General features: G+C 50.1%; 40 protein-coding genes and 2 pseudogenes (2 of these 42 cut by a window edge). 19 read left to right on the top strand and 23 right to left on the bottom strand.

From position 1 onward, the window contains the following. Positions 1–713, bottom strand: the 5' end (the start) of a protein-coding gene (locus tag GCE9029_RS16925) for a methyl-accepting chemotaxis protein (RefSeq protein WP_062664996.1). It extends 1,243 nt beyond the left edge of the window; the window shows 713 of its 1,956 coding nt (coding positions 1–713); its start codon is at positions 711–713; the stop codon falls past the left edge of the window. Positions 714–1,121: 408 nt separating this feature from the next. Here GCE9029_RS16925 and GCE9029_RS16920 point away from each other — a divergent pair, with 408 nt between their 5' ends. Further along, complete coding sequence (locus tag GCE9029_RS16920) at positions 1,122–1,439, top strand: hypothetical protein (RefSeq protein ID WP_062664994.1); 318 nt, start codon at positions 1,122–1,124, stop codon at positions 1,437–1,439. Positions 1,440–1,515: 76 nt separating this feature from the next. On the opposite strand, the gene GCE9029_RS16915 is transcribed toward GCE9029_RS16920, so the two are convergent. Further along, entirely contained in the window at positions 1,516–1,809 is a 294-nt protein-coding gene (locus GCE9029_RS16915; RefSeq protein WP_062664992.1) for a hypothetical protein, read from the bottom strand. Between the two features lie 254 nt (positions 1,810–2,063). Here GCE9029_RS16915 and GCE9029_RS16910 point away from each other — a divergent pair, with 254 nt between their 5' ends. Next, complete coding sequence (locus GCE9029_RS16910; RefSeq protein ID WP_062664990.1) at positions 2,064–2,843, top strand: alpha/beta fold hydrolase; 780 nt, start codon at positions 2,064–2,066, stop codon at positions 2,841–2,843. A 92-nt stretch (positions 2,844–2,935) separates the two neighbouring features. After that, complete coding sequence (locus tag GCE9029_RS16905; RefSeq protein ID WP_062664988.1) at positions 2,936–3,202, top strand: hypothetical protein; 267 nt, start codon at positions 2,936–2,938, stop codon at positions 3,200–3,202. 67 nt (positions 3,203–3,269) lie between these two features. On the opposite strand, the gene GCE9029_RS16900 is transcribed toward GCE9029_RS16905, so the two are convergent. The 5 genes from GCE9029_RS16900 to GCE9029_RS16880 all read right to left on the bottom strand — a co-directional run bounded on the left by GCE9029_RS16900 (position 3,270) and on the right by GCE9029_RS16880 (position 8,693). Further along, entirely contained in the window at positions 3,270–4,043 is a 774-nt protein-coding gene (locus GCE9029_RS16900; RefSeq protein WP_082804369.1) for a substrate-binding periplasmic protein, read from the bottom strand. A gap of 149 nt (positions 4,044–4,192) precedes the next feature. Continuing rightward, the gene (locus GCE9029_RS16895) at positions 4,193–5,239 is read right to left on the bottom strand and encodes an endonuclease/exonuclease/phosphatase family protein (RefSeq protein ID WP_062664986.1); all 1,047 of its coding nucleotides are present in this window, start codon (positions 5,237–5,239) and stop codon (positions 4,193–4,195) included. Positions 5,240–5,385: 146 nt separating this feature from the next. Beyond that, positions 5,386–6,642, bottom strand: coding sequence for a quaternary amine ABC transporter ATP-binding protein (locus GCE9029_RS16890; protein ID WP_062664984.1), 1,257 nt, complete (start codon positions 6,640–6,642; stop codon positions 5,386–5,388). Next, the gene (locus GCE9029_RS16885; RefSeq protein WP_062664982.1) at positions 6,635–7,534 is read right to left on the bottom strand and encodes an ABC transporter permease; all 900 of its coding nucleotides are present in this window, start codon (positions 7,532–7,534) and stop codon (positions 6,635–6,637) included. Before GCE9029_RS16885 ends, GCE9029_RS16890 begins: the two co-directional genes overlap by 8 nt. A gap of 166 nt (positions 7,535–7,700) precedes the next feature. Then, positions 7,701–8,693, bottom strand: coding sequence for an ABC transporter substrate-binding protein (locus GCE9029_RS16880; protein WP_062664980.1), 993 nt, complete (start codon positions 8,691–8,693; stop codon positions 7,701–7,703). A gap of 422 nt (positions 8,694–9,115) precedes the next feature. On the opposite strand from GCE9029_RS16880, the gene GCE9029_RS16875 reads away from it, so the two are divergent. Beyond that, the gene (locus GCE9029_RS16875) at positions 9,116–9,892 is read left to right on the top strand and encodes a response regulator transcription factor (RefSeq protein ID WP_062665757.1); all 777 of its coding nucleotides are present in this window, start codon (positions 9,116–9,118) and stop codon (positions 9,890–9,892) included. 24 nt (positions 9,893–9,916) lie between these two features. Next, positions 9,917–11,548 (top strand): sensor histidine kinase, encoded by a 1,632-nt coding sequence (locus GCE9029_RS16870; RefSeq protein ID WP_062665756.1) that lies wholly within the window; start codon positions 9,917–9,919, stop codon positions 11,546–11,548. A gap of 26 nt (positions 11,549–11,574) precedes the next feature. Here the strand turns inward: GCE9029_RS16870 and GCE9029_RS16865 are convergent, their stop codons facing one another. From GCE9029_RS16865 to nhaC, 6 genes are all read right to left on the bottom strand, one after another. Continuing rightward, positions 11,575–12,789: an aromatic amino acid transporter gene (locus tag GCE9029_RS16865; RefSeq protein ID WP_062664978.1), complete on the bottom strand. Its 1,215-nt coding sequence runs from the start codon at positions 12,787–12,789 to the stop codon at positions 11,575–11,577. Positions 12,790–12,879: 90 nt separating this feature from the next. Beyond that, a complete protein-coding gene (tnaA, locus tag GCE9029_RS16860) occupies positions 12,880–14,346 on the bottom strand; it encodes a tryptophanase (RefSeq protein ID WP_062664976.1) in 1,467 nt (488 codons plus the stop codon). A 591-nt stretch (positions 14,347–14,937) separates the two neighbouring features. After that, complete coding sequence (locus GCE9029_RS16855) at positions 14,938–15,702, bottom strand: enoyl-CoA hydratase-related protein (protein WP_062664974.1); 765 nt, start codon at positions 15,700–15,702, stop codon at positions 14,938–14,940. Positions 15,703–15,717: 15 nt separating this feature from the next. Beyond that, on the bottom strand, positions 15,718–17,055 hold the full coding sequence (locus GCE9029_RS16850; protein WP_082804368.1) for an FNR domain-containing protein: 1,338 nt from the start codon (positions 17,053–17,055) through the stop codon (positions 15,718–15,720). Then, positions 17,052–18,680 (bottom strand): amino acid adenylation domain-containing protein, encoded by a 1,629-nt coding sequence (locus GCE9029_RS16845; RefSeq protein ID WP_062664972.1) that lies wholly within the window; start codon positions 18,678–18,680, stop codon positions 17,052–17,054. Before GCE9029_RS16845 ends, GCE9029_RS16850 begins: the two co-directional genes overlap by 4 nt. A gap of 234 nt (positions 18,681–18,914) precedes the next feature. Then, on the bottom strand, positions 18,915–20,348 hold the full coding sequence (gene nhaC, locus GCE9029_RS16840; RefSeq protein WP_062664970.1) for a Na+/H+ antiporter NhaC: 1,434 nt from the start codon (positions 20,346–20,348) through the stop codon (positions 18,915–18,917). Positions 20,349–20,990: 642 nt separating this feature from the next. Between nhaC and rbsD the strand changes: the two genes are divergently transcribed. The 7 genes from rbsD (at position 20,991) to GCE9029_RS16805 (ending at position 27,888) form a co-directional block, all read left to right on the top strand. After that, entirely contained in the window at positions 20,991–21,410 is a 420-nt protein-coding gene (gene rbsD / locus GCE9029_RS16835) for a D-ribose pyranase (RefSeq protein ID WP_062664968.1), read from the top strand. 34 nt (positions 21,411–21,444) lie between these two features. Beyond that, positions 21,445–22,950: a ribose ABC transporter ATP-binding protein RbsA gene (gene rbsA, locus GCE9029_RS16830; protein ID WP_062664966.1), complete on the top strand. Its 1,506-nt coding sequence runs from the start codon at positions 21,445–21,447 to the stop codon at positions 22,948–22,950. Continuing rightward, a complete protein-coding gene (gene rbsC / locus GCE9029_RS16825; protein ID WP_062664964.1) occupies positions 22,947–23,927 on the top strand; it encodes a ribose ABC transporter permease in 981 nt (326 codons plus the stop codon). The genes rbsA and rbsC overlap by 4 nt, the downstream gene beginning before the upstream one ends. A 91-nt stretch (positions 23,928–24,018) precedes the next feature. After that, complete coding sequence (gene rbsB, locus GCE9029_RS16820) at positions 24,019–24,897, top strand: ribose ABC transporter substrate-binding protein RbsB (RefSeq protein WP_062664962.1); 879 nt, start codon at positions 24,019–24,021, stop codon at positions 24,895–24,897. Positions 24,898–25,073: 176 nt separating this feature from the next. Next, positions 25,074–25,994: a ribokinase gene (rbsK, locus tag GCE9029_RS16815; protein ID WP_062664960.1), complete on the top strand. Its 921-nt coding sequence runs from the start codon at positions 25,074–25,076 to the stop codon at positions 25,992–25,994. Between the two features lie 13 nt (positions 25,995–26,007). Then, entirely contained in the window at positions 26,008–27,024 is a 1,017-nt protein-coding gene (locus tag GCE9029_RS16810; RefSeq protein WP_062664959.1) for a substrate-binding domain-containing protein, read from the top strand. Beyond that, positions 27,025–27,888: a patatin-like phospholipase family protein gene (locus GCE9029_RS16805; protein ID WP_062664957.1), complete on the top strand. Its 864-nt coding sequence runs from the start codon at positions 27,025–27,027 to the stop codon at positions 27,886–27,888. It begins immediately after the preceding gene. A gap of 1 nt (position 27,889) precedes the next feature. Here the strand turns inward: GCE9029_RS16805 and GCE9029_RS16800 are convergent, their stop codons facing one another. The 3 genes from GCE9029_RS16800 to GCE9029_RS16790 all read right to left on the bottom strand — a co-directional run bounded on the left by GCE9029_RS16800 (position 27,890) and on the right by GCE9029_RS16790 (position 29,983). Further along, entirely contained in the window at positions 27,890–28,132 is a 243-nt protein-coding gene (locus tag GCE9029_RS16800; RefSeq protein ID WP_062664955.1) for a hypothetical protein, read from the bottom strand. A 70-nt stretch (positions 28,133–28,202) separates the two neighbouring features. After that, complete coding sequence (locus tag GCE9029_RS16795) at positions 28,203–28,973, bottom strand: nuclear transport factor 2 family protein (RefSeq protein WP_062664954.1); 771 nt, start codon at positions 28,971–28,973, stop codon at positions 28,203–28,205. Positions 28,974–29,059: 86 nt separating this feature from the next. Continuing rightward, positions 29,060–29,983 carry a LysR family transcriptional regulator gene (locus GCE9029_RS16790; RefSeq protein WP_062664951.1) on the bottom strand — a complete coding sequence of 308 codons (924 nt, stop codon included), beginning with the start codon at positions 29,981–29,983 and terminating at the stop codon, positions 29,060–29,062. Positions 29,984–30,067: 84 nt separating this feature from the next. Here GCE9029_RS16790 and GCE9029_RS16785 point away from each other — a divergent pair, with 84 nt between their 5' ends. The 3 genes from GCE9029_RS16785 to GCE9029_RS16775 all read left to right on the top strand — a co-directional run bounded on the left by GCE9029_RS16785 (position 30,068) and on the right by GCE9029_RS16775 (position 32,056). After that, positions 30,068–30,289 (top strand): DUF2798 domain-containing protein, encoded by a 222-nt coding sequence (locus tag GCE9029_RS16785; protein ID WP_062664949.1) that lies wholly within the window; start codon positions 30,068–30,070, stop codon positions 30,287–30,289. An 87-nt stretch (positions 30,290–30,376) separates the two neighbouring features. Next, on the top strand, positions 30,377–31,486 hold the full coding sequence (locus GCE9029_RS16780) for an agmatine deiminase family protein (protein WP_062664947.1): 1,110 nt from the start codon (positions 30,377–30,379) through the stop codon (positions 31,484–31,486). A 210-nt stretch (positions 31,487–31,696) separates the two neighbouring features. Continuing rightward, the gene (locus GCE9029_RS16775; protein WP_062664945.1) at positions 31,697–32,056 is read left to right on the top strand and encodes a hypothetical protein; all 360 of its coding nucleotides are present in this window, start codon (positions 31,697–31,699) and stop codon (positions 32,054–32,056) included. Positions 32,057–32,106: 50 nt separating this feature from the next. Here GCE9029_RS16775 and GCE9029_RS16770 read toward each other — a convergent pair whose 3' ends face one another. The 4 genes from GCE9029_RS16770 to GCE9029_RS16755 form a co-directional block, all read right to left on the bottom strand. Then, the gene (locus tag GCE9029_RS16770; protein WP_062664943.1) at positions 32,107–32,457 is read right to left on the bottom strand and encodes a hypothetical protein; all 351 of its coding nucleotides are present in this window, start codon (positions 32,455–32,457) and stop codon (positions 32,107–32,109) included. Between the two features lie 73 nt (positions 32,458–32,530). Further along, the gene (locus GCE9029_RS16765) at positions 32,531–33,253 is read right to left on the bottom strand and encodes a YebC/PmpR family DNA-binding transcriptional regulator (protein WP_062664941.1); all 723 of its coding nucleotides are present in this window, start codon (positions 33,251–33,253) and stop codon (positions 32,531–32,533) included. Positions 33,254–33,446: 193 nt separating this feature from the next. After that, on the bottom strand, positions 33,447–35,015 hold the full coding sequence (locus tag GCE9029_RS16760) for a glycoside hydrolase family 16 protein (RefSeq protein WP_062664939.1): 1,569 nt from the start codon (positions 35,013–35,015) through the stop codon (positions 33,447–33,449). Positions 35,016–35,111: 96 nt separating this feature from the next. Beyond that, the gene (locus GCE9029_RS16755; RefSeq protein ID WP_062664937.1) at positions 35,112–36,527 is read right to left on the bottom strand and encodes a carbohydrate porin; all 1,416 of its coding nucleotides are present in this window, start codon (positions 36,525–36,527) and stop codon (positions 35,112–35,114) included. A gap of 669 nt (positions 36,528–37,196) precedes the next feature. Between GCE9029_RS16755 and GCE9029_RS26370 the strand changes: the two genes are divergently transcribed. Further along, positions 37,197–43,919: a glycoside hydrolase family 17 protein gene (locus GCE9029_RS26370; protein WP_062664935.1), complete on the top strand. Its 6,723-nt coding sequence runs from the start codon at positions 37,197–37,199 to the stop codon at positions 43,917–43,919. Between the two features lie 215 nt (positions 43,920–44,134). Beyond that, positions 44,135–44,407: pseudogene (locus tag GCE9029_RS27135) on the top strand (DUF6531 domain-containing protein); the annotation flags it as partial. 387 nt (positions 44,408–44,794) lie between these two features. Here the strand turns inward: GCE9029_RS27135 and GCE9029_RS26815 are convergent. The 3 genes from GCE9029_RS26815 to GCE9029_RS27060 all read right to left on the bottom strand — a co-directional run bounded on the left by GCE9029_RS26815 (position 44,795) and on the right by GCE9029_RS27060 (position 46,771). Next, on the bottom strand, positions 44,795–45,061 hold the full coding sequence (locus GCE9029_RS26815; protein ID WP_231870133.1) for a hypothetical protein: 267 nt from the start codon (positions 45,059–45,061) through the stop codon (positions 44,795–44,797). Positions 45,062–45,451: 390 nt separating this feature from the next. Next, entirely contained in the window at positions 45,452–45,760 is a 309-nt protein-coding gene (locus GCE9029_RS26810; RefSeq protein ID WP_231870132.1) for a hypothetical protein, read from the bottom strand. A 321-nt stretch (positions 45,761–46,081) separates the two neighbouring features. After that, positions 46,082–46,771: a hypothetical protein gene (locus GCE9029_RS27060; RefSeq protein ID WP_231870138.1), complete on the bottom strand. Its 690-nt coding sequence runs from the start codon at positions 46,769–46,771 to the stop codon at positions 46,082–46,084. Between the two features lie 672 nt (positions 46,772–47,443). On the opposite strand from GCE9029_RS27060, the pseudogene GCE9029_RS27130 reads away from it, so the two are divergent. Both GCE9029_RS27130 and GCE9029_RS16745 read left to right on the top strand, forming a co-directional pair. Further along, positions 47,444–47,650, top strand: a pseudogene (locus GCE9029_RS27130) (hypothetical protein); the annotation flags it as partial. Between the two features lie 78 nt (positions 47,651–47,728). Continuing rightward, positions 47,729–57,671, top strand: the 5' portion of a protein-coding gene (locus GCE9029_RS16745; protein WP_231870136.1) for a hypothetical protein. 4,475 nt of this gene lie beyond the right edge of the window; 9,943 of the gene's 14,418 nt are visible here — the first part of the coding sequence; its start codon is at positions 47,729–47,731; its stop codon lies beyond the right edge, outside the window.

The following is a 57,671-nucleotide window of genomic DNA, read 5'->3' as shown; positions in this document are numbered from 1 at the left end:
CTTTGCGGTGTTAAGCCTACGTCTTCCATGCCAGTTGCCAATGCATTAAAGGTTTTGTGATATTCGCGCAGTGCGGTTTCCATGATAAGACGGTTACTGGCGGGCATATCACTCGTTGCGATGGCAGGAGACAGTTCATCCATCAGTGCGTTGAATTTATCGACATACTGGGTATCAGAGCGCAGCAGAAAGTCTTTTTCGTGGCGTCTTAACATCAAAAGCTTGTTGTAGAGCATGTCGTTATCCACTTTCTGGATTTCCCTTTCAACACGATGGGAAGCAGCACGAGCAGTGCCTTTCAACCCTAAGTCGTGGGAGGCACCGATTTCCAGACGCTGGTTAACCAAGGCGCTGAAGTCGCGTTGGTATTTTTCCAACTTGTACAGCATGGCATCAATGGCTTCGTGGCCTTCCATATCCAGCGAGTTAAGTTTCGATTTTGCGGTCACCAGTTTTTGGGTCAGTGCATCGTACTCGGTATCAAATCTCTCTTTGTACTTGGCTTCTTTGCGTGCCATAAAATCTTTTTCATGTCGACGAAGCATTAATACGGACGTCTGGCTTTTCAGGATATCAACCGAAGCACCGTCTAGTGTCTCCAGTTCACTGAAAGAGCGTTGGAAAGAAATGGCAAACACCGCCACGGATAACAATATGAGTATCACGACACTCGAGAGCTGGGCTTTGATGGTTTGTGGGAATGCCATTCGCATGATGTCTCCTGTCCAATTTATTCGTGAGCTAAACCGTTTGGGGGAAATGACCTATACAAGATGTCTTAAATATAGGACACCTCTGGTGTTCGTCACGAAAAATGTTGCAAAATTATGACAGGTCACAGTTTGGCTGCGACTCTATTCACGCTAGGGGTGGCGAAGCGCTTTGAAAAGAAGGTTGGGAATTCGGCAAGAAATGTCATTTTGCTTTGCAAATTTTTCTGGTCAAATCGGGAGTTCCAGAAACACTATTTGCTTGGGTTTTAAGTTTGTCCATATTTCGTATGTGCTTTAAATATCGAAATTTTTGTTGGAGTTTTTCGAATTTATCGTCTGGCAGAACGTGAGATGCAGATCTATCTTTAGGGGGAGTAACGTGTGACGAAAAATGACGGAGAGGTCATCATGAAAAAAATAATGATTGCGTTAAGTCTTTTTGCTGTTTCATCTGCTGCTTCGGCAGGGATGATGAATGAAGATGTCAGTATGCGAGTGGTAACTGCAGGGCAAGGTGCCTGGGTAAAAGTGGTACAAAATGGCGAGCCTGTGCAAGGAGCCACTGTCACGCTGAGCGGTACGTTGGATGAATATGTTACGCCAGAGAATGGCCTTGTGTTTGTGACGACAGATGAACCCTATACGCGCAGTGCGGTTTTCACTGCCAAGTTGTCAAATGGTGGAGAGGTTCAAAAACGTGTGTTGATTCCACGTGACCATGATTAAGCATAACGGAAACAAAAATCCTGCTTAATCGCAGGATTTTTTATACCTATAAAGCCTTGAGCTAAGGTCAGCAACCCTAGTAAAACTCCTTATTGGCGACGAAGCATTGCTCATAGCCATCATTCCAGCCGTTGGCATAGCGAGGCTCTTTAAACATACGCTCGGGGTCTTGGCGATAGCCGTCTCTATTGGTTTGTGCCGCAGTGACTTTGCTGTGGCAACCGTCGTCATAGCCTTCCATGTATGGCGTGCTAAAGCCTAAATCAGCAAGCTGATCATGACGCGATGTCGAACAGCCCACCAAACTGGTCGCAGCAACGATGAGCAATGTGGCCTTGAGAGCCGTAATGATTTCCTTGTGAGTTTGCATGTCATACTTCCTCTTACTGACATGGGAATAGACAGCCTACCTTCACAGTGTGTTCTCAACCTGTCTCATAAGTGACTATCTGCACATGGGGTATAGAAAAGGCAGGTGAAGTCTTGTTTTTAATACCGAAAATTGAAAACAAAGAAGGTCAAGCTTGGAGAGAAAAGCTAATAGAAGCGGTCTATAACGGAACAGGATAATAGTCGAATTCGTTCATCACCAAAGGTCAACAGACCCTAAGGAGTATTTCTACCATGGCAAAAAGGCCTGTATTCGGTGTCTTTCTTATTCTGATGGTTTCAATTTATCCGGGCTTTGCCACGGCAGATAAAAACGAAATGCCTGCACCAAGCGATACTGAGGCTTGGATAAAGATCGCTGGCAATCCTGATGCGGAAAGACGGGTCGTGTTTATTCATGGTTCACCCGGCAGCAAAGAAGCCTACGATGATTACTTAGGGCATCCAGCATTGCAGCATTTGGAACTGGTTTCTGTGGATCGTCCTGGCTTTGGAGAATCAGGTAGGCCAGTCGAAACCTCAATTCAGAAGCAGGCTGAAGCTCTAATGGATTTGGTGAACAGTGGTAAGGAAACTTGGGTGGTGGGCCACTCTCTTGGTGGCCCCATTGCGTTGCAGCTGGCCTTGTTAGCACCAGATAGAGTGAGCGGTTTGCTGCTTATTGCGTCGGCCTTTGACCCCAAATTAGAATCACCCAAATGGTACAATATTATTACCGATACTTTGTTGGCGAACTGGATATTGCCGGATGATCTGCTCAAATCCAATCGAGAAATGATGGTGTTGGACAAAGAGCTAGAGAAGCTTGCAGCGCAAAATTGGTCGACGCTTGATATGCCAGTTTTACTGGTTCATGGTGCGGAAGATGACTTGGCTGATCCGGGTAATTCCCTGTTTGCGAAAGCAAAACTCCCCGCTGCTGAGTTGATGATGATGCCTGACGAAGGGCACTTTATTCTCTGGGAAAATGTGCCGTTATTAGTGGATCAGATTAATACCTTGGTCAGTAAATAAATGTAAATGCCTCTTGATATTTCACCCCCTAAGCCGCATGTTAGGGGGAAGTGAAATGAAGCCAACACGATTTTAATCCACGGGGAATTACAATGATACAAATCCTGACCAGTGTGGTTACGCTTATTCTCGGCTTCTTTACCTTGGTGTTTGCTGCTGTATTCGGCCTTCTGATTTCGGTTGGTGCTCTGATTGCAAAACCGTTTGTAATGAAAAAACTGCGCAAAGCGCAAGAGCAGCAAGCTGCGCAATTTGAACAGGCTTATAGCGAAACCCGCGAAACGCCTTTTGGTCCAAAAACGCGCCATCAGGGCCAGACAATCGACGGTGACTACCAAGATATTACTAACGGCCGATAAGCCTAAACAGGAATGAATACAAAAACGCCGCCCATCGGGCGGCGTTTCTATTTCTAGTCTTTCAACGTTATGGCGTTGAACTGACAGCGAAGGGAAAATACTCCCACTCATACTCATCGTAGAGACGTTTAATCTCCCCTTTGTTGAGCAACTCTTCAAACCGTTCATCATAAATTCGGCGAAGTTCTTGTCCTTTTTCGGTGTCCGCAAACCCTGGATAGAGTTTGAGATCCATGATGTTGGCCATCTCAAACTCATCACGATTCAAATAACCAAGCTCAAACTCTTCAACCAGTTCCTCTCTCGCATCCAGTAAGACATCCAGTCTGTCTGAATAAACCATTGAAAGGCCTTGACGCCGGGATTTGACTTCGTGGATGGTAAATTTGGTGTCGATGTAATCATTGTAGTCATAGCCCTTTACCCAGCCGACCGTTCTATTTTCCAGTGTTTCTTCGCCTTTCCAGGCGGGTATCACCGAAGCTTTGTAAACAGCTGAGACTTGTTCGGCATCAAAATGCCAGTAGGGGTAGAGGACCTGTTCTTGCTCATCGATATAAGACCCTAGAAAGGCGTCCATTCTTTTTGTTTGCACGAGGTAAATGCTGCGAGAGTAGGTGGTGGTGATGGTTTTGATGCTGTAACCAAGCGGCTCGAAAACGCGTCGCATGATCTCGAAATATAGGCCAGAGCCGTCTTTTTCTGTCGCATCCTCCCAAGCCTCACTCACTAGAATAATTTCTTTTTCGCCGTGTGTGTTGGCTGTGCTGGGAAGGGCGATAAAGGCAGCGAGTGTAAAGGCAAAAACGCAGGCCAGTTTCCTGGCGAATAGAGAAGTCATTACGAGCTCCTATAAATGCAGTATCGACAACGAGACATTCTTATAAGCTTAATCAAGATGATGATTTTCGCGAGAAATCAGGGCGGATTTGAAGTGAGAAACAGCGCCGTTCTGAAATAAAGCACGGTCTAGGGTAGAGTTTGAAAAAGCTACTGGCGAAGAGAGATAGTGACGCTGACTATCGCGTGATCGCTGCTGTAAGTGTCCTGATCAAATTTTGGATTCACCAGATGGGTGTCTTCGCAGTGAAAATCTCCTACTTCAGCGAGGCTTGCAGGATCTGCACTGTTGAATTCGCTGGAAAGCAGAATGTAATCCAATACCGATCCTTTCGCATGGAAGTAGTGAGTGGCAGGGCGAACCATACCTGTTTCACCGATGTTTTTGACGTATAAATCCCAGCTGTCATGAAGCTGATAGTGAGAGAGTGGCATTTCTGCCATGTCATCAGTAATGGAACGTAGACCCGAAACATGGAAAGCACGCAACACTTCCGATCGAAGATCATCATTAAAGTCGCCCATGACGATTGCAGGATTATTGGTGTGCGACCGACGTTCAATGATGCTGTTCATCAGGTGACAGGCTTCAGAGCCTCTTTGAATAGCTGATGCCCAAGAGCCGGTCATTTCCACCTGCATAGATTGAGCAAGCTTCTTAGGTTCGTTCTCATCTGAGCTCTCTTCCAAAATCGGACGTTTAGATTTGAGGTGAACCACGTAAATATCCGTTTGACCGAGAGAGGGGAGCTCCAAGGTCGCAAACAAAGGCAAACGACTGTATTCAAAATCCTGCTGGATACCCATACGGGCAGAAACTTCTGGCTCAGCTTGCAAAGGAAGGGCACTTAAAATTGGGTAGCGGGACGCCAGGCAAACAACTGGGCTTTTGTAGATATATTCCTCAAGCGGCTCCGGCTCATCGACAACAGCAAAGAACCGATAACCCAGCGGTTCGAGCAACGACTTGAGCGCGGACGCACTGAACACTTCCTGAAAGGCAATAATGTCAGGTTGGTAGCTGCCAATGTAACGGTTTAACCAAGCACGTTTTTGCCGCCATTGGTCTTCGCTGTAGATGTTGCTGAACTCGTAAAATGCACCCGGCGGCTCGATAAAGTTGAACAGGTTTATCGTCGCTAGCTTTAGGCCGAAGGCGCTGTGTGCGTATGAGCTTTTGCTATTGGTTGCGAACACGATACCGTCTCAGGAATGATAAATATTCCTCTAGTATAGCGAAGTCTGCCGTGGGACAGAGGTTGATATGTTGAATAGTAGACACGTGCTGGAATAAAAAAAAGCGCTTCAAATTGAAGCGCTTTTTAGGTGGGAAAGAGAATAAGTTAGGCGGATGCCGCCTCAGGCTTTTTTGCCTCTGGCTCTTCATCCTCCGCACCGTTAGAAGACTGATCGGACAGTACTTCCACCAGATTTGCACGAGAAAGCTCACCTTGAAGCTCACCATCTTGATCCAGAACTGGCAATGGCAATTCGTGCTCTAGCGTGTCTGGAATGACAGCTTCAATCAGTGCATCACTTTGGATGCCTGGAACTTCTTCAAGAACGGCTTCATCAATAGCGTCACCGTGGCGGGCCGAATCTACCGATTCCAGTTTCTCAATGCTCAGTGCACCTTGGTAACCGTCATCATTCACGTAATAACCGTGTTCCGCTTTGGCCTTGCGCATTTCTGCCAGCGCTTCACCAATAGTTTCAGCGCTAATACGCAGACTTTGCGGTTTCATCACCGTATCAACGGTGAGTGCACGTGCACGGTTAACGTCTTTAACAAAGGCTTCGACATAGTCGTCAGCTGGGTTAAGCAGAATATCAACCGGACGGCCTTGCTGAACGAGCTTACCATCGCGAAGAATGGCAATGCGGTCACCGAGGCGCAGTGCTTCGTCCAAATCATGGGTGATGAAGATGATGGTTTTGTGCAGCTTCTCCTGCAGGCCAATCAACTGGTCCTGCATTTCACTTCGAATCAGGGGATCGAGTGCCGAGAAAGCTTCATCCATCAGCAGGATTTCAGCATCGGTACACAGTGCGCGGGCCAGACCAACACGTTGTTGCTGACCACCTGACAATTGCGACGGGTACTGTTTTTCATATCCGCCAAGGCCAACAGTGTCTAGCCAGTCAGTGGCTTTCTTTTCACGCTCGGATTTATCGACACCTTGCACCTGCAAGCCGTAAGCGACGTTTTGCAGAACAGTGCGGTGAGGCATCAAGCCAAAGCGCTGGAAAACCATCGACATTTTATGGCGTCGAAAATTCTGTAAGCCTTTCTCGTCCAGCTTCATGACGTCTTCGCCCTCAACGATGATTTGGCCTTCAGTTGGCTCAATCAAACGGTTGAAGTGTCGAATCATGGTGGACTTGCCTGAGCCGGAAAGCCCCATAATCACGAAAATTTCGCCGCGCGCGATATCAAGGTTGATGTCCTGAAGACCCACCGTATGGCCCGTCGCGGCAAGAATATCGTCTTTGGATTTACCTGCTTTTACGTCCGGCAACACCTTTTGTGGGGTGTTACCGAAGATCTTGTAGAGGCCTTTAATCTGGATCAGCGGTGTGCTGTTTTCAGTATTACTCATTGTGGCCTCCGCTCAGGTGCTGCTGTGAACGTTTTGCGTAGCTTTGAGATACGCGGTCAAAGATGATTGCCAGTGCGACAATCGCGAGGCCGTTAATCAGACCCAATGTGAAGTATTGGTTGGTGATTGACTTCAGTACCGGCTGGCCGAGGCCTTTAACGCCGATCATTGAAGCGATAACCACCATTGCCAGTGCCATCATGATGGTTTGGTTGATACCTGCCATGATGGTTGGCATTGCTAGAGGTAACTGAACACCGAACAGTCGTTGCATGGGGCTTGCGCCGTATGCAGTGGCGGCTTCAAGCACTTCTTTGTCCACCAGTCTGATACCAAGGTTGGTCAAACGGATTACAGGTGGGATAGCGTAGATAACCACGGCAATCACGCCAGGGATTTTACCGATGCCCAGTAGCATCACAACAGGGATCAGATAAACGAAGGCTGGCATGGTCTGCATGACATCAAGCAGTGGTGTGACCATGGATTGCACGCGGTTTGAGCGTGCCATTGCGATACCGATAGGAATGCCAAGGAATATGGCGAGCATGGTACACACCAATATGATGCTCATGGTGCGCATGGTGTCTTCCCACATACCGAAATATCCGATAGCGAGGAAAGAAAAAATAACAGCAACAGCAAGCTTCCAGGAACGGCTCGCCATGTAAGAAACACCCGCGAGAATGGCGATCATCAGCCACCAAGGGGTGCCGAGAAGAAGCTTTTCAAACCAGATGAGAAATTGGAGCAGCGGGTCAAAGAAAGATTCGATGGTTTCACCGTAGTTTCGCGAAAATTCGCGATAGGCGCCATCAAGTGTTTTACGAATCGTCAGAAGGTCGGAGCGTGACATCTCCGGAAATTCTGTCAGCCAAGAATTGTCTGCCATAACAGTACAGCGTCCTCTGCGTCTTTAGAATATTAGAAACTATATACCCACCTTGGGTGGGAAAGCGCTGACGTATGTAGAGAGCCAAACGATACGTCGCGTTTTAGATTTGGTTGTCGCAAAAAATTGCGGGCTGAAAAGCCAGCCCGCAAAGCATTTATAGCGATTACAGTGACGCTTTAATTTTCTTCGCCACTTCAGGTGTTACCCATGCGCCCCAGATGTCTTCATGGTTTTCCAGGAAATGCATCGCAGCAATTTCACCGTCGGCTTGGTTGTCTTCCATCCATGCAAGGAGGCTGTTCAGCTGTGCGTTGGTGAATGAACGATTAGACAGGTAGCTAACCGCTTCTGGAGAGTTTTGTGCGAAGCTCTCTGTGATCACCGTATCTACCGCTGATGGTGGGTACATGGTCACTTTTGGCTCAAGACAGTCTGCATTGGTGGTACAGGTTTTAAAGTGGTCTTCATCAATGCCTGAACCGAAGTCAACTTTCACCATTTCGTATTTACCGAGTACCGCAGTTGGTGCCCAGTAGTAACCAAACCAACCTTCACCACGCTCGTACGCTTTCGCGATTGAGCCAGACAGACCAGCGCCTGAACCCGGGTCAATCAGTTCAAAACCTTTGTCTTCCAGACCCATTGCATTGAACAGGTTGCCAGATGAAATTTGACAGTTCCAGCCAGCAGGGCAGCCATAGAATGCGGATTTTGATGGATCTTCTGGATGTTCAAACAATTCGCGGTTCGCAATCACACCTTCGATAGTTCCAAGGCTAGGATCTTTTTCTACCAGATACTTAGGTACCCAAAAACCTTCTTCACCACCGTCAGAAAGTACGGCACCCGCGAAACGGAGTCGGCCTTCCTCAACACCGCGATCAAGCGCGGCTTTCAGGGAGTTACTCCAAAATTCAGGTGCGATATCTGGTTCGCCTTTTTCGATCATTGAAGTGCCGGTTGGCATAGTGTCGCCAGGAACCAGCTCTGCGTCACAGTCATAGCCTTCAGCAAGAATGATGCGGTCAACATTAGCGATGAGGCTTGCGGAGTTCCAGTTCATATCTGCGATGGTGACTTTGCCGCACTCTGCCGCAAAGCTGCTCATTGGCATAGCTGAAAGCAGCAGGCAGGACGAGGCTAAAAGTTTTTTCATGGAAGTTCCCTCTCATTTTAAATGACATGATAAATGAATATAGCTCTAATCATTTACCTGAGTGATATTGCACTACGTTACTTATCCTTTCTTGGTTTAAATAACTGAAAAATATGAATGCAATGAAATTAATCATAACAAGTTTGTATCAAAAATTCTTTAGTGCTGTTACCTATTTAGTGTCAATTCGTTCGCGTTCTAAGGATTTTTCGTTAGGTAAAGCTGGTTTGGAAATGCGATAACTTGATGATTTGAATGTGTAAATGTCAGTACCAAAAGAGCCTGATGTAAGAAATGTAAGAATGAGTGTTCAGATTGAAGAAATGTGCGAGTGTTATCGGATTTTCAACGAATATCGTGAAATTTATCTGCCTATTCTAGGTTCATTGGGAGTGATGATTGCCAAAGAGTGGGAGTTCCCTATGCAACAATCTGTTTTGGTTCTGGAAGATGATGCTGATATCGCAGGCCTTATTGCCCTGCATCTCAAGGTGATGGGCTTTGATGTAGTTAAAGGCACCTCTTTGGAGGACGGATATCGTGCGTTGGCAAATGAAAACATCGCCGCTGTTGTTTTGGATAGAGGTCTGGATGACGGTGATGGAAAAACCTTCTGTGAGTTTCTTCGCCAGCAGGAAAACGGTATTCCTGTGCTCATGCTGACGGCATTGGATTCTGAGTCAGACATGGTGGAAGGTTTTGAGGCGGGAGCAGATGATTACCTTGCCAAACCGTTCAGTGTGATTGAATTCCAGGCTAGAGTCCGTGCTCTGATGCGCCGTGTTTCCGTTCACAGCCAGTGGCAGGCAGGAGCGGTAAAAGAATTGAAGTCTGACAGTTGTGAAATGAGCAGTGAGCATTCAACAGCGCTGCTTTTCCAACACCTCGAAATCTGTCCTGAAACCCACAGCGTCAAATTAGAAGGTCGTGAAATCGACCTGACACCCACGGAATTCTCCTTGCTGTGCTGTCTGGCTAAACGCCCTGATCGCGTGTTCAGTAAAGATGAGTTGCTGAGTCGGGTTTGGAACACCGACTATGACGGTTACCGTCATACAGTGTGCTGCGCTATCAATCGGCTGCGCAGCAAGTTAGAGAGCAATCCCGCTGCGCCTAAGTACATTCATACGGTATGGGGAGTGGGCTACAAATTCCGCGAAGCATCCGATCCCGCAATGCTTCAGCGTGCCAGTCTCTAGTACGGAAAGAGTGGGAGGTTGATATTGGCGTTTAAAAACCGTCTGCTGTTATTCACCTTAATCTGGTTTTTGTGCAGCGCTGCGCTTTTAACAGCGCTGAGTGTATCCGTATGGCAGCAAAATGAATTGCGGTCGCGTCAGGCACTTCACAAAGATCTCGCGATGCACATGAGGGATGATAATCCCTTGATGGTAGGGGATGACTACAGCCCAGAAGCCCTGTCTTCCATCTTTCATACCCTGATGTTGCTTGGGCCAGATTTTGAGATCTACTTTCTGGATCCACAAGGCAATATCACTACTTCTGGTCCCCCAAAAGAAGATGTTCTTCGTTTGCAGGTAGACGTAGAGCCTATCAAGCAGTTTCTTCGGGGGGAGCCTTTTCCTGTTCTTGGCCAAGATCCACTATCTCAAAGCGGAGAGAAAGTTTTTTCAGCAGCGCAAATCGATGCAGACGGGCAAGTCGCAGGGTATCTATATGTGCTAATCGGTAGTCAGGGCTATAACGCGTTTGCAGACATGGAGAGTCTGTTGCAATACGCACCTGTTGTTGCGGCGGCGCTGGTGGCGATTTTGTTGTTCGCTCTGGTGGTTTATCGAATGGTTTATCGCCGTATTATCACACCAGGCCAATTGATGGTGAAGCAGATTGAGCAGTCAGCCAAATCCGAGTTTCGAGTTTCTCCACCACTGAACGTGCACTCGCCTGAGCTTCAGGAACTTGCGACCCAATACCGGCGGATGATGGCGATGATACAGCAACAGTTTATCCAACTTCGGGTTCAAGAAGCGCAAAGGCGGGAGTACTTAGTACAACTGAGTCATGACCTGAAAACACCGCTGGCAAATATTCTTGGTTATCTTGAGACGTGGCGAATTCAACATGATGAAGGACGTGGAATGATTGACACGGCTTATCACAACGCCCAGCGTCTTCAAACCCATCTCAAAAGCCAACTTGAAGCCGCAAGGTCGCCATCTGCGAAGATTGTGCTTTCCTACCGGGAAATAGATGTACGCGAGTTATTTGAAGATGTTCGCCACCGGTTTGAGCTTCAGCTTAAAAAGAAACAAGTGGACTTGGTGATTACTGTGCCTCAGCCTTTGATCGTGATTGCTGACGAGGTGCTTATAAACCGGGTTTTCGATAACTTAATGGAGAACGCGATTCGCCACAGCCCGGTTCGCTCATCGATTCTGATGGATGCCAACAAAGCGAAAGCGGGTAACGTCAATTTCTGCATTGAGAACGCCATTGATGAATCCAGTGATGCCGGGTCTCTTGGTATGGGGAGCAAAATTGTCGACGCGATTCTGAGTTTGCATCAGAGCCAACTGAAGGTAGCTTCGTCCGAATCTAAAGAAGAGCTCAGGTACCGAGTATGTTTTGAACTGTCTTCTGTCGCCGCACAGTCAACTGCGCAGATAAGGGCAGTGCCGATGACGATGAACTTTGAGGATGACATGCCGCCAATCGATTCTGGTTATCCCAAAGTGAAAGCAGAAAGTGGGAAAACTGAGGAGAGCGCACCAGGCGGTGACATACATCTTTCCACAAGGGATAAGCCCGCACCACAAATGCCCCTGCCATCTTTCAGTGCTGTGACGGCGAAAGATGAAAACACATCTCCACCAGAAAAAAACAAGGCAGAGTAATCGGCCTTGTTTACCCTTCCTGTAGCTTAACCTATGAAAGAAGGCAGCTTGCCTGCCATAGCGAGGAAATGGAACAGTGCAGTGAGGACACCGAAGATGATGACGGCGCCAATCATGGCGTTGCCACCGGGAGCCATAAAACCTTGGTTTCCGCCTGTAAGGGTTCGGGATTTCATCGCTAACAGTGCGGGAACAATACAAGCCCAAACCGTCGCAGCCGCACCTGCATAACCAATTGCCACAATAAATCCAAACGGGAACAACAGTGACATCACCAGTGGTGGCAGGAAAGTCACTAACCAGCACTTGGTGCGGCCGGCTTTGGTGTCGTCGAATTTGAAAAAATCTGCCAGGAAGTCAAAGACACCTAAACCCACACCGATAAAAGAAGACAAAATCGCGGCCATTGAAAAGGCATTAATCGCCTTTGAAATGCTCTCAGATGCAATCACACCATCAAGTTGTTTAAGTAGAACATCAACGTTTCCCCCTTGCTCAATGACTGGGCCAAATTCGTGGCGAGGCAGGTTGCCAAAAATGCTGATGAGCCAAAAACAATAAAGTGCCAGCGCGATGATGGTGCCGCCCAGAATGGCGTATTTCGCCTTTCTTTCCTCACCATAGTAAGCACGCATTGACGAGACCGAATGATGATAGCCAAAGGAGGTCAGGGCGACTGGCAGCATCGCCATCGCATAAGGGGCATATTGGCGCTCGGGGTTAGCGACATCGAGCAGCACTGCAACATCCACATTGATTGCCATGCCGGATACGCCGAAGACGAAGCTCAATACCATAAAGGCAATAAGAACGACGGAAATTCGGTCGACTGCCCGGGTGGAATGCCAGACGAACAGAGAAAACACAGCAACGAACAGAATTGAAGCGAGTTGGCTGCTCATTCCCGTTAATTCTTGCAGAATTAACCCAGAGGAAGTGATATAGGCATAAAGTAAAATGCCACCCACAAAATACACCGTTAGATTATTAAAGAAATTAACCTTGTTACCTAATAGATCTTTGGTGACGGAATTAAAAGACACTTTTAAATCGTAATGTTTAAATGACTCAAGAAGCATCCAGCCTGAAATAGTCATCACGATCATAGTTACTGAAATAGCGAGGATTGACCAAACCGTCCATGCGCCTGCTCCCGAACTGGGTAGCCCCAACATTCCCGCGCCAACACAAACACTGGCGATAATGCAGGAGCCACCGACTAACGATGGGCTCTTTTCCATTGTTTATTTCTCTCACGTTATTGGATTTAGCGATTTATAATTCTTCTAATATAAAAAAGAGCGCAATTTCCATTGCGCTCTAAAAGATTTCTACACTGTGGTTTCCAGCTCAGCAGCGTTGTGCTTTTTTACTTCCACTGGCTCCACTTCCTTAAGTCTTGCCGTAAAGTGACGGAGGACGGAAGGCTCATACGTAAAGTCGAGTCCTTTCACATTGTGCGCATTTTTCTTCACTTCACCGAACGCTTCAATGATGAAGTCCATGTGTGATTGGGTGTAAGTCGCACGCGGGATGGTCAGACGAAGCAACTCAGCCGGACATGGGTGTTGTTTGCCAGTGGCAGGGTCGCGACCCAGAAGCAGTGAACCGATTTCCACTGCCCGGATGCCCGCAACTTTGTAAAGCTCACACGCCAACGCATGTGCCGGGAATTGGTCAGAAGGGATGTGTGGCAGCAGCTTACCAGCATCTACAAACGCCGCATGACCGCCAGCTTGTTGGCAAACAATGCCAATCGCTTCCAAGCCATCAACCAGATATTGAACTTGCTTGATGCGGTATTCTAGCCACTCTTGACGCATACCGTCATAAAGGCCCACGGCCAAGCGCTCCATCGCACCACCTTCCAAACCGCCATAGGTCGGGAAGCCTTCCTGCACGACACAAAGGGTGCGACATTCCTGATATACGTCCATGAAGGAGTCGTCTTTGAAACACAGTAGTCCACCCATTTGTACCATGGCATCTTTCTTCGCTGACATCGCCAAACCATCAGCATATTTGTAGGCTTCACGGGTGATTTCAGCGATCGTCCAGTCTTTGAATTCTGGCTCACGCTGCTGCACGAAATAGGCGTTTTCAGCAAAGCGTGCAGAGTCCATGATGACTGGAATGTCATAGCGTCTTGCAATCTCATACACTGCCTTCAAGTTGGCGATAGACACGGGCTGACCGCCTGCGGAGTTACAAGTAATGGTGCTCACAATGTATGGCACGTTGGCTGCGCCAGCGTCGAGGATCGCCGCTTCCAGTTTTTGCAGATCAAAGTTGCCTTTAAAGTCAGCAGTAACAGAGGTATCAAACGCATCTTTGGTGTAGACGTTCTTTGCCACACAACAATTTACCTGCGTATGACCTTGTGTGGTGTCGAAGAAGTAGTTCGACAGCGCTACCATTTTGCTGCGATCCAGACCTTTCTCCTGCTCGCGCTTTTTGATCAAGACAGGAATGTAGATTTGCTCTGCGCCACGCCCTTGGTGGGTTGGAATGGTGAGGTCATAGCCGAAGATGTCCTTTACTGCATTAGACAGCGCATAGTAGCTACGGCTGCCACTGTAGGCTTCATCACCGCGCAGCATGGCTGCCTGCATTTCCTGAGTAATCGCACCGGTACCGCTGTCTGTCAGCAGGTCGATAAACACGTCTTCACTGTCCAAAAGGAAGGGGTTCATACCCGCTTTTAAAATGGCCTCTTCGCGATACGCGCGGGAGGTACGTTTTACTGGCTCAATCACTCGGATACGGAATGGTTCTGGGAGGTGTTTGAAGTTTTCCATGTTTTTACCTTTTGTTTATATACCAAACTACCTAAATCCTGCATCTTCAGGTTTTTTTGGTATACCTAACGGAAGACTTGCCAATTATTCATTTTATTTTTGCACTAGGATTCCATCAGGAAATTAATCTGATTTTAAATTTATTTACTGGATTTTAATTATCGAAATAGCATGCGTAACAATACGGAAACACAATTAAGTGAATCGGGTTACTGATACAGATTTTCGATAAGTGTGCGCAGGCACTGCGCAAGGGGAATGCTTATGCAGGGAAGAAGAAAGCGATTTTGTAGTCCTGGGTACACCAGCGGTTTAATTCATTTGTGTTTTTCATTTTTACCAATCTGAAACTCATCAATTCAAGCTAACGATAATACTATCGATTAGAAAGTTATAACTGTCATCAATAAAAAAATCAAATTGAGAAGACGTCGACAAATTCTATCCCCAAACTACCCGGATTCTGCAACTTCAGGCTTTTTTGAGATATTGGGTGGCGAAACAGGAAGTTGCTTAAAGTTAGATACTGGCCGTTAACCCGCTAAAACAAAAAAAGCGCCCGGAACAGGCGCTAAAATCAGAAACGAGATGTCAGTTTCCAGTGAATTGCGGTTTTCGTTTTTCGATGAAAGCGTGCATGCCTTCTTTTTGGTCTTCCGTGGCAAATAGCCCATGAAACGCGCGGCGTTCCATGCGCACACCTTCTTCCACAGAAAGCTTTTCTGCGTTTAGCACGCACTCTTTCGCAAGCACAACCGCTGGCTTGCTATAACGGGCAATGGTTTTTGCTGCTTCAAGTGTCTCCTGCAACAATTGCCCGTCTGGCACCACTCTTGAAACTAATCCGGCACGTTCTGCTTCAACTGCATCCATCATCCGACCCGTCAGGATCATGTCCATCGCCTTGGATTTTCCGACCAGCTTGGTAAGGCGCTGAGACCCTCCCATGCCGGGAATCACGCCAATCGTCAGCTCAGGCTGACCAAACAGCGCAGATTCAGCTGCGAATATGGTGTCGCACATCATGGCGAGCTCGCAACCTCCGCCAAGCGCATATCCTGAAACCGCAGCAACAATAGGCGTGCGAATGCGGGTAAAAGCTTCCCATCCACCGAAATAGTCAGTCGCTGCCATTTCCTGATAGCTCATGTCTGCCATTTCGTGGATGTCTGCGCCTGCGGCAAAGACCTGCTCGGAACCTGTCACTACAAAGCAACCGACATTCGGGTCTGCGTCATAATGGGTAAGCGTATCCATCAACTCTTCGAGCAGTGGTGTGCAGAGCGCGTTACGTTTTTCAGGGCGGTGCAGTCGGATGATGACTACATTGCCGTCGACTTCTGTTTTGATCGTCATCGTAAAAGCCTCTAGTTAGGAATCCCAAATAGCGCCATAGGCAGGAATACCGCGGCTTTCCATGCCATATACCACTTGTCTGGTCAGTTTCTGGTTGGAGATACAAATCACGGCTTCCGCATCAAATGCCTGATAAGCGGCATACGCGAGTTGCACCATGTCTGGCTTCCCGAGTTCATCGGTATCCCAAATCAAGGCATCCGGCTGGGCGGCGAGGATTTCATCTACCAAGGCATCGCCGTAGGTTTTTCTCGGATTACGCGTTGACCACACCAACTGCATTGGAAGCTTCTGGGCCAATAGGTGAGGGAGACATGGCCCAATGCCACTGCCAGTTGCTACATAAACTACCCGCTTGAACAGGACTTCGATGTTTGCGACACCTGCGGTTGGAATACCTTTCACCCATACATGGGACGGTTTGTCGTCAATCAGTTTTCCTGTCCAGTCGCCAGCGCGGGAAACAGTCAACCGATAACCCGGCTCGTCCGGTGAAGGTACATTGGCAAAGTGGTGCCATTCCATCAGTGGAGAGCGGCTTATTGCCATGGAGGAGCCAGCAAATGGCGTCACACCATAATTGAATTTCAACAGTGCAACATGATTGGAAGGCGTAGTGATCTCAACCGGCACTCTGCGAAGGCGAAGCCAAGGTAGAAGAATGCTGAACGTCATGATGCTGAGGAGCCAAACTGATGGCGTCTGCAAAGCAAATTCCCACAGTGGCTGCGTGGGACTCTGATCTTTGGCGGTAGATAGGCTCTGCACCCAAAACAAAATCAGCACTGACCAACCGGCAAAGCGGTGAGAAGCTTCAAAGGCGTTGTGATATTTCTTACGAATGTTCGGCATGGCCATCGCAATCATTACCACCAATAAGCCAATGATACCGATTGTCGACCACAGACTGAGGTCTGATACTGGACTCAGGCCATGCATTTTTTGGTAGATAATTGCGCCAGTGAACAAAGCGAACCATAGACTGCCATTGATCGCACAGCCAGAATGCAAGCCGCCATGGTGATATACCTTGCCTAAATGCCATCTGATGGAAAGCGGCCAGGTGACGGGTGCGCGGGTGGCCAACCAGAATAAAAAGTTAATCGTGTATTGCTGGCGAGCTAAAACAGCGACAAAGAAATTACCAATCACCATATTGCTGAGGCTCGTAAGGTCGAGATGGTTTTTGTCAAACCAATTGCCTTCTGTAACACCATAAGCCAACCAGCCAAGGTTAATCAGAGAGATAACAATCACCAGCCGCATATAGTGTTCCAAGGCAGGATACTTCCACATTCGTTGCAGTAATCCCTGCTTTGCGGGTAATTCTGTCTGGGTGTAGGGCGCCATCATGCTTCACCTTCCTTGGTTTGATTCATGGCATTGTCGAAAAGGGTGAGGAGTTTGCGTTTGTCGATTTTCCCGCGGTCGGTCAGCGGGAGTTCATCAGTTGCCAGCACCCGTACCGGAACTGCGTAATAGGGGAGATTGGCAGCCACATGCTTGATGGCGGCTTTCTCGTTGACGCTTGCAGGAACGACAAAAGAGGCGAGTTGCTGGTCATTAACTTTGAGTGTGACAGCGAGTCTGCACTCTGGGATTTTTTCCAGTGTGGAAGAGACAGAGTCTAACTCCACCCGAAAACCTTTCACTTTTACCTGATCGTCGGTACGTCCGAAGTGCTCTAATTCACCGTCTTTGTTCCAACGGCCTAAATCACGGGTGCGGAACATCACGTGACCGTCACCAAGGAAGGGATCCGGCCGATAACGAGCTTGACTGAGTTCGGCATTGGCTAGGTAACCCTTAGTGACACAAAGGCCGCCAGCCCACATTTCCCCGACTTCACCAATTGCGCAGGGAGTGAAGTCTTCATTGAGTACATACACAGTATTGTTGGGCGTAGGCTTACCGATAGATAGCCTATCCCCTGGTTTAAACAGCTTGGTGGTATTGATAATGGTGGTTTCTGTTGGGCCGCAGGAGTTGTAGAAATCACATCTTGCACCCCAGACCTCAGCCAGCGGCAAGGGGCAGGGTTCTCCTGCCACCGCGACCGTTTTCACGTCCGGGCAGGACTCAGGATCAATCTGTCCAAGAATGGAAGGGGTAGCAATAATCACGTCCGCGTTAGCGGCGGTTTGTTGGATTGAGCTGTCACGGATAAGCAGGGTTGCGCCGTGGCAAAGAGCGGCGTAGATCTCCCATGCCGACATATCGAAAGCAATACTCAGTATTTGGCCGACCCGCATACCCGGCTTAACGCTGAGATTTCCCGGTGATGTCATCACGATGTTGGCCACATTCTTGTGCGTGACCTGAACGCCATTTGGTCTGCCGGTGGTGCCAGATGTAAACAGGATAAAGCAGACATCATCGGGTTTGGTGATGCGCTTTCCGCTGGCTTCCATCGATTTAAACTCAGGAGATTTGAGTAGGGTATCCAGCTCAAGGCGGATGGTGCCATCGTTTTGAGGCAAGTCGTGTTTGTGTTTGGAGAGGGTAAACACCACACGAATTCGGGCGACGTCGATAATGTGTGAAAGCTGGGCTTTCGGAGCCACCCCTGCATGTTGTGGAACGTAATTAGCGCCAATCTTCAGACAAGCCAGCATGCCAATCAGCATGGGAATCGAGCGCGAAAGAAAAATGCCGACAGAATCGCCGGATTTGACCTTCAGACGCTGAAGCAGTGTGGCTAGCTTTTCAGCTTCTGAATTTAATTCTCGGTAAGAAATGGTCTGCCGACCGTCTATTGCGGCTATCGCAAAAGGGGTTTCCTGAGCATGGCGCTCAATCGCCATGCTGAGCGTTGGAAACGAAGGTTTCTGTGATGGGCCGCGCCCGTAAGAGACAAACTGGTGTCGCTCTTGCTGAGTTAGCTTCCCGAGCGGTGCCAGATTAAAGAACTGTCCTGGCTCGTTGGTATTGTTGCCAGGCGTAGGTGGACAATATACCGAATTAACAAGAACTGTCATGGATAAACACTCCCTAGAGCTTGCTTAGCTGAATACCTTCAGCGCTGATTTGTGTTGCTTTAGGAAACGTTAATAAACAAATCTCGCGAAATTCTCACAGAGAAATAGCAAATCACTCTTCGTTCGAAATTTCTGATGAAGAAAGCAGGCATTGGTGTTAAAACGGAGGGCATTTTTGCATTTATCATGATAAAAGGCTGCCCATGGCAGCCTTAAAGGTATATTGGAACTACATCATATATTTCGATCAACTGAAGCTTCTGGTGCTTCTTGCTGATCGTCAATCTTCCACATTGTCCATCCCATGACGCCAAACAAAATGGTCACGAGTGGCGAAATCCAACAGAAGAAATTGAATGGCAAGTAGGCCAACGTAGCAACGCCCAATGTGGCTGCCTGATATGCACCGCCTGAGTTCCAAGGAACGAGGTTTGCCGTCACGGTGGCGGAATCCTCAACCGCTCGGGAAAGGTTTTCCGGTGCCAAGCCACGTTCCCTGTAGGCTTCCGCATAGCTACGCGCACTCATAACAATTGCCATGTATTGGTCACACAAAATCAGGTTGGCACCAATACCGGTGAGTACAGTAGATACAACAAGCGAGCCCGTCGATTTAGCCGCAGCAAGGATCTTGTCTGCAATCACGCGAAGCTGGTTAGTCCGCTCCATCACACCACCAAACATCATGGCAACGATAATCAGGCTGATGGTGTACATCATGGAATCCAGGCCACCGCGTGACAGTAGCGAATCCACGTCGCCGATACCGGTTTCTGAGGTATAGCCACCAAACGCTACACTGGCGATCGCGTTGTAATCTGCACCCTGCAGACCAGCAGCACATATCGCACCAGCAATTACACCCAGTGCAATTCCCGGAATAGCGGGCATCTTCTTGTAAGAAACAAACAGCACCAGAAAGAGAGGAAGGAATAAAACGGGGTTAATGAAGAAGGTACTGTCCAGTGTCGTCAGAATATTATTGATACGTTCAATGTCGCCGCCTGATGCGCTGTATTTCAAACCCAATACAGCTTCGATAACCAGAGTGATCGAAATGCTCACGCCCGTGGTGTAAGACATGTGTTTGATGTGAGTGAACAGATCCGTGCCTGCCATGGCTGGTGCCAGATTGGTGGTGTCAGACAGAGGGGACATTTTGTCGCCGAAGTAAGCGCCGGAAAGTACCGCACCAGCAACCAATGGAAGCGGAAAGCCAAGTCCGCCGCCTACACCCATCAACGCCACACCGATGGTTCCTGTGGTGCCCCAACTAGTACCAGTCGCGAGCGAAGTGACAGCACAGATAATCACACAGGCAGGAAGGAAGATCTCCGGTGCCAGTATTTGCAGACCATAGTAAATCAGTGTTGGAACCACACCGGCGAGGATCCAGACACCGATGAGGGCGCCAACAATCATCAGAATGATCATCGCTGGCAGGGCGTTGTAGATGCCATTCACCATGCCAGATTGAATATCTTTCCACGAAAAGCCACAGCGAAGCGCGACGACACTGGCGACGACCACACCCAACAACATGGGAACTTGTGGGTCGAGTCCGTAAATGACGATGGAAACGCTGATGCCAACAACAAGGGAAAGGAGTGAGACGATAGCCTCCCAGAACATAGGCGCGCGGGCGCCCTCTGGAATATCAGTCTTCATGTTACCTCCAGATGTTTACATATATAGACTGAGGGTGCGGTGGTTTCTTATTGGAATTCACCGCGAAGTTTGAGGGTCAGTAGTGTTGCGTTACTTATCTGGGACGAGTGAGTAGCGGTTTCGGCGGGCGATCGTATCCGACTTCAGTGGGCATGGGTTTCGTCCTGTTGCTCACTGTGAAACATTGTGCTGCGCATTGACCTTTTATGGGTAAAGCCTTACTGCCTCAAGGTTCATCGTAAGGCGCGGTTGCTGGCTTCGGAGTTCTATAAGTGAGATGTGTTAATAAAATGTTTAACTTTTTTGATGCTATGTATTCGCTTTCTGTTGAAAGCGCTATCTAAGGCTTCTTTCCCTTTTAGTCGATTCAACCCCCCGTTCTTTGGCATCGTTTTTACTGTGTTCAACTTTGGACAACACAGGGTTTTCCGAGAGCACTGCTGACAGTGAGTCAGCTCAAATTTCCCTGCCCAAAAACCTAAAGATAAGAGATCAAAATCACGCCTGAATATTTATTATGAAGACGCATCGAAACGTTTCGATTATTGTCAGCGAAACGTTTCGATGGGCCGTTTTTTCAGCTTGATTCCCAAGAAAGGCTGGTGACCCATCGGCAATTAGCCGCTGTTAGAAGGTTAAAGAATGAAAAAAAGTACCTTACTGAACTCTGATATCGCTCACCTGGTTTCTACGCTGGGCCACACCGATGAATACACCATTTGTGATGCCGGTTTACCCATTCCCCAGCATGTAGCGCGTATTGATCTCGCATTGACTCACGGCGTTCCAGGCTTTTTGGAGACGGTTCGTGTCGTGCTGACGGAGTCCCAAATTGAAGGGATTATCTTGGCAGAAGAGTTCGCAACAGTAAGCCCTGCTTGCCATGAAGCGCTGATTCAGGAAATCCGAAACGAAGAAACGCGCAGCGGAAAATCGATTTCAATCCAATACCTTTCGCATGAGGAATTCAAAGAACGCACCAATGACAGTCATGCAGTGATTCGCACTGGAGAATGCACACCTTATGCGAACGTGATTTTTCAAGCAGGCGTGGTTTTCTAAGCGCTTTTGATTTGAGTGAGACGAGGACATTCCTATGACCCAGGCAATATTGCAACTCAGTGAGATTGAGAAAGCTTTTCCCGGCGTGAAAGCGCTGGATAAAGCCAGCCTCAACGTTTATCCAGGCCGTGTGATGGCGCTGATGGGAGAGAACGGTGCAGGTAAATCGACGCTGATGAAAGTGCTGACTGGCATCCACGCCTTGGACGGTGGCTCGATTCATTACGAAGGCAAAGCTGCAGCATTCAAAGGCCCACGTGATTCGCAGCAGGCTGGTATCAGCATTATCCATCAGGAGCTGAACCTGATCCCTGAACTGACAATTGCTGAGAACATTTATCTCGGCCGTGAATTCACTGGCCCATTCGGCCGTGTTCTTTGGGACAAGATGTACGCAGAAGCCGATAAATTGCTGGCACGACTGAACGTGAAACACAGCTCGAAAACCTTGTTGGGTGCGTTGAGTTTGGGCGAACAGCAAATGGTGGAGATTGCCAAGGCGCTGTCGTTTGAATCTAAGGTCATCATCATGGATGAACCAACAGATGCTTTGACTGACACCGAAACAGAATCGCTGTTCAAGGTCATCAATGAGCTTCGGGACGAAGGCTGCGGCATTGTTTATATCTCTCACCGTCTGAAAGAAATCTTCACCATTTGCGATGACATTACTGTGCTGCGCGACGGCAAATTTATTGGTGAATGTCAGGTGAAAGATATCGATGAAGACCGCCTGATCGAAATGATGGTGGGTCGCAAGCTGGAAGAGCAATATCCACGCATTGCAGTCACCCATGGTGACACTTGTCTGGAAGTGAAAAACGTTTCCGGCGCGGGTGTGAAAGACGTCAGCTTCACCCTTAAGCGCGGCGAGATTCTCGGTGTATCCGGCCTGATGGGCGCAGGCCGCACTGAACTGATGAAGGTGATATACGGCGCGCTTTCACGCGATGGCGGCGACATCTTACTCAATGGCAAAACCGTTAACCCAATCAGCCCACGCGATGGATTGATTAACGGTATTGCTTACATCTCTGAAGATCGAAAAGGCGATGGCCTGATTCTGGGATTGTCGGTGAAGGAAAACATGTCGATTTGCTCTCTGGACAAGCTGAGCAAAGGTATGCAAATCCGCCACAACGACGAAGTCATGGCCGTCGACGATTTCATCCAACTCTTCAACATCAAAACGCCAACCCGGGAGCAGCTCATAGGCAATTTGTCTGGTGGTAACCAGCAGAAAGTCGCGATTGCTAAAGGCCTGATGACTAAGCCGCGTGTACTTATCCTCGACGAGCCAACCCGTGGCGTTGATGTAGGTGCAAAGAAAGAAATTTATCAGCTAATCAACCGATTCAAAGCAGAAGGTATGAGCATCATTCTGGTTTCTTCTGATATGCCGGAAGTGCTTGGAATGAGTGACCGAATCATGGTGATGCATGAAGGCCGTATTACCGGGGAATTCGATGCCAAAGATGCGGATCAAGAAACATTACTGGCCTGCGCTGTAGGTAAATACGTTAAGAAGGATGCAGCATGAATAGTAACGCCGTAACCCAATCGAAAGCTGAAGGTAAAAAGCTATTCAGCAAAGAATGGTTGATAGAACAGAAATCGCTTATTGCGCTTCTGTTTCTGATTGTCGTGGTGTCGTTTTTAAACCCGAACTTCTTTACCGTCGACAACATTCTGAACATTCTTCGCCAGACGTCGATTAACGCGATTATTGCGGTAGGTATGACACTGGTCATCTTGACCGCTGGTATCGACCTGAGTGTGGGTTCAGTTCTCGCGTTATGTGGTGCATTTGCCGCAACACTGATTGCGATGGAAGTGCCTGTGCTGGTGGCAGTGCCAACCGCGCTATTTGCTGGTGCGGCATTGGGAGCGATTTCCGGCATCATCATCGCCAAAGGCAAGGTGCAGGCGTTTATTGCCACGCTGGTCACCATGACATTGCTGCGCGGTGTGACCATGGTTTACACCGAAGGCCGTCCGATTTCTACCGGTTTTACTGATACCGCTGATGCGTTTGCCTGGTTCGGTACGGGCTATGCATTGGGTATTCCGGTTCCAGTCTGGTTGATGGTGATTGTGTTTGCAGCGGTCTGGTACTTGCTGAACCACACCCGTTTTGGTCGCTACATTTACGCGCTTGGTGGCAACGAATCTGCTACCCGCCTGTCCGGTATCGATGTCGACAAAGTAAAGATTGGCGCTTATGCGATTTGTGGCCTCTTGGCTGCTCTTGCAGGCATCATCGTGACCTCACGTCTTTCTTCAGCACAACCTACCGCAGGTATGGGCTACGAACTGGATGCGATTGCTGCAGTGGTACTGGGAGGCACCAGCCTGATGGGCGGTAAAGGCCGCATCATGGGTACCCTCATTGGTGCGCTGATCATTGGCTTCCTGAACAACGCCCTGAACCTGCTGGACGTTTCCTCCTACTACCAAATGATTGCCAAAGCGACAGTGATTCTCGCGGCGGTCATGGTCGACAACAAAAACAAGTAACCCTACGAATCCAATATTAAACCAACGATTTACGTGTAGAACGCGCCAGTGTCCCCCTCACTGGCGCACCAAAAACAAAAGGATGAAGACAATGAAAAAACTATCCATGCTTATCTCAGCCGCTCTGCTTTCCTCAACCGTTTCCGTGGCTGCACAAGCGCAAGACACTATGGCGATTGTTGTGTCTACACTGAACAACCCCTTCTTTGTCACTATGAAGGAAGGTGCAGAGAACAAAGCAAAAGAGCTGGGTTATGAGCTAATTGTTCTGGATTCCCAAAATGACCCGAGCAAAGAGCTTTCAAACGTGGAAGATCTAACCATTCGTGGTGTTAAAGCGATTCTTATCAACCCGACGGATTCCGCGGCAGTTTCTAACGCTATTCGCATTGCGAACCGCAGCGAAATCCCTGTTCTGACATTAGACCGTGGTGCACAGCGCGGCGAAGTGGTGAGCCATATTGCGTCTGACAACGTGGCAGGCGGTGAAATGGCAGGCAAGTTCATCATGGAGAAAGTGGGTGAGCAGGCTAGAGTCATTCAGTTGGAAGGTATTGCGGGTACATCAGCAGCGCGTGAACGTGGCGAAGGCTTCATGAAAGTGGTGGATGGCGGTTCAATGGAATTGCTTTCGAGCCAGCCTGCTGACTTTGACCGCACTAAAGGTCTGAACGTCATGGAGAATATGCTGGCAGCTAACCCGGATGTTCAGGCGGTATTCGCGCAGAATGATGAAATGGCATTGGGAGCATTACGCGCGGTGCAAGCGTCAGGCAAAGACGTGATGATTGTTGGCTTTGACGGCACCGATGACGGCATTGCAGCGGTGAAACGTGGCAAACTGGCAGCAACTATTGCTCAACAGCCTGAATTGATTGGTGCTATTGGTGTTGAAGTGGCAGATAAAATGCTGAAAGGCGAACAGGTTCAAAAATCGATTCCTGTTCCGTTGAAAGTGGTCACTCAGTAAGCCTAATAGGGAAAACCCCAGCCAGACCCTCCCTTGAAAAGGGGAGGGTGTATTAGTCCTCGGATTTTGAGGGGGAGTGCAGAACCGATTGCTTTAGATTCTTGATAAAGAGCCTAAATCACTCAGTTTTTTAGTACAACAATAAGGTCTCCCTGAAGGAGGCTGAGGATAGCGCGATGAATAAGTTAGTGGTTTTAGGGAGCGTTAACGCAGACCATGTATTGCAGGTGCCTTCTTTTCCCCGTCCGGGTGAAACCCTGCATGGTCGCAATTATCAGGTTATCCCTGGTGGTAAAGGTGCAAACCAAGCGGTGGCTGCAGCGCGTTTGAAAGCTGATATCGGCTTTATTGCCTGCGTGGGCGACGACCCATTCGGCGTGAACATCCGCGAAAGTTTCAAGTGTGATGGCATCAATATTGGTGGCGTGAAAATGCAGGCAGATTGCCCAACAGGTATCGCCATGATTCAGGTTTCTGATAGCGGGGAAAACAGCATTTGTATCTCTGCAGAAGCCAATGCCAAATTGACGGCAGAAGCCATTGAACCAGAGCTTGAACGTATTCGTCAGGCCGAATACTTGCTGATGCAATTGGAAACGCCGCTAGACGGTATCGAACTGGCTGCTCAAATTGCCAAGCGACATGACACTAAAGTGATTTTGAACCCTGCTCCTGCCCGAGAATTGCCTGAAAGTTTGTTGGCTTGTATCGACATCATCACGCCAAACGAAACAGAAGCAGAAGTGCTGACGGGCGTGAAGGTGGAAGACGATGTATCAGCAAAAGCGGCAGCGGACCTACTGCATGGGAAGGGTATCGAAACCGTGATGATCACGTTGGGCGCGAAAGGTGTGTATGTCAGCCAGAATGGCGAAGGTCAAATCGTGCCAGGATTCCGTGTAGAAGCAACGGATACCACCGCAGCAGGCGACACTTTCAATGGCGCATTCGTGACTGGTCTAATGGAATCAATGCCTTTAAAATCAGCGATTAAGTTTGCTCACGCAGCAGCGGCAATCTCTGTAACACGTTTTGGTGCTCAGACTTCGATACCAACACGTGATGAAGTGAACGTATTCCTAAAAGAACACGCCTGATTAAGGAGAAGACATGGCGACAATGAAAGACATCGCGAAGTTAGCCGGTGTTTCAACCTCGACCGTTAGCCATGTCATCAACAAAACGCGCTTTGTCAGTGATGAGATTGCAGAGCGCGTAAATAACGCTGCTAAAGAACTTCATTACACTGCGCCGTCTGCTTTGGCGCGCAGTTTCAAAACCAACCGCACCAACACCCTTGGCATGATTGTCACCACATCAACCAACCCATTCTTTGGTGAGGTGGTAAAGGGGGTGGAGCGAAGCTGCTATCACGCGGGCTACAACCTGATACTCTGTAATACCGAAGGCGATGCCCAGCGCATGAAAGCCTCTATTGATACGCTGATGCAAAAGCGTGTCGACGGTTTCATCCTGATGTGTTCAACGCTTGAAGGGGAGTATTCCGAGATCCTTGAAAAGCTTCAATCCGTACCGGTGGTTGTGATGGACTGGGGTCCAATCTCCCTGCCATGCGACAAGATTCAGGATAACTCCCTTCGTGGCGGCTATTTGGCGACCAAGCATCTTATCCAACAAGGGCATAGAGAAATTGGCTGCATCACTGGGCCTTTAGTTAGGCATCAGGCGCAAATGCGCTATCAGGGCTTCAAACGTGCTATGAAAGAGGCTGCCCTTAACATCAACCCGAAATGGGTGGTGGAAGGCGATTTCGAATGTGAGGGTGGCTATCAGGCTCTGGCAAAATTTCAGGACAACGGTAAGTTACCTTCCGCAATTTTCGCAGGTAACGACATGATGGCGATGGGCCTTATTAACGCTGCCAACGAACAGGGGATTTCTGTTCCAGCAGATTTATCCGTGATGGGATACGATGATATCCACTTGGCGAAATACATGACGCCTTCGCTCACTACCGTTCATCAACCCAAGTATCGTCTAGGAAAAGCCGCGGTCGATGCTTTGATTCAACGCATCAGTGACAGCGGTAGCGAACCTCAGATCGTAGAGTTAGAGCCAGCCGTCATTGAGCGAGGCTCGGTAGCGGAGTTTTTAGGAGAAAGGTAAATGGAGAAGGTTGGGAAGTCTGCACTTATTGTAGAAGGTGGCGCAATGCGCGGCGTGTTCTCGTGCGGCATTCTTGATTACTTCATGGAGAAAAACTTCTCGCCGTTCGATAGCTTCTGGGGCGTATCTGCAGGCGGCAGCAATCTGGCAGCGTACTTGGCTGACATGCCGGGAAGAAACCTGAAAATCTACCTCGATTACAGCCTTCGCAAAGAATTCCTGAGACCGGGTCAGTTCGCCATGGGCGGTGACTTGATGGATCTCGACTGGATGTGGGAAGTCACGCTGGAAGAGCTTGGTATCGACAAAGACGTTCTGAAAGCAGACCCAAGGCCGTTTTTTCTCGGTGTTACCCGGCAGGACAATGGCGAACCTGAGTACCATACACCAGACGTTGAAATGTTGGCTGAAACCATGAAAGCCAGCAGCGCGTTGCCAGTGATGTACCGACATGGTGTGGAACTGAATGGCGTGAGATACGTCGATGGTGGCGTGGCAGATGCAATTCCTGTTGCAGAGGCGATTCGTCGCGGGGCTACACAAATCATGGTGCTTCGGAGCCGTCCGGCAAGTTACAGAAAATCTGAGCCTAAATTCGACGTTTTAACTAAACATCTACTCAAAGATCATCCAGCATTGATAGCGCCGATGCTGACGCGACACATTCGCTACAACGAAACGCTTGAACTGATAGAGCATCCGCCTGAAGGGGTGGAAATTATTCAGATTTGTCCGCCGGAAGATTTCAAGTTGAAGCGCCTTAGTAGGGAAAAGGCGCCTCTTAAAAAGGCCTATTATCTGGGTTATGAATCAGGCAAAGAAGCCATGATACGCTGGGATAAACTCAGTCTGAATTCTCTGTGACTCAGTAATGGAAAACATCGTCTCGGCTTTCCGCGAATCCCTCGTAAACGTTTGAGAAACGCTTCGGTGCACTGACTTTCTTTTTCTTGGCCCGCTTTTTCACTGGGCGCATGTTCATGCTTTCTAAGCGAGCCAACTCTTTTGCGTGAAGCTCAGCCTGTTCAATAAACGTATTATCTTTCAAGGCTGCTTTACGGCTTTGGTTAACCCGTTCAAGCAACTGGTCAAACTCTTTCGTATTCATGAGCACCTCCAAATGATACTGTTTATATATACAGTATCATTTGGAATCTCAGTCACGTCAAGTGTTTAAATCAGAACTTCCCATTCTGATTGTTCCAAATCTCACGTGGGGGTATTTCTTCCACGGTATCCCAATGTTCGACCACTTTTCCGTCTTCTAATCTGAACAAGTCATAAAAGGCGATATGAACACCAGCGCGCAGGCCTTCGCAGGCAGTGAGTACAAAGTTACCTTCTGCAAAAGTGCGATGTAGTGTTTGGTAATGAACATATGGCGAACCATCGGGCTGACTTTTCAAGAGGGCATGTTTTAGCGAGTCCAGATCATCACTGAGCTCAGGGCTATGTTCTTTATAATCAGTGGTATTGAAAAAGAGAGGAATCACATCGGGGTTTTGATCTACCAATACTTGATTAACGAGATTGATGATGGTTTCGCGATTGGATTCTGTTTTCTCCAAATCAGCGGCTTCTGTTGCGCCATCAATCATGCTTCGGTCAGAAGCATTGCTGGGCTGCTTGAGCTCTAAGTTGTCCCAATGCTCGACGGTTTTATCCCCTTCAAATCGGAATACTTCAAAGCAGATTTTTACGCTGGAAAAGTCATACTCGGTATGGGCAAACACATAATCGCCATCTGAGAAAATGCGCAGAATCTCAACATGAGGGTTAGTCTTTGCCAGTTTCGCAAACAGCTCAGCTAACCCGACATCACCTTCCTTTGTCATAGGGTTGTGCTGTTTGTACTGGGTTTCATCGACAACTTTAACGGCTTCAGCATCGCCATGCTCAATGCCTTTCTTGAGGAGATCGTGAATCCATTGTTTGCGTTGCTCGCTCATTTCAATGCGTCCTTTCTTTAGCGCGTTGTTTCCCCGAGTCTAGCCGTTAATGATTGCTTTTATTGCTTAAATTTTGATGCACAAAGTCAATTCCTCTTCGTGCCACCATGATAGGCGTCAGTGCCATATTTAATCGTCCTTGCAGCCTTGAGCAGGGCATCAACCAGCAAAGTCAGCGCGCGAGGCTGATGTTGACGCTCGCGATAAACCAAATAGGCGGTTCTGTCGGCTCGGGTATATTCCGGCAAAATCTCAACGAGCTTTTTATTGCCAAAGGTATGACGAAGAGGAAGAGACGAGACGCCAATACCTTGTTCCACAGCAGTAATCACTGCCGCGATGTCATTAACAACTAACTTGGGGCGTATAGCGATGGTGTGCTCAAGGCTCTGTTCGCGATATAGGTTGATGTTCCAGACTTTATCTACGGCTATCCAATCTGCTTGCTTCAACGCTTCAATCGTTGCGATCTCACCATGTTTTTCGAGATAACTTTGGCTGGCAAAGAAGCCATGTCTGGCCGTAAAAAGTGGCCTGGCAATGAAGCTTTCAAGACCGGTTAAATCGAAGGTCATTAAGAGATCCCTATCTGTTGTCGGGATCTGCTGTTCTTGGCTTAAAATAATCTCAAGTTTTACCTTGGGATAATCCTCAAGGAATCGACTAATCACATCCCCAACAAACCCATGATAGAAGTTATTTGGCATGGTCACCTTGAGGTTGCCAAACACCTCGTTGCTATCTTGTAGAATTTGCTCAATCCCAGATTCAAGTTGCTCCATGCTGCTAATGAGTTGTTCATAAGCTCGCTTTCCTGACTCTGTCGCAACGAGCTCTCGTCCTCGCTTTTCCAGTAATCGAACATTGAGCCTTTTTTCCATCGCGCTGATCCGGCGAGACACAGTAGAAGCGGGTAACCCTAATGACTTACATGCCGAAAGCAGCGAGCCATCACGGATGATTTGGCAAAAGAGATAGAGATCGTCAATGTTTCCAAAAATGGAATTCATGGTTCAAATTGTGCCTGTATATCTCGTTTATGGATTTATTTATCTTAAGTCCAAAGACAAAAGCACAGCAAGTTTGAGGTGAGAATGGAAAGGAAACGGTTTTGGATAACAACAGCACTCAGCACATTAGTGATGGCAGTTACTATGTCTGGGTTGATCTCCGGCTACAAAATGGGGTTTTCTGATGATTGGCCCGAGGTCTGGGGGCAGAGTTTTGTGGTTGCTTGGCCGTGCGCATTTTTATTGAGTGTGACTGTGTTGCCGAAAGTCAGGCAGTTCTCAGAGTGGTTGGCGGAAGCAATTTAAACATCAAAGATGACAGTTAGGCTTTTTTACGCAATATTTAGTTAACCCTCTGTATTTGATAGATATAAAATTGATTGCACTCCTTCTATGATTTCTCGTCGACGATTTATTCAACAGGCTGGTGCAGCGGCACTCACGTTGCCTTTTGTTCCTGGCCTTCATGCAACAGAAATAACGCGCCCGAATCGTGCGGCTTGGATAATGCCTGATGAATCGGCGCCTCATGAGCGTACATGGATGGCATTTGGGGCATCAGAGCCAATCTGGGGAAAGAGATTACTTCCTGCGGTTCAAAAAAATCTCGCGGACATTGCGCTCACGATTGCCAAATACGAAACCGTTTCCATGTTGGTACGAAAAAAGGATATGGAAATCGCTCGGGCCTTGATGGGAGACAAGGTTGATCTAATCGAAGGTCAACTCGACGATTTGTGGGCGAGAGATACTGCGCCAGTATTCGTATTGAACGAGCAAGGTGACAAAGCTGCTGTCGACTTCAACTTCAATGGGTGGGGAAATAAGCAACAATATAGACTGGATGCATCCGTGGCAAAGCAGATTGCCCGCCTTAGCCATACTCAACGTATTCAAGCGCGAATTGTTATGGAAGGTGGCTGCATAGAGGTAGACGGGCAGGGTACCGCTATTGTTGCTGAAAGCTGTACTTTAAATGCAAACCGTAACCCTGGTATTTCTAAAGCCCAATTTGAAGATCTTCTGATGCCGTTTTTAGGGTTGGAAAAAATCATTTGGATCCCAGGAATACGAGGACGCGACATCACTGATGGGCATACAGATTTTTACGCTCGATTTACCAGTCCAGGCAATGTGGTCGTTGGTATTGATACCTATCCAGAATCCTATGAATACGAGCTTACCCGAGAGCATTGGGAGATTTTGTCAGCAGCGACCGATGCACAAGGAAACAGGTTGAGCCTTCATGCACTGGAAACGCCAGATACGATTCGTGAAGAGTTTGACAGCAAAGAGTTCGCTGCTGGCTATGTCGGTTTTTATGTTTGTAACCATGCAGTGATCATGCAGGAGTTTGGTGACAAAACTGCGGATGCGAAGGCCAAAGCAACGATGGAGAGACTTTTCCCAGAACGCACTGTGGAGGCATTAAACGTAGATGCCATTGCTGCGGGGGGAGGCAGTATTCACTGTGCAACTCAGCAAGAGCCTCAGATAATCTAGTACCGTAAAACGTTTTCTCACAACCATTTGCTAGATAACTTTGCTATTGGAAATTTAGATACTGGAAGTGTAACTGATAAGGCCACTATTAATTGAGCGTTAAATTTGCCTAAATTCACAGACAAAAAAGATAACGGTGTAATGCATAGTATTTGATGGTGTGGGTTTGTATACAGGTGTTTATTGGAAAAATAAATATATACAAAGATCATGAAAATCAAATTTCAAAGAACGCTTGCTTCGCTGTTACTCCCTGTATCTGCCGTATTAAATCTCGCTAGTGCATCAGAAAATATCTGCACAAAACCAACCAAAATGTCTGATGTCAGCGCTAAATGCGTTGTGACGGATAATTCCTACTGGATGCCTGATAAGTTAGTTATTAGCTTGACTAGCGAATGTGCCGAACGTGTTTTTGTCAAAGCTTGTATGAAAAATGGAAATGATTGGGGAAGGTGGGAATGCAATGCTATTCATCTTTCTAACAACCAAGTATGGGAATCGCAAATTAGCGCCGAATTGGTGTGGTACGAATGGGCTTGGGAAAAGGTAGAGCCGAAAGCGTGTTGATACGCGGGGTATTGGAAAGTAAAAAGCCAGAGCAGTGCTCTGGCTTTTTCTTAGCTGCGTTTAGGTTGCTTGTAAGTACGACCAGCTGCAGCGTAGGTATCGCGGTTCTTGATGTCGAACTGAGTGAAGAAGAACCAGGCGACAAATACAATCACGTCATCGCCCACGTTCATCACGTGTTCGACAAACTCTTGTTCTTCGCCTTGATCATTTTCTTCAGTGAAGACGTGATAAACACGGTTTTCACCTTCAATTTCTGCCAGAGCGAACTGTCCTGTTAGCGCGTTAGCTGCTTCAGCAACCGCCTCGTCTTCGCAGACTTTAAGCATATCGAGGGCTTCAGGAAGGCTGGCTTTTTCGCAAAGGGCTTTGACCAGCGCTTCAAAATCTTTATGTTCCATGGTGGAGCCTTAATGTAGTCAAAAAGTAAAATGCCCGGTTAAACCGGGCATTTCGAACGCAAACGTTAAGGAGTTACGCCTCGATTTCTGCGTTGTGGTAAACGTTTTGTACGTCGTCACAGTCGTTCAGCATGTCCATAAACTTATCGAAGGTTGCAACATCGTCGCCGCTTACTGCAGTCATGGTTTGTGGAACGAAGGTGATTTCTTCAACGTCGATAGTGACTTCTGGCATTGACTCTGTCAGTGCGTTTTTCACTTTGAAGAATTCAGTGTGAGGTGCAAATACAGTAATTACGCCGTCTTCACATTCGATGTCAGTCACGTCAGCGTCTGCCATCATCAACGCTTCCAGTACCGCTTCTTCGTCTTCACCGGCAAACTGGAATACAGCCTGGTGATCAAACATGTGAGCAACAGTACCTGGGCCACCAATCTTTGAGTTGGTTTTCACGAAGCACTGACGCACTTCCATGTAGGTACGGTTGTTGTTGTCAGTTAGACAGTCAACGATCACTGAGCAACCGCCTGGGCCAAAACCTTCGTAGCGCGCAACTTCATAGTTTTCACCGCCGCCGCCAGCTGCTTTCTCGATTGCTTTGTCGATAACGTGCCCTGGCACCTGATCTTTTTTCGCTTTCTCGATCATGCGCTTAAGCGACAGGTTTGAATCTGGATCGCCACCGCCGTTTTTCGCGATAACGTAGATTTCTTTACCGTACTTTGAGTACAGCTTAACTTTGGCGCCTTGTGTTTTCGCCATTGAAGCTTTACGAACTTCGAAACTGCGTCCCATGGGGAGTCACTCTCTTTGATATGCGTTTATTGAAGTGGCAGGGATTTTATCAATCACCCGCAGGGTATTTCCAGCACTAAAAGCGCGATATGGAAGGGTTTTGCTGAGTTTGATCAAGTCTTGTGCGGCTTACACAGCCTGATACAAAAGAAAAGGGAGGCTTTCGCCTCCCTTTGGGTTTCAAGAAGAGGGACTATTTCTTCTCGTATCTAATGTTATCGAGTTGCAGAACCATCGGCCCTGTTGGCTCCATAACAAAGATATTCTTCAGGCCTTCAACATTCGCTTTCGAACCTGGTGCAAAACGGTTACCGTTTTCGATCAGTTCAGCGAAGTTGATACGAACTTCTGTCCATTGACCGAGTGGTGGCACTTCTACATCGATGTCGCTCGATGCTGGCCAGCCGCTGTCTACACGAACAAGGATGTTTGATTCCGGCGCTTTTTCTTCAACCAATAGGTCAAAGACCAACTCACCACCTTGCATCCATTCACCCATGTTGACTTCAGGTGATTCGAAGTAGAAGTTACCGATCTCACCGGTTTTCTTCATTGCCAGCACATCACCACGGCCTTCAACAGGCTTGGTTTCTGTGTAGATCTTGAACTGTGGATCGTACTCTTTCGAACGCAGGTGTTTGTCTGGCTTGTCGCCAAACAGCACAAACTCAGGGCCGGTTGCATAGTCTGGGCCCGGAATAATGATTTCAGGCGCAGGTGTACCAGCGATGAATTGAGCGGAATCCTGAACGGTCGCACAACCTTTGCCGGTTTCACGGTCTTTCGAACATTCGTAAACGCGAACAAAATCCACTTCCATGGTTTGCGGGAAGATAGATGGGTCGATACCGCCTTCGTTAGCATTCGATGCCCAAGAACCACCAATCGCAAGGTTCAGAATCATGTGGAAGCGCTGGTTGAACGGGGCATCAGACTCACCAGTTACCCAGCGACCACCTTCTTTGTATTGGCTGTACCAACCGTCGGAGCGCTGCGTTGCATAGTGGATATCATCGATATACCAGCGCATTTCGTCCTTTTCCCACTCTAGTGAGTAAGTGTGGAAACCGTCTGCAGGGTTTACGTGATCTGGAAGGTGATATTCCGCAGCTGTACTCACGTTATCCGGCCACTCACGACCATAGTGAATAGTACCGTGAATACGTGCTTCTTCTTTACCTGCCTCAGCACCAAGTTCGTCAGTGGCGGTTTTCAGGTTAACCGCTTCAACGATATCGATTTCACCAGAGGCTGCCCAACCGCCAAATACATAATCAGTCGGCAGCATCCAGATGGCCGGCCAAGTACCTTGACCAAATGGCAGTTTTGCACGAACTTCAAAGCGACCGTACTTCCAATCACCTTTGTTCATCGTACGCAAACGCGCAGACGTAAAGGGTAGGGTCGCCATGTGACGAGTTTTACCCTCTGGGTCGGAAGGCCCCGTGAACTGGTAGTCACGAGCGACAATGTGCAGCTTGCCGTCTTCTACAAACGAGTTCACTTTACGATCGGTATAACACTGGCGCTCAGCGTTACCGCCACCGTAACAGTTTTCCTCGTGGCTCCATTTTGATTTATCAATCGCGTCGCCACTAAATTCGTCGTTCCACACCAGAGTCCAGTCGCTGGAAGGACGAACCATAGGAGCGCTGGTATCAGGGCCAGCAGTCACTGGTTGATACACTTTCGACTCACAACCGGCAACAGCAGTAACCACTGCTGCAGCCACTAATGCGCGTCGATAAGGGAAATTAGTCATTGTTGTATCCTTACACGTCGGCAATTCAGGTTAATTGCGCAATACATTCAAACACTTTTGGAGCTACTTACAGCGTAGCCTTTCAACTCCAAAGGCTTACCAGTAGGCATCCGCCTGAATACCGAAGACAACGTCGTCTTTCAGTGGTATGGCTTGGTTGCCTTCTTCGCCCGTTGTCCATGAGAGCGGGAGGTAAGTTGCAGTAAAGCGGATTTCTGCCGTCGATAGACCATCGGAAAGCACAAATGTAGGCGCTACCGTAAATTTAGATTGGTGCCAATGGCCACCATTCTGAACGTTTTCGTAGTAACCCACCTCAGTTTGAATGATGAAGTTGTTTTTGACTGGGAAGATATTGCGCATCATTGCTGATACCCAGTAGTTGTAGCCAGCATCATTGCCTTCGTTATTCGTGCCTTCATCGTTGTATTGCGCTTGAAGTGCAGGGAAGAAACCAATTCCTTGGCTGTTGGTATATCCACCCCAGAGAAGTGCGCGAACGGACTTGGCGTCATCTTCACGAAGCGTTACCCGGTAATACGGGTCACCAAAAATAGGGGCTAGGCCGTCTTCACCAAACTGGCTCGTGTCATTAACTTTGTAACCTTGTGTGAGTGAACCAGGTCTTAAAGATACAAAGTCGGTCATTGTGCCGCCAAGAAGGTTACCTGAACCTAACCCTTCGCCAGCTTGAAGAATGGCATATGAAAATGCATTTCCTTTTAAACCGAAGAAGTCGAGCATATGATAGATGGCAGTGACATCGTAACCATCTTCAGCCCATTCCTTACCGGTAAGATCCCAATTGTCAGGCATGTACTTATAGTTGCCTTGCAGGGTTAATGCACCAAGATTGTAAGAGAGGTGAAGGGTGTGCATTGGATTGTTTTGATTGTCAAAAATGCTTGCGCGCTCAGCATCAGTCACATAGCGAGCGTTTTGTTGTTTGATGACCTCTGCGTTTGTTGAAGCGTTGTCAATGAAGTCGTCATAATCGTCGTAACTATCACTGATGTTTCTATCGCTAGCGATGTACGCCAAATCAATGAAGCTATCTCCAATCTCGTAATCTTCTATACCTACACCAATGCCGTCGATGTCGGTGTAAAAGAAGTCGGTCATAAAGATGTAATTCTCTTCACCTAACTTTCTTCGACCCGCCCAAAGACTGCCTGATGGTGTAACACCGGACATCTCTACGTATCCGATAAGGTCATCGAATTCAATGTCACCGATTCCGACATGAATGCTGAGCTGTTGATCCTCTCCAATGTTGGAGCGAGCAATAAAGTTCAGGTTTCCATCGTTATCTGCCTCTAGTCCGAGACGCCCCAGTTGCTCTTTTTGCCCAGGGATATCAGCTTTCTTGAAATCATTTTCCGAACTGAAAAAGTAACCAGCACGGAAATAACCATGAAACTCAAACTCGTCAATGATGTCTGCGTTTGCTGGCGAGCTCGTAAGAGCACCGATGCCACACAGAACAGCCACCGCTAATGTAGACTTGTTCATTTTCACTCCATAAGCGAAGTTGGTTTACTTTTTGAAAGCGCTTTCTTGTGAATTTAAATAAATACCCGATTCTAAGTTTATGTTAAGCCGAACACCCTATCGGCTTAACGTGTACAACAGTCGAGTTTGTCTAGCTTTTTATCCATCCCTTCCAGCAGAACTGGCAATCTAGTTACCAAAACGTTAAAGAAACCGATAGTCAAAGCAACCGTAAAGAGGTGCGGGGGCATCTGCAAATAGTCACAGGTTAAAATGTTATCCATTTCACATAATGTTCACAAATTGACTGGATTACTTGTCTTCTTAATTAAGAGGTTAGGCAATTGTCCCATAAGCGAACCAATAAAAGCCAAGTGTCTCATTAGTGGTTATTAGATCATTCGTTGCAAATTACTGTGTGATAAATCCCATTTATTGCCAGTAAAGCCGAAGATTCTGATTGAGAAGCTCATGTGATTAACAATATCTTTACATCATACGCGGGCGTGTATCCCCGTTTTGGTTAGAGCCGTTCAAACGGCTTTATTTTGAACTTGCTTAGAAAGCGCTTTCTTTTTGTAACGACACCCACACCCAAATGTGATTCTCCGTGCGACATGTGGAGTTTCTAGTCCCTGCAAGGTAGTGGCCGCTGCGGGTTAGAAGTAAGGATTCAGGAATACGGACGATATGATGAAAAATTTATTTGCAAAGATGCTGCTGATGAGCTCGGTCGCACTGAGCGGTTGTGGCGGCGGTGATGACTCACCAGGTGGAATTCCTCCAGCCGGGACTCCTACAGGAAACAATGTTTATACCGTTTACTACCAAGGGGTGCTAAATCCTGACTTAGAAGGAATTGGTTTTCAGAATGAAGCTGCATCAGACAGTGCAGGCAGCTTTGTTGGTACAGCTTTCATGGCGGCAAATGGCGAGACTCAGTCATTGCTAGCGGAAGGGCCAACTGATTCCAATGTTTTCCAAGAAGCTGAGTGGGGTTGGGGAGCGGGTGTTATAGGCTCTGATGGCCAAAAAGCGGGTTCGGCTAACCTAACAGGATACAACGACGGCTACCTGAACTTTGAAATCAAAGGCACGACAACCCAACCCGTAACAGTTGGTTTCCAAACGGGTAAAGGTACCGATTTCGAAGGCAATGAACTTAACCAGCGCCCTGTCAAAATTGCTTCGGTTGAACTTCAATCGGATACAAAAAGTGCAAACAGCCAGGTAGCACCGAGAGCTGGTGATGACCGTACGATTGGCTCTGATTGGAAAACTATTCGAATTCCGATGAGCGAGTTGATGGGCAATATTGCCATGGATCTGGCTGATGTCTCAATGCCACTGTTTGTCCAGACAAAAGGCAGCGATGCAGTTGTTGAACTTCGAGCGGTTTACTTCAGTTCGTCTACAAATACAAACGTCGGCGAAGATATTGGTGTGGGTCAAACGCAAAATATTACTAACCCAGACTCAACAGTGACCCTCTTCAGTGATGGATCTTTGCAAAACGATCTTCAAGCGTTTGGATGGGAAGAGACGTCTTTTCTTGGCGCTAATTCTGATCTGCAATCACTAGAGTTGACCACACCGCCAACCGGAGGAACATCCAAAGATTGGGGCTGGGGGGCAGGTTTGGTACTGCCTCAAACTGGAGCGGTATCACTGGTTGGCTTCGAAGATGGCTATCTAAATTTCGATATCAAAGGCACAACGACAACTGATATCAATATTGGCTTCCAAACAGGCGTTTTTGATAGTTCTACTCGTCCTCAAACAAGCAACTCGGTGGTGTTTGGTCCGACTGGCCGCACTTTGACATCAGATTGGCAAACTGTACAAATCCCAGTATCTGAGCTTTTGGGAACCAAAACAGTAGATATGTCTGACGTAACTTCGCCTCTCTTCTTTAGTTCCAGCGCTACAGCAGATGGCGGTGTTATTGAAGTAAGAAATGCTTTCTTCAGCAAGACGAAAGATGATGAAATTGGAGCCGATTTGACTGACGGCGGCACTGACGGTGGTACTGACGGTGGCACTGACGGTGGTACTGACGGCAGCAGCAGTAGCGATTACGCAGTAGCGCCTGAAATTGCGCCTCAGCCAGCGCCTACGGGTAACTTCCCTGTTTCTTCAGTAGCCGGTGGTGTCGCTCCTGGGCAACCAGTGCTCGGTACTACTGAACTTCCTGCAATCTCATATGGTGCTTTCCGCGCGGAAGAGCGTTCTAACGAAAGCGCTCCTAGCGTTGAAGAAATTAAAGAAGATCTAAAGATTATGCATGCCGCAGGCATCCGTATGTTACGCACTTACAATACGCGTGACTTTATCGATACTGAAAGGCTGCTCCAAGCGATTAGCGAACTCCAACAGGAAGACGCCAACTTCGAAATGAATGTGATGCTTGGTGTGTGGATTTCTGCTCTGAATGCGTTTTCCGATCTTGAATTAGACAGTACTCAAGAGCACCCCAATAACCAACTCGAGATGGAGAAAGCTGTCGAGTTTGCTCAAACTTATCCAAACATCATCAAAGTTATCGCAGTTGGTAATGAGGCGATGGTCGAGTGGTCTGCGTACCGCATTGAGCCAAGATTTGTACTGAAACATGTTAATGATCTTCAGGCACTTAAAGCTGACGGAACCATTGACAAAAATATCTGGATCACCACTTCTGAAAACTGGGCTGTATGGGCAATTAATGACGGTTTCTATCAGCAATATGAAGCTGACCTCAAAGCGTTGATCCAAGCTGTTGATTACGTGTCTGTCCATGTATACCCATTCCATGACACTATCTATGATAGCGATTTCTGGCCAGTTCCTGAGTCAGAACAGTCTCTTACGCGTCAAGAGCAAGCTGATAAAGCCATGGAGCGCGCCTTCAATAAAGCGCTGACCCAAATCGATGCAGTGAAAGACAGTGTGATGGCCGTAGACAGTACCAAACAGGTGCATATTGGTGAAACCGGTTGGTCTACAGAGTCTACTGACGGTGCAGGCCAGGGCGGCACTGGTGCTGCTGGCGAGTACAACCAGAAGAAGTACTACGATGCAATGAGCCAATGGGCTGTCGATTACGGCGCGTCTGTGTTCTTCTTCCAATCATTTGATGAACCATGGAAAGCTGGTTGGGATGGAGATAGAGCGCAAGCTGAAGGTCACTCAGAGAAACACTTTGGTTTGGTCGATATTGACGGTAACGCCAAATATGCAATTTGGGATCTTGTAGATGCCGGCGCATTTGAAGGAATCACTCGTGGTGGTAATCAGATCGTTAAGTCACACGGTGGTGTAGAACAAAACGTCATTGATGCAATTTTTGCCATTCCATATGAAACGGGTTCTGATGACTCTGGAGCTGGATACGTCATGTATACCGGTAAGGACACTGTTCACAACTTCAACGATATTCAACTTTGGCCTAACGGCGAAGACACTAGACTTGAAGATGTGAATGATGATTCCTACAACCCGGTTAAACAGCTCACTGCAACTTTAGGTTGGGGGGCTGTTGCTTGGATTTTCAACGATAACCCTGTTGACTTGACCGCATATACCCATGTTGAGTTCAAAGTTAAAACAGCCGCTTCTGATGTACAGGTAACTGTTGAAAATCAAGATGGTGGGAAGTCAGAAAACAAATATGGCACTGCAACGGGCTCTTCGCTTGCTAACGGTTGGGTTCAAATGAGCGTGCCAGTGCCTTCCTACACCGACATGACAATATTTGCTTTATCTCTCGTTGACCTTCCAGATACGGAAACATTGCAGATAGCAGATATTGCATTTGTTAATAACGATAGCAACGGTGGAGACGACACTCCGCCTGAAACTGCTTACATTTCTTACACGGGTCAGGCAAACAACTTTCCGGCTGAAGATATTGCATATTGGGAAGGTTTAAGTGTTGAGATTACAAGAGGTGGCGCGTTTGATGAGGTATTCAATGTCACCTCAAGTGAAACATGGGAAGCATTAGCCTGGACGTTCAACAATAACCCTGCGGATATAACCTCGTATACAAATGCACAATTTAAAGTGCGTACGGATAATGAAACGATAGGTGTGCTTGTCCAGAGCTTGTCGCAACCAGAGTCCAACAAAGACTACGCAATTTCAAGTGGTGTAGCGCTTTCAGATGGCTGGGTACAAATGGAAGTACCATTGCCCAATTACTCTGATATGAAGACGTTTGCCTTTGCGTTCAAAGGTGAGAATGCCGGGTCTTTTGAAATTGCTGATATAGCATTTATCACCAAAGAAAGACCAGTTTCTCCAGAGACGGCTTATCTATCGTACACAGGCCAAGTCACTAACCCACCAATTGATGCATTGCAATTCTGGGGGGAGCTCGACGGCGACACGAAAGAAGGGGGTGTTTATGACCCTATATTCGAGGTCACGTCAAATGATAATTGGCAGTCTATAACTTGGTTATACAATCTAAATCCTATTGATATCACTTCATACACACACGCGCAGTTTAAGGTGTTGACAAGCGAGCCAGAAATCGGCGTGTTGATACAAAGCATCATTAATGACGAGGAAGTTCAAGAGAGCTACTTCATCTCAGAGGGCGAGGCGCTTTCTGATGGTTGGGTGCAGATGGAAGTATCTTTGCCTGAATTCAATCAAATGACAGCTTTTGCGTTGGTATTTACTAAAGCAGGTTCTTTTGAAATTGCAGATGTTACTTTTGTAAATCAAGGCACTGATGGTGGAACTGACGGCGGCACCGATGGTGGTACAGACGGCGGCACCGATGGTGGTACAGACGGCGGCACCGATGGTGGTACAGACGGCGGCACCGATGGTGGTACAGACGGCGGCACCGATGGTGGTACTGACGGCGGCACCGATGGTGGCACTGACGGCGGCACTGACGGCGGGACCGATGGTGGCACTGACGGCGGCACTGATGGTGGCACTGACGGCGGCACGCCAATCGTGATCTTCAATGATGAAGCAAACCCTCAATGGGTTGCTTGGAGTGATGCCGCACCGGATGCCGTTCAACCGGTAGTGACTGACAGCGATGCAGCACATGGCGTTGTAACCTCGTTTGAACAGCCAACTGACAAATGGGCGGCGACTGGTTTCAACACTCGTAAAGCAGGCACTCCAACTCCTCTCAATGTTAACGAGTGGATGGTTGATGGTGTCATATCTTTCGATATGAAGTTGATTGAAGAAGGTGACACGCCAGCGACGACTTGGCAGTTCAAAGCGGAGTCTAACGGTGGCCGCTACGATGACAATCATGATATAGGAGAAGAGGCCGATGTTGACCTTGGTCCGCTACCAGAGTTGAACGTATGGCAAACTTATACGGTTGAACTGAGTGAACTGTCAAACCAAGGTTTAGACCTCACTAACATCGATCTTATTATGGTGTTCCCAGCATGGCAGACTGGAGCAGGTTCTAAGTACCTGATTGACAATGTTATTGTTTCACCGACAGGCACTGACGGCGGCACCGACGGTGGTACTGACGGCGGCACCGACGGTGGTACTGACGGCGGCACCGACGGTGGTACTGACGGCGGCACCGATGGTGGTACTGACGGTGGCACCGATGGTGGAGCTTTAGGTGATCCCAATGACTTGTTTACCTTTAACGGTTCTCAAGATGACATTGATCTCCAATTCAATGGTGACCAATGGGGAAGCGGTGCGGTCCTCAGCTCAAACACTAATGATTCGCCATATTCTGACTCAGTCACGAGCATGCCTGGAAACAATTGGCGTGGTGAGGGTGCACCTGATGAGCAATGGGCTGTGGTAGTGATTGAGACTGTCGAAACTTCGGGAGCAGATATCACGGGCTACACTCACTTTTCTTTCAAAGTGCAGGAAAATGCTTACTATGAAACAAAAATTGAGTTCCAACGCCCAAGCGGTGCACCAGATACTCATTTGTTCAGTACTAAGAATCCTGACGGAGCCATTGGTGAGATCGTCGAGGAGAGCTTGGGCAATGGGTGGAAGAAAGTAACCGTTCAGACTCCAGACTTCACCGATATGAAAACTTTGGGCATTATCCTCAAGGGAGAGACAGCGGATGTGGGTGACGTTAAGTTTGCTGAGTTTGAGTTCTATGGTGGCACCGATGGTGGCACTGACGGCGGCACCGATGGTGGCACAGACGGCGGGACCGATGGTGGCACTGACGGCGGGACCGATGGTGGCACTGACGGCGGGACCGATGGCGGCACCGATGGTGGCACAGACGGCGGGACCGATGGTGGCACTGACGGCGGGACCGATGGTGGTACTGACGGCGGGACTGATGGTGGCACGACAGGTAACATGCCAATCGTGATCTTCAATGGCGCAGCAAACCCTCAATGGGTTGCTTGGAGTGATGCCGCACCGGATGCCGTTCAACCGGTAGTGACTGACAGCGATGCAGCACATGGCGTTGTAACCTCGTTTGAACAGCCAACTGACAAATGGGCGGCGACTGGTTTCAACACTCGTAAAGCAGGCACTCCAACTCCTCTCAATGTTAACGAGTGGATGGTTGATGGTGTCATATCTTTCGATATGAAGTTGATTGAAGAAGGTGACACGCCAGCGACGACTTGGCAGTTCAAAGCGGAGTCTAACGGTGGCCGCTACGATGACAATCATGATATAGGAGAAGAGGCCGATGTTGACCTTGGTCCGCTACCAGAGTTGAACGTATGGCAAACTTATACGGTTGAACTGAGTGAACTGTCAAACCAAGGTTTAGACCTCACTAACATCGATCTTATTATGGTGTTCCCAGCATGGCAGACTGGAGCAGGTTCTAAGTACCTGATTGACAATGTGACTGTCTCACCGACTGGCACTGATGGAGGTACTGACGGTGGGACCGATGGAGGCACCGACGGTGGAGCAGTAGGTGATCCTAATGACTTGTTTACCTTTAACGGTTCTCAAGGTGACATTGATCTCCAATTCAATGGTGACCAATGGGGAAGCGGCGCAGTGCTCAGCTCAAATACCAATGATTCTCCATATTCTGACTCCGTCACGAGCATACCTGGAAACAATTGGCGTGGTGAGGGTGCACCTGATGAGCAATGGGCTGTGGTAGTGATTGAGACTGTCGATACTTCGGGAGCAAATATCACGGGCTACACTCACTTTTCTTTCAAAGTGCAGGAAAATGCTTACTATGAAACAAAAATTGAGTTCCAACGCCCAAGCGGTGCACCAGATACTCATTTGTTCAGTACTAAGAATCCTGACGGAGCCATTGGTGAGATCGTCGAGGAGAGCTTGGGCAATGGGTGGAAGAAAGTAACCGTTCAGACTCCAGACTTCACTGATATGAAAACTTTGGGCATTATCCTCAAGGGAGAGACAGCGGATGTGGGTGACGTTAAGTTTGCTGAATTTGAATTTACAACAAACTAAAAACCTTACTAATACCTAGTATATTCAAGGGAGCCAGCGGCTCCCTTATTTTTTAGAACTGAAAGCTATGTTTGTTTGATTTACCTGAATCAAAAAGGCTCTAAATTGTGATTCATCTCACTTTTTGGGGCCTTTTTTCATTTTCCCGCTCAGTTTTTTCCGCGTTTCTTTCCATGTAGGGGTGTCACCCATAAAAACACTCAAGGAAAGAACAGATGGCACTTATCATCGGCGGCGCAGGGCTGGGACAGTTTGACGTACAGGGACAGGCGACGGTCGGGGGCGCAGGCGGGATAGCCGTGAACGCGTTCACCGGCAATGTCGTGGCGGGGGGCGCCGACCAGCGTCTGATTACCCAGGGGCTGGACCTGTCACTGGCACGCACCTACAACAGCCAGGGTACCAGCGGGGAAGCGTGGCGCTTCTCGTTTGAGCGTTCAGTGCTGGCGGCCGGGGATGTGCTTGAGCGCGTGACCGGGGATGGCCATCGCAGTGTGTTCCGATTGCAAGCGGATGGGTCGTACCTGTCGACGTCCGGCAGCGGTGCCCATGATGTGCTGGTGCGTGACGGAGAGACCTGGGTGTACACCGAAGGGACGACGGGTCTTCGTGAAGTGTACCGTGTGGGTGACGGTCAGCTTCAGTACACCGAAGACAGCGACGGCAACCGCGTCACCTACGGGTATGAGAATGGCGTGCTGACTTCGCTGGTGGGCGCGGGCGGGGAGACCCTGAGTGTGGTCTATGATGACGCCGGCCGTGTCTCGCGTTTAGATACCTATGTGGCGGGGGCAGACGGTGACCTGACCCACAGCCACAGCAAAGTCCATTACGGGTATGACGACCTGGGGCGTCTGTCGTCGGTGACGGTGGACTTAACCCCGGCGGATAAATCTATCGAAGATGGCCATGTTTTTACCACCACCTACACCTATCACGGCACCTCCTCCCTGATAGACAGTGTCACCCAGAGTAACGGCAGTGTGGTGACCCTGTCGTATCAGGATGTGGAGGGGCAGACGCGCCTGAGCACTGTCAATGATAACGGTCAGGTGACGGCCTTTGACTGGGACATGACCCGGGCCAACGGGCACCAGCTGGCGGTGACCGATGCGGGTGGCGCGGTGCGCTACTACCAGCACGATGCACAAGGACGCCTGACGTCCGTGCTGTCACCGGACGTGGTGTATGGGGAAAGTGCCGGGGCAGAGGCTGCTGCGGTGCAAGGCCGTATGACCTATACCTATGACGACGCTGACAACCTCAAGACCGTCACCGACGCCAGCGGGGCGGTGGTACGTAACACCTATGACGATAACGGTAACCTGACAGAGGTGCACCGCAACGGGGTGCTGACCCTGTCCCATGCCTATGATGCCAACAACCAGCGTATCAGCAGCACCCGCTACCACGAAGACGGCACGGTTGAAGGTATCAGCCATGCGGTGTATGACGGACGCCTGCTGCGCTTTACTGTGTCCTCGGTGGGCAGTGTCACCGAGCACACCTACAATGGGGTGGGCGAGCGGGTCTCAACCCGGGTGTACACCGGGGCGCCGTTCGACACCGGGGCGGTGGTTGACCTGTCCGCTCTCGAGGGCTGGGCAGGCACACAGAACAAACAACAGAGTATCCTGACGGACTACACCTATGCCCGCGGGGAAGTGGCGACCCAGACCACCTACACCCAGCTGGACAGTGAAGGTCAGGGTATCGTGGTGGCCGACATCACGGTCTCCAGTTCGACACAGGCCAGTGGCCGCAGCGTGAGCGTGGGCACCACCCCGGTGGTGAGCGACCTGGGGACGGGCATTACCCTGACGGTGCTGGATGCACAGCACCGGGTGGTCTCCAGTACGACGGTAGACACCCAGACTGAAGCGGCCGGGGGCCGGTTGCTGACAGAGGCATTAGCCGCACTGGTGATGCCGGAAGAAGGGGGCAAGGTGGTGGTGACCGGCTCAGACGGCTGGGCCAACAACTTCAGCGGCAAGGCCGCGAATGCTCTGAAAGCCCTGGGGCTGGACCACCCGCTGTTTACCGGGACAATAGACGAGCGCCGCGCCTCAGACACCCTACTGGTGGCGGTGAGTGAAGTCAAAGACGGCCAGTGGTCACTGGTAGACCAGAGTGTGCGGGCGGCAGACGGGGCACTGACCCTGTCAGTGACCGGCACTGAACATGTGCAGATGACCTATGATGCGTTCGGCAACCTGCTGGGGACACAGACCCTGAGCGGGAACCTGGCGACGGGGGAAGTGCGGGTGCTGTCCCAGAGCAGCCAGGTGGTGGATGGCCTGAACCGGGTTATCAGCACCACGGACGCGGCCGGGAACACCGTCAGTACCCAGTACCTGGACGCCAGCCGGCAGGTGTTGGTGACCCAGGAAAGTGGCCTGGTGACCGAGCGCACCTTCAGTGCGCGCGGGGAGCTGGTGACCGAGACCCAGCGGGCGACAGGGGAAGCGAGCCGCACCCGTGGCTTTGTCTATGATGCCCGTGGCCAGCTTGTGGCCAGCACCTACCCGAACGGCAGCGTGAGCGTGCAGCAGTATGACAGTGCGGGACGTCTGTGGGTGAGTGTGTCCGTGACCGGTCAGGTGACCGAGTACCGCCGGGACAGTGAAGGGCGGGTGGTGCAGGAAATCCGCTACGACAGTGCGTTGGACATGACCGGCTGGTTGAGTGACGAGGATGGTCAGTCCACCCTCGCTGTTACGACAGAGGATATCCTGTCCCAGGTCAGCGAGAAGGCGACCCACCGTATTATCACCACCGAGTACGATGCCCGAGGCCGTGTGCACCGGGTGATTGACGGGGAAGGGCGTGTGGCCGAGACGGTGTATGACCACCAGGACCGCCCGACCCAGACCCTGACCTACACACAAGGTGACCGGGCGAATGCCGTGTCAGCGACCCAGACGTATGATGCAGCAGGGCGTCTTGATAGCCAGACCGATGCTGACGGCTTTATCACCCGCTATGCCTATGATGCGGCAGGGCGTCTGAGTGAGACCCGCACCTACCATGTGGCCCACGCCGCTGAGACCAGTGGCCTCGTTGACCGTGTCCAAACGTTTTATGATGCCAAAGGGCGTCAGCAGTACGTGCTGGACGCCCAGGGCTTTTTAACCGGGACCCGCTACCTGGATGCCGGGCGTGAAGTGGCGACCTATCGCTATGCGAAACCCGTGACCCACCGCGACGGGGGTATCACCAGTATCTTGAACAAAGCCGGCGATGCGCAGTTGCTGAGCCGGGTACGCCATGACAGCGCCGGACGCCTTATCAGCAGCATCAACCAGTATGGTGTAGAGACCCGCTACGCCTACGATGAGGTGACCGGGCTGTTGCGCCAGCAGACCCTGGCGGCCAACACCGATGACAGCCGCAGCGTGTACCAGACCTACACCGGCTTTCATGAGCAAGAAGGCCAGGTGACCCTGGCGGGCAAACAGGACTGGCAATCGCTGGCCCTGACCGACCTGGTCAAGGGGCGGGGCAGCCAGACCACCTATAACAGCATGGGCTGGACGGAGACCACTTCCCACCCGGCGACCGGCACCACCACCTATGCCTATGACCAGGCAGGGCGCCTGCTGTCGACGACCGACGCAGAGGGCAGCACCACGTCCACCACCTACAACGCCTTCGGGGAAACAGAGACCCGGACAGCCGGGGGGGAACGCAAAGAGAGCTTCACCTACGACAACGCCGGGCGTCTGAGCCGCACGGTGGACGGGGAAGGCATCACCACTGCCTATCACTACAACCACCAAGGCCATGTCAGCCACACGGTGCGCCAGCATGTGTCGGATGCCTACCAGGCGTTCAACACCACAGAAGGGGAAGCTCGGGGCGACCTGATTGCGCGCTATGTGACCCAGTACGGCTATGATGCGCGGGGGAATGTCATCACCCAATCGGTGGCGAAGGACACCCGCGAGGGGAGCAGCATCACCGGGGGTGACGCCCTCACTGACATAGCACCATCAGCCAAACTGAAATACGTGGCCCAGTGGACGCGTAAGTATGACCATGCGGGGCGGGTTATCAGTAGCATTGACGGGGAAAACCGTAAGGCCGAGACCCGCTATATCGCCAATGGACGCTATGTGGAAACCCGCCTGTCCGGGGCGCTGCAGGAGCGTATCGAGCTGGATGCGCTCGGCCGTACTCTGACTCACAAGGACGCCAAAGGGCTCTTTACCTACTACACCTATGACAACCACCTGAGCACCCTCACTATCCTGACCCCGGGCGGGGTGCGGACCTCGACGGAGAAGAATGCCCACGGGGAGACCCTGACCGTCACGGACGGGGAAGGCAACCAGCGCCACTTCCACTATGACCACCGGGGGCAGGTGACCCGCACGGAATTTAAAGCCGCGGGCAGTGACACGGCCGAGACCCTCACGACGAACACCTATCATGCCGACACCGGCCTGTTGCACTTCACGGTTGACAGTGAAGGGGGCAAAACCGAATACACCTACAAAGACAACGGCCTGCAATGGCAGGTTATCCAACATGTGGATGACATCACGCTCACCATGGAGTACGGCTACGACAGCCAGAACCGCACTATCTGGCGTAACAGCGAAGGGCGGGTCACCACGCTCCGCTATGACAGCCATAACCGGGAGATACACACCGAATTAGGCGGCGTTGCCACCACCTACCGGTACGATGCCAACGGCCAGGTGCTTCGCAGCGTGGAAGGCAAAGTCATCGACAGCACAGACACCACCCCCGAGCGGGTGCTGGAAGAGCGCGTGACCGAGTACGGCTATGACGCCCAACAAAATCTCACCCACAAAGTGGTCAAATCCGGCGCAGACTGGGACCAAACCCAGAGCGTGCGCACCACCGAATACCGGTACAACGGGGCCGGTCAGGTGACCGAGAAAATCACCGGCAACGGGGCGGTGACCCGCTACACCTATGACGGCCGCGGCCGGGTGGTGCATGAAGTCAATGCCCTGAACTATGTCACCGAATACGACTATGACGTGAATGACCGGGTGACACAGACCACCCGCTATGCCCACGCCATTGAAGCGCCCCGTGTCTGGACAAAGTTCCTGACCGGCAAAGAAGCTGACAAGGTGGCCGACAGCACAAAAGACCGCGTCACGAAAACCCAGTACGACAAAGACGGGCGTATCACCTACGAAATCGACGGGGCCGGGTATGCCACCGGCTACACCTACAACGCCAACGGGCAGGTGCTGACCACCACCCAATACCACAAGCCTACTGCGGAAGCGGGCTGGAACCAGACGTCCACCGCCAACCGCACCACCCACAGCCTGTATGACGGCAAAGGGCAGCTTCGCTTTACCGTGAGTCCGAACGGGCAGGTGAGTGAGCGCCGCTATGACGGGGAAGGCCGGGTGACCCAGACCCTGCGTTATGGCGAGACGGTGAGCCTGACCGCCGCACTCACGGACACCCAGGCCCTTAGCGAACACCTCAAGACGCAACTGGCGAACGACACCGTGCGCAGTGAGATGACGGTCTATGACACCCTGGGCCGCAAGCGCTTCACCCTGGACGGTGACGGCTACCTCATTGAGTACCAATACAACCGCCACTCAGAAGTGGCGACCAAGAAAGAGTACGTGAACAACAGCGCCATCAAGAACGCCATCATCAGCGTGCGCAATGGTGACAGTGACATCAAAGATTACGCGGTGTTCCAGCAGGCGTTAGATACCCTAGGGGGCATTGAAGATGCGTCTGCAGAACTGAAAGCGAAACTGGATGAACTCAACGCCCAGCAGGCACGCATTGATGCACTCAATGCAGAGCTTGAAACACTGGAGCAGGACATTGCCAGCACCGATGCGGCCAATCACGCGTTGGGTGTGGACATCAATGACGCGGCGACCCGCATCGACAACCTGTACCTGGAGGTGCGGGAAGAGGCGGCCTATCAGGAAAACCTCAAGCAGGACATCCTGACGCTGAGGCAGGAGATAGAGACCAAGGAAGATGAACTGCGGGTGCAGTATGCTGAGGAGCTGGCCACAGCGCAGTCAGCGGCTGATACGGCCAGTGCGGCTTATGACGACGCCGTGGCGCAGAAGGCTGTGACTGAAGCGGCGGTACAGGCATTGGTGGGTGAAAGCAAGATCAGCGAACTGCTGCCAGACATGGCAGACGACTTTGCCTCACCGTCAGGGACAATAGCCCTGTCGACCCATTCTGATAGCGCAGCGCAGACTGCACTGGCCGTTATTCTTCAGGCGAGAACGACACTGGAAACCCGTCTGGAAACGGAAGCGGATGTCGGCATTAAAGCGGACATCGCAACGGCACTCGCCCGTTTGGCTGATATCGAAACGACTGTGCGCAAGGACGCACAAGCGAGCCTGTCACTGGCTTACACGACCGCCTCCCAGACCCAGACGGCGTCGACCCTGCTGGATGTGCAGATGCGTCTGAACAACATGGAAGCGCAGATAGCCCAGAATGCGTTTATTGCGCTGGGCTCGGTGGTGAATGTGGAGACCGATCCGCTGGCGGGGCAGCAGGACATTGAAGACATCCGCACACTGGATGAGCTCAACGCCACGCTGGCGGTCGCAGAGACTGAATACGGTGCGGCGCAAAGCGCAGCCTATGAAGCGCAGACGGCCTTCCAGACCTACCTGGCCGGTGGTCATGGGCTCGAGACCAAGATAAACATCGCGACCAACCCGGTGAAGCCCATCCTGCCAATGCATTCCGAGGACGCCTGGCCCGAGCTGCGTACCCTGTTTGATGCAGACACGTTTGTGTACGGCTTTGGTGAGCAGTTTGAGCGGGTGTATGCCAGCCTGTTGCCGGGAGAGACAGAGGTCAACCCGTCCTATTTACTGCGGGCAGAGTTGCTATCGAACCTTGAGTTGATAGATGTGGAGCTGGAAGGGACATTGCAAAGCGCCTCCCTCAACACGATGCTCAATGACCTGCAGGCACACAAATCCACGTTCGAGGTGATGCTGGAAGCCCTGTCCAAGGTGGCCGACCACTTCTGGGCGCTCGATGATGCCAGCGACATCTGGTCGGCCCGCCATCCGGCGGGCAGTGCCCCGGCATATACCCTGGAGGAAGCCCTGGCTGCCACAAAAACGCAGGCAGAAACCAGCAGTGGGACCATAAAGCAGAACATCCTGACTTTGCTCGAAACCTTATCGGCGTACGAAGCCCAGCTGACCACCACGCTCAATGCCGCCACGGCGCTGGAAGTGGCGGACGCGGACGTCAGTGAGCTGCAATCTCTCATCGCAGCGAAGGAAGAATCAGAGGCCACCGAGGCACTGACCCTGTCACTGAGACAGGTGTCGGCGGAGCTACAGGTGTTATCGGTACAGATACGAGACCAGCAGGCCCGGTTGGCGGCAGACCCGGATAATACGGCACTGTTGGACGGACTGGCAGCACTGGTCAATGAGCAGAATACCCGGTTAACCGAGCAGGCTGAGTTGCTGGTCCAGCTTCAGACCTACAATGCCCATGAGGTGTTGGTGGCATCTGCGGCCAGTGAGGCTGACGCGGCCAACGCCTCCATGATGACCGCGGCACAGTGGGATGAAGCGGTGGCGGTGGCGCATCAGGCTTATCAAGATGCGCTTGAGACAGAAAACGACAGAAACTACCGACTGTCACTGCGCTACTTTGGGGAGTATGCCCAGCCGGGGATACTGCAGGACATTGAGGCCTTGCCGGCCAGTTACTTGCCGGCACTGAACTTTGATGAGGCCCAGCAATATCTCATTACAGCACAGACAACGTTGGATGTCGCCAATCCGCAAGAGCTGTACAGCTATCGACAGGAAGCGTCGGCGATTAAAGCTGAGATAGATTTGGTTGGAAACATTTCTAGTCAGGCTCATTCAGGAGTGGGTTTGTCTGGAGATATAGGACGCTATATTGGTGCAGTGTTCCCTTACTCTAGAAGTCAGAACTATGGCTATCTGCACGGTTTCTACAGCCACTACAGTTCGCATCTTAATGAGCGTATTTCCTCCATGGTTGACATTGACTCGTTCTCCGGGGATGTGTCTCGCTTAAATACGTTGAAGGGACAGGTTGAATGGAGTGACAGTGATGTGGCTGAAGCCATTGCGCTGACCGAAAGACTCATGGCTGACTATTCCCTTATTGATATAGAGCTGTTAACACTGGCAGACGATTTCCTTACACTGGACGAGGCGCAATCGCTACGGGAAAATAACCCTGGGAATACATATCAAGGCCTTGATGCGGTTGATTTTCCTTCGATGGAGGGGTATTCGACCCAGGAAATACTGGATGAAATACTAGCCGCTGTTGAAACTAATTCTCAGGTCGCGCGCAGCAGAGTTTCTCAGCAGGTCTCAGATGTTCAGTCCCTTCAACAGTTTTTCCAGTCACTGTCAGAAGCCAGACAACGCGCGAAGTTCTATAGCTTATTTGGTGAGAAGGCCGATTTAACAACGTTTCAGGGCACTTATGACCACTTCCTGAGAAGGGGGAGTGACTCTGCTTATACGACGGATGCCCCTCTTATCGGTGAGCTCTTTCCCTATTGGAAGCATCAATATTACGGAATACTTTACGGTTACGACCACCACTTCGGAAAACGTTTCGACGAGCTTGTGCAGCCACACGTCAACAAGGCGGCATTTGGTGAAAACAGTCAAATTTTAGATACACTCCTCGGGCAGTCTGACTGGGACGACAATGACATTGCCAAAATCCTGTCAGTCGCAAAGCAGTGGTTATCAGACCTGACAGCCATTGATAATGTCTTGTCCACCCTACCTGAAAACTTTCTGACCTTAGAAGAAGCCGAGTCTTTAAGGGAGAGTAATCCTGGTAATACCTACACAGGTACCTATTCGCCGGTTGACTTGTCATCGGCGGACGAGTACACCACACAAGCGCTGTTGGATGCCACCCTGGAAAGGGTGCGCACCGACGCTGAGAGCAAGCGCAATGAAATCGCACAACGGTTGACGGCGGTCGAATCGATTGAGGCGTATTTTGAAGCGCTTGCTGAAGATAGACAGCGCAGCAGATTACAGTCTTTGTTCGGTAAGGCAGGGTCTTTCGACGACTTCTCTGCACATTATGAACAGGTACTTACCGGGCTGTCACCAAACGCTGTGCCAACCAATATGGGCGCGTTGACTGAGGCGCTTACCCAGCACATCAGCCTTTTGCCTGACACGGCGGGGTTGAGTACAGAAAATGCTGAACTGGTTCGTTATCGCGAAGACAACGCAGCCTTCATTGACACGCTCAGCCAGTTAAAAACCGCTATCCTTGCGGTGCCAGAGCACTTTATGACCCTGGAAAAGGCTGAAATACTGTGGCAACAGCGTCATCAGGAGATTGACCCTGACACAGGCGACATCCGCTATGAGGCAATGCACAGTGCCGCGGAAGGCCTTGCTGCCGCGAGGGCGCAAGCAGAAACAGCAGGTGCGGCTTACCTGGCCAAGCTGGATGACACACTGACGTCCTTGCAATCGGTGCAAGATGCCATCAATAACGCCCTCCTGGTAGAAGACGCCCTCACACACCTCAATACCCTCGAAGCGGATGCCTATCTGGCAAAAACCCAGCTGACCACAGCGATTGCGCTGGACACACTGACCACACAGCGTGCTGGGTTAAATACCGCTATTGAAGCTGAAATGGCGGCGTTAAATACTGCAGCGCAAGCCCAGTCGACGTTGTTTACGGACCTGCAATATTTTTCCAGCGTAGCTCCAACCAGTGGCCATACCGCGAACAACAGACTTTATAATGAAGTCTCATTTTTGAATGAATATGAAAACGCCCTGTACACCTACTATCCCGATGGCACCCGAGGGGTAACCGAGCACTATCTGAATAAGTTGGGGCAATGGGTTGGTGGTGTCACGAATACCACGCAGCAAGACTGGGATTCGCTCCGTGGTGCTATGAGATCGTACAGCTATGGTGTGGTGTTAAGCCTGCGTTCGAGCCGTATCACGCAGTCGAATATGAGCAGCTACATTAAAGCGAACCAGAAGCTCGAACAGGTGTTGGAAGCGGCTGATATTATTACTGAGGCTCTTGACGGCGTACCAGGGAGCTTGGCTCCACAAATTCCTTACAGCCCACGCTCGAGCTTTGCGTACGCGCTGTATCATAGAAATCCTGAACGCCTTGATCTAAGAACAGGGGAGCCTTCAGGACTGTCAGTAGAAGACATCCGGCAGGCTATCATTGCAAGTGGCGAGGCGATATCCGTGCACTTGGCAAGCTCGCTAGAAAGCACAATCGAAGGGGTTGCGACTCTGGGAGGGAGGCTGAGTACCCTGGAGTACTTGTTGTCAGAACGTGACCGCAGTGACTACGCGCTTGCAGGCTTGCAGGCCCGTGCTGAGGAGGACGCTAGAGCCTTGGCACAGGCAGAGCTTCAAGCGATGTCCAACAGTACGCTGAGTGAGCTTCAGGCACTGGCTGCGTCCATCGAAGCCGTGGAATTCCAGCTGGCGGAAGACCCTTCCAACCCAACCCTTCAGAATGAACTCACTGCGCTCATCCATCAGCAGCAAGCCTTGCTCGCTGAGCAGCAATCAGCCATGACATCGCTGACGGATGATGACGCCCAAGGTCTGCTGGTCAACAACTCCCTGCGTAATCTTGATGAAGCGATAGCGACAAGGGATAAAGCGGCAGAAGATGTTGCGGCCAATAAGCAGCAGGTGGCTGACCTGAAACAGGAAGTGGCCCTGCTGTCAGAAGAGATAGCGACGCAACTGACGGCGATAGCAGACAAACGGGCAGAATATGAAGCTTTGGAGGAAGAAGCCGAGCGTCTGCGTCAGCAGGAAAGTGTGTTGAGGGATACCTTAGCCGGTGAAGAAGCCGCGCAGACAAATGCATTAGCGGTTGAAGCGGCCAAGGTAGGCGCGCTGACTTCTTTGTATACCCAGAAAACCATTCTTACTTCTTCGCAGGTCGACAGGGAAGCTATTGAGGCTGAGAACCAGACGATCATCAGAAATGCGAGTGATTTAATCAGCGCTAATGAGGCGGTACTAGCTCAGAGCGCTCTGGACATAGAAAACAAAGAAAATCAATTAAGTTCGGCTCAATTTGCCTTAAACAATGCCAATACAAATCTTACTAATGCAAAACAAGCACTTAGCCGCCAATTTCTAAGGGCTAGCCCTCGTATTGGGTGGAATGGAAGGGTTCGTCATGTTTGGAACCCTCTAACTCTATCTGGAATTGGAGCTCTATCTCTAAAACCAGAAGTAGGTAATCATCCAGTCCAATATATATATCATGATAGCGATCGCGGACGTGATAGAAGATTTTTCTATCCAAATACGTTTGAAGAACAATTTCAAAGAATGTTTATGAATAAACTTTCTTACGTTGACTCATCAAGTGCAGGATCTTTTGCTAGTTTTTCCCGAGCTCTTTCTCAGGTTATCGGTAACCCAAATTTAGTGGACTCAAAAATCTCCGGTATCAATCACTACATAAACGTGTTTCAAGGCATTCATCGAAGTGCAAGCCATCTAAATCGAGATAGTGACGGCCCTTACGCGAATATGAGACGTGGAGGCGGTTTCTTCTTTTTCTATAGGAGTGGATATTCTAGTTCTGCAATTGAAATTATTGATGGGTGGTATAATCAATCTAAGGCGCAAATAAAGTTTAATGCTAGTCGCGCAATCAAAGAGCTTCGCGCAATAAAAGCTTCCATAGTTAACTACAAAAATGCCATCAACGCCGTCAACACCGCCAAGGCCAACATTGCCGGCATCGAAGCCTGGCTGAACCCTTACCGTACCAAACAAGTCGAAATTGATAACGCCGAGAAACAGATAACCACGGCGCAACTGGCTCTGGACACGGCTCAAACAGCCATCACGGACGGTGAAGCGGCCCTGGCGCGGGTGAATGTGGATATTGCCGAGGCGGAAGCGGCGCTGGCTGATTCGGTGGCATCACGTAAAGAGGCAGAAGCCTCAGTCAACACCACCCGGGCGCTGCTGGCACAGGCAGAGACCGACAAAGCTAACGCAGAAGCGCTGGTGCTGGCAGCCCGTCAGGAAATCAATGTGGCGGGCGGTCACTACAACGAGGCGCAGGCGTCCCTTCTGTCGGCCACCACCGAGCTGGACTCAGCCCAGGATAACCTCAATGTGGCGATGAGCCTGCACCTGCAGGCGGAGCAGTTTATCCATGACGCGGAGATGGCCAAGCTCAATGCGTCCCAGACCCTGTCTGATGCCGAGCAGCTGGTGCAGTTCAGCCAGTACCTGGTGAAACGCCAGGTGAACGCAGAGGTGGCGAGCAACGACACCTCCTACGAGTACGATGACCGCGGTCAGCTTGTCGGGGAAGTATCAGCGCTGGTGAGCTACAGCGAGCGCACCGAGCAAGGTGGACTGACCCAGTATATCGGGCGCTTGAGGACCGAACACCAGTACGACAGCCTGGGTAACGTTATCCGCACTGTCACCGCCAAAGGCACGGCAGACGAGGCTGCCAATACCTTCGTGTACGATGTGAACGGCAACCAGACGCAGTCACAAGGCATTGCCGGCGGTACCGTGGTGTTTGACGTCACTAATCAGGCCATCATCAACATCAATGCGGAAGGTCAGCGCCGTGACAAGGTGTACGACGACCTTGGCCGTCTGCGCTTTGACGTGGACGAGCTGGGGCATGTGACTGAGCACCGTTATGACGGCCTTGGACAGAAAGTGTCCGAGGTGCGCTACAGCGCCGCCTATGCCGGTGCACGTGTCAATGATACGCCGCTGACCCTTGACGCATTGACCACCTTCGCGGCAGATGCCGGCGCGCAGCGTGCTCTCGATTACCGCTATGACCTGCGTGGCCAACAGCTGGCGACAGTGGAGCGCAGCACCCTGGATACCCTCCAGCGTGAGACCGAGCGCAGCCTGAATGCCTTCGGGGAAACCGTGGCGGTGACCCAGCGCTATCAGGACGGGGACGTGCTGACGGCGGTCACCACCCAGGCGCATCTTTACAGCGTGGCGGGTCAGTTACTGGCGAGCCGCAATGCAGCGGGAGATGTCACCCTTTACGGTTACAACGGTTACGGCGAGCTCAAAACCCAGCGTGAACTGACGGCCCGTTACCACGGTGAATGGACACTGGATGCGTTGAACAGCTGGCGACAGACGGTGGATACCACCGAGCGTCACCAGAGCTATGTTTACGACAATCGGGGGAACCGACAGCAGACCACACTGCACAATGTGACTTACCACCGTCACAACGGCACTCTGGTTGAGGAAGTCACCCACGACCTTATCACCACCAACTATCATGACCATGCCGGGCGCATGTACATCACGGTGACAGAGGAAGGCACCACCAATCCGGACACCCACTATACCGCGGCAGACCGGACCCTTTACGAATACGACGCCCTGGGCCGCCTGGTGGCGAGTTGGGGCAAGGCGCGTGAATACCTGGTTGATGGCCTGGAGCTTGGATTTAAGGGCGACCTGCCCAAGCGGCTTATCGCCAACCAGCGAACCGACTACTTCTATGATGCGCAGGGTAACCAACTGGCGACCCGTGTGGATGGCCCGATAGGCCGGGTGACTCAACAGTACTTTGATGACGAAGGTCGCCTTATTGGTCGCCGCGATGCAGAAGGTCACTATACCGCCATCACCACGGATGCGATGAACCGTGTGACCAGTGAACGTACCGCTGTCAGCGGCAACGGCTATCAACATACCCGTGAAG

The organism is Grimontia celer (assembly GCF_900055185.1).
GTDB classification, from domain to species: Bacteria; Pseudomonadota; Gammaproteobacteria; order Enterobacterales; family Vibrionaceae; genus Enterovibrio; species Enterovibrio celer.
The sequence above is the reverse complement of the archived record's forward strand: the minus strand, read 5'-3'. Positions and strand labels throughout refer to the sequence as shown.

Coding starts and splice junctions, on each gene's coding strand:
- GCE9029_RS16920 (WP_062664994.1), top strand. CDS start 1,122: ATGAAAAAAATAATGATTGCGTTAAGTCTTTTTGCTGTTTCATCTGCT.
- GCE9029_RS16915 (WP_062664992.1), bottom strand. CDS start 1,809: ATGCAAACTCACAAGGAAATCATTACGGCTCTCAAGGCCACATTGCTC.
- GCE9029_RS16910 (WP_062664990.1), top strand. CDS start 2,064: ATGGCAAAAAGGCCTGTATTCGGTGTCTTTCTTATTCTGATGGTTTCA.
- GCE9029_RS16905 (WP_062664988.1), top strand. CDS start 2,936: ATGATACAAATCCTGACCAGTGTGGTTACGCTTATTCTCGGCTTCTTT.
- GCE9029_RS16900 (WP_082804369.1), bottom strand. CDS start 4,043: ATGACTTCTCTATTCGCCAGGAAACTGGCCTGCGTTTTTGCCTTTACA.
- GCE9029_RS16890 (WP_062664984.1), bottom strand. CDS start 6,642: ATGAGTAATACTGAAAACAGCACACCGCTGATCCAGATTAAAGGCCTC.
- GCE9029_RS16885 (WP_062664982.1), bottom strand. CDS start 7,534: ATGGCAGACAATTCTTGGCTGACAGAATTTCCGGAGATGTCACGCTCC.
- GCE9029_RS16880 (WP_062664980.1), bottom strand. CDS start 8,693: ATGAAAAAACTTTTAGCCTCGTCCTGCCTGCTGCTTTCAGCTATGCCA.
- GCE9029_RS16875 (WP_062665757.1), top strand. CDS start 9,116: ATGCAACAATCTGTTTTGGTTCTGGAAGATGATGCTGATATCGCAGGC.
- GCE9029_RS16865 (WP_062664978.1), bottom strand. CDS start 12,789: ATGGAAAAGAGCCCATCGTTAGTCGGTGGCTCCTGCATTATCGCCAGT.
- tnaA (WP_062664976.1), bottom strand. CDS start 14,346: ATGGAAAACTTCAAACACCTCCCAGAACCATTCCGTATCCGAGTGATT.
- GCE9029_RS16855 (WP_062664974.1), bottom strand. CDS start 15,702: ATGACGATCAAAACAGAAGTCGACGGCAATGTAGTCATCATCCGACTG.
- GCE9029_RS16850 (WP_082804368.1), bottom strand. CDS start 17,055: ATGATGGCGCCCTACACCCAGACAGAATTACCCGCAAAGCAGGGATTA.
- GCE9029_RS16845 (WP_062664972.1), bottom strand. CDS start 18,680: ATGACAGTTCTTGTTAATTCGGTATATTGTCCACCTACGCCTGGCAAC.
- nhaC (WP_062664970.1), bottom strand. CDS start 20,348: ATGAAGACTGATATTCCAGAGGGCGCCCGCGCGCCTATGTTCTGGGAG.
- rbsD (WP_062664968.1), top strand. CDS start 20,991: ATGAAAAAAAGTACCTTACTGAACTCTGATATCGCTCACCTGGTTTCT.
- rbsA (WP_062664966.1), top strand. CDS start 21,445: ATGACCCAGGCAATATTGCAACTCAGTGAGATTGAGAAAGCTTTTCCC.
- rbsC (WP_062664964.1), top strand. CDS start 22,947: ATGAATAGTAACGCCGTAACCCAATCGAAAGCTGAAGGTAAAAAGCTA.
- rbsB (WP_062664962.1), top strand. CDS start 24,019: ATGAAAAAACTATCCATGCTTATCTCAGCCGCTCTGCTTTCCTCAACC.
- rbsK (WP_062664960.1), top strand. CDS start 25,074: ATGAATAAGTTAGTGGTTTTAGGGAGCGTTAACGCAGACCATGTATTG.
- GCE9029_RS16810 (WP_062664959.1), top strand. CDS start 26,008: ATGGCGACAATGAAAGACATCGCGAAGTTAGCCGGTGTTTCAACCTCG.
- GCE9029_RS16805 (WP_062664957.1), top strand. CDS start 27,025: ATGGAGAAGGTTGGGAAGTCTGCACTTATTGTAGAAGGTGGCGCAATG.
- GCE9029_RS16800 (WP_062664955.1), bottom strand. CDS start 28,132: ATGAATACGAAAGAGTTTGACCAGTTGCTTGAACGGGTTAACCAAAGC.
- GCE9029_RS16795 (WP_062664954.1), bottom strand. CDS start 28,973: ATGAGCGAGCAACGCAAACAATGGATTCACGATCTCCTCAAGAAAGGC.
- GCE9029_RS16790 (WP_062664951.1), bottom strand. CDS start 29,983: ATGAATTCCATTTTTGGAAACATTGACGATCTCTATCTCTTTTGCCAA.
- GCE9029_RS16785 (WP_062664949.1), top strand. CDS start 30,068: ATGGAAAGGAAACGGTTTTGGATAACAACAGCACTCAGCACATTAGTG.
- GCE9029_RS16780 (WP_062664947.1), top strand. CDS start 30,377: ATGATTTCTCGTCGACGATTTATTCAACAGGCTGGTGCAGCGGCACTC.
- GCE9029_RS16775 (WP_062664945.1), top strand. CDS start 31,697: ATGAAAATCAAATTTCAAAGAACGCTTGCTTCGCTGTTACTCCCTGTA.
- GCE9029_RS16770 (WP_062664943.1), bottom strand. CDS start 32,457: ATGGAACATAAAGATTTTGAAGCGCTGGTCAAAGCCCTTTGCGAAAAA.
- GCE9029_RS16765 (WP_062664941.1), bottom strand. CDS start 33,253: ATGGGACGCAGTTTCGAAGTTCGTAAAGCTTCAATGGCGAAAACACAA.
- GCE9029_RS16760 (WP_062664939.1), bottom strand. CDS start 35,015: ATGACTAATTTCCCTTATCGACGCGCATTAGTGGCTGCAGCAGTGGTT.
- GCE9029_RS16755 (WP_062664937.1), bottom strand. CDS start 36,527: ATGAACAAGTCTACATTAGCGGTGGCTGTTCTGTGTGGCATCGGTGCT.
- GCE9029_RS26370 (WP_062664935.1), top strand. CDS start 37,197: ATGATGAAAAATTTATTTGCAAAGATGCTGCTGATGAGCTCGGTCGCA.